Annotated in this window: 71 protein-coding genes (2 of these 71 cut by a window edge); 13 read left to right on the top strand and 58 right to left on the bottom strand. The window is 47.4% G+C overall.

The genetic code is table 11. The annotated features are described in order from the left end of the window. From C792_RS0101525 to C792_RS0101335, 38 genes are all read right to left on the bottom strand, one after another. Positions 1-48, bottom strand: partial view of an SDR family oxidoreductase gene (locus C792_RS0101525; protein WP_017547680.1) — the beginning only. Its footprint begins 822 nt before the window's first position; 48 of the gene's 870 nt are visible here — the first part of the coding sequence; it begins with the start codon at positions 46-48; the stop codon falls past the left edge of the window. A gap of 306 nt (positions 49-354) precedes the next feature. Further along, the gene (gene rpsI / locus C792_RS0101515) at positions 355-747 is read right to left on the bottom strand and encodes a 30S ribosomal protein S9 (RefSeq protein ID WP_017547678.1); all 393 of its coding nucleotides are present in this window, start codon (positions 745-747) and stop codon (positions 355-357) included. 19 nt (positions 748-766) lie between these two features. Then, the gene (rplM, locus tag C792_RS0101510; protein WP_017547677.1) at positions 767-1204 is read right to left on the bottom strand and encodes a 50S ribosomal protein L13; all 438 of its coding nucleotides are present in this window, start codon (positions 1202-1204) and stop codon (positions 767-769) included. A gap of 162 nt (positions 1205-1366) precedes the next feature. Beyond that, positions 1367-2155, bottom strand: coding sequence for a tRNA pseudouridine(38-40) synthase TruA (gene truA, locus C792_RS0101505; protein ID WP_017547676.1), 789 nt, complete (start codon positions 2153-2155; stop codon positions 1367-1369). Positions 2156-2167: 12 nt separating this feature from the next. Next, positions 2168-2965: an energy-coupling factor transporter transmembrane component T family protein gene (locus tag C792_RS0101500; RefSeq protein WP_017547675.1), complete on the bottom strand. Its 798-nt coding sequence runs from the start codon at positions 2963-2965 to the stop codon at positions 2168-2170. Further along, positions 2955-3818, bottom strand: a complete 864-nt coding sequence (locus C792_RS0101495) for an energy-coupling factor transporter ATPase (protein WP_017547674.1) — start codon at positions 3816-3818, stop codon at positions 2955-2957. The genes C792_RS0101500 and C792_RS0101495 overlap by 11 nt, the downstream gene beginning before the upstream one ends. Then, complete coding sequence (locus C792_RS0101490) at positions 3815-4603, bottom strand: energy-coupling factor transporter ATPase (protein ID WP_017547673.1); 789 nt, start codon at positions 4601-4603, stop codon at positions 3815-3817. The genes C792_RS0101495 and C792_RS0101490 overlap by 4 nt, the downstream gene beginning before the upstream one ends. Positions 4604-4753: 150 nt before the next feature. After that, complete coding sequence (gene rplQ, locus C792_RS0101485; protein ID WP_017547672.1) at positions 4754-5152, bottom strand: 50S ribosomal protein L17; 399 nt, start codon at positions 5150-5152, stop codon at positions 4754-4756. Between the two features lie 18 nt (positions 5153-5170). Beyond that, positions 5171-6115 (bottom strand): DNA-directed RNA polymerase subunit alpha, encoded by a 945-nt coding sequence (locus C792_RS0101480; protein ID WP_017547671.1) that lies wholly within the window; start codon positions 6113-6115, stop codon positions 5171-5173. An 86-nt stretch (positions 6116-6201) separates the two neighbouring features. Further along, the gene (gene rpsK, locus C792_RS0101475; protein WP_017547670.1) at positions 6202-6591 is read right to left on the bottom strand and encodes a 30S ribosomal protein S11; all 390 of its coding nucleotides are present in this window, start codon (positions 6589-6591) and stop codon (positions 6202-6204) included. 22 nt (positions 6592-6613) lie between these two features. Next, complete coding sequence (gene rpsM, locus C792_RS0101470) at positions 6614-6979, bottom strand: 30S ribosomal protein S13 (RefSeq protein ID WP_017547669.1); 366 nt, start codon at positions 6977-6979, stop codon at positions 6614-6616. Between the two features lie 24 nt (positions 6980-7003). Continuing rightward, positions 7004-7117, bottom strand: a complete 114-nt coding sequence (rpmJ, locus tag C792_RS0101465) for a 50S ribosomal protein L36 (RefSeq protein ID WP_017473641.1) — start codon at positions 7115-7117, stop codon at positions 7004-7006. 30 nt (positions 7118-7147) lie between these two features. Further along, positions 7148-7366, bottom strand: coding sequence for a translation initiation factor IF-1 (gene infA / locus C792_RS0101460; RefSeq protein WP_017547668.1), 219 nt, complete (start codon positions 7364-7366; stop codon positions 7148-7150). 152 nt (positions 7367-7518) lie between these two features. Beyond that, positions 7519-8166, bottom strand: a complete 648-nt coding sequence (locus C792_RS0101455) for an adenylate kinase (protein WP_017547667.1) — start codon at positions 8164-8166, stop codon at positions 7519-7521. 12 nt (positions 8167-8178) lie between these two features. Then, complete coding sequence (gene secY, locus C792_RS0101450; protein WP_017547666.1) at positions 8179-9477, bottom strand: preprotein translocase subunit SecY; 1299 nt, start codon at positions 9475-9477, stop codon at positions 8179-8181. Beyond that, positions 9477-9917: a 50S ribosomal protein L15 gene (gene rplO / locus C792_RS0101445; RefSeq protein WP_017547665.1), complete on the bottom strand. Its 441-nt coding sequence runs from the start codon at positions 9915-9917 to the stop codon at positions 9477-9479. Before rplO ends, secY begins: the two co-directional genes overlap by 1 nt. A gap of 27 nt (positions 9918-9944) precedes the next feature. Continuing rightward, on the bottom strand, positions 9945-10124 hold the full coding sequence (gene rpmD, locus C792_RS0101440; RefSeq protein WP_017547664.1) for a 50S ribosomal protein L30: 180 nt from the start codon (positions 10122-10124) through the stop codon (positions 9945-9947). Positions 10125-10140: 16 nt separating this feature from the next. Next, the gene (rpsE, locus tag C792_RS0101435; RefSeq protein ID WP_017547663.1) at positions 10141-10641 is read right to left on the bottom strand and encodes a 30S ribosomal protein S5; all 501 of its coding nucleotides are present in this window, start codon (positions 10639-10641) and stop codon (positions 10141-10143) included. Between the two features lie 21 nt (positions 10642-10662). Next, positions 10663-11025 (bottom strand): 50S ribosomal protein L18, encoded by a 363-nt coding sequence (rplR, locus tag C792_RS0101430; protein WP_017547662.1) that lies wholly within the window; start codon positions 11023-11025, stop codon positions 10663-10665. Positions 11026-11050: 25 nt separating this feature from the next. Next, a complete protein-coding gene (gene rplF, locus C792_RS0101425) occupies positions 11051-11587 on the bottom strand; it encodes a 50S ribosomal protein L6 (protein ID WP_017547661.1) in 537 nt (178 codons plus the stop codon). A gap of 24 nt (positions 11588-11611) precedes the next feature. Then, positions 11612-12010, bottom strand: a complete 399-nt coding sequence (rpsH, locus tag C792_RS0101420) for a 30S ribosomal protein S8 (RefSeq protein WP_017547660.1) — start codon at positions 12008-12010, stop codon at positions 11612-11614. Between the two features lie 29 nt (positions 12011-12039). Further along, a complete protein-coding gene (locus tag C792_RS0101415; protein ID WP_017547659.1) occupies positions 12040-12225 on the bottom strand; it encodes a type Z 30S ribosomal protein S14 in 186 nt (61 codons plus the stop codon). A gap of 19 nt (positions 12226-12244) precedes the next feature. After that, complete coding sequence (rplE, locus tag C792_RS0101410) at positions 12245-12784, bottom strand: 50S ribosomal protein L5 (protein WP_017547658.1); 540 nt, start codon at positions 12782-12784, stop codon at positions 12245-12247. A gap of 26 nt (positions 12785-12810) precedes the next feature. Further along, positions 12811-13143 (bottom strand): 50S ribosomal protein L24, encoded by a 333-nt coding sequence (gene rplX, locus C792_RS0101405; protein WP_017547657.1) that lies wholly within the window; start codon positions 13141-13143, stop codon positions 12811-12813. Positions 13144-13173: 30 nt separating this feature from the next. Further along, entirely contained in the window at positions 13174-13542 is a 369-nt protein-coding gene (rplN, locus tag C792_RS0101400; protein WP_017547656.1) for a 50S ribosomal protein L14, read from the bottom strand. A gap of 29 nt (positions 13543-13571) precedes the next feature. Continuing rightward, positions 13572-13835, bottom strand: a complete 264-nt coding sequence (gene rpsQ, locus C792_RS0101395; protein WP_017547655.1) for a 30S ribosomal protein S17 — start codon at positions 13833-13835, stop codon at positions 13572-13574. A 21-nt stretch (positions 13836-13856) separates the two neighbouring features. Beyond that, entirely contained in the window at positions 13857-14066 is a 210-nt protein-coding gene (gene rpmC, locus C792_RS0101390) for a 50S ribosomal protein L29 (protein ID WP_017547654.1), read from the bottom strand. Beyond that, positions 14056-14490 (bottom strand): 50S ribosomal protein L16, encoded by a 435-nt coding sequence (rplP, locus tag C792_RS0101385; RefSeq protein ID WP_017547653.1) that lies wholly within the window; start codon positions 14488-14490, stop codon positions 14056-14058. Before rplP ends, rpmC begins: the two co-directional genes overlap by 11 nt. A gap of 16 nt (positions 14491-14506) precedes the next feature. After that, positions 14507-15151: a 30S ribosomal protein S3 gene (gene rpsC, locus C792_RS0101380; RefSeq protein WP_017547652.1), complete on the bottom strand. Its 645-nt coding sequence runs from the start codon at positions 15149-15151 to the stop codon at positions 14507-14509. A 21-nt stretch (positions 15152-15172) separates the two neighbouring features. Further along, on the bottom strand, positions 15173-15562 hold the full coding sequence (gene rplV, locus C792_RS0101375; protein ID WP_017547651.1) for a 50S ribosomal protein L22: 390 nt from the start codon (positions 15560-15562) through the stop codon (positions 15173-15175). A gap of 31 nt (positions 15563-15593) precedes the next feature. After that, complete coding sequence (gene rpsS, locus C792_RS0101370) at positions 15594-15872, bottom strand: 30S ribosomal protein S19 (RefSeq protein WP_017547650.1); 279 nt, start codon at positions 15870-15872, stop codon at positions 15594-15596. 57 nt (positions 15873-15929) lie between these two features. Next, positions 15930-16766, bottom strand: coding sequence for a 50S ribosomal protein L2 (gene rplB / locus C792_RS0101365; RefSeq protein WP_017547649.1), 837 nt, complete (start codon positions 16764-16766; stop codon positions 15930-15932). 38 nt (positions 16767-16804) lie between these two features. After that, the gene (rplW, locus tag C792_RS0101360) at positions 16805-17077 is read right to left on the bottom strand and encodes a 50S ribosomal protein L23 (RefSeq protein ID WP_017547648.1); all 273 of its coding nucleotides are present in this window, start codon (positions 17075-17077) and stop codon (positions 16805-16807) included. Further along, positions 17077-17700: a 50S ribosomal protein L4 gene (rplD, locus tag C792_RS0101355; RefSeq protein ID WP_017547647.1), complete on the bottom strand. Its 624-nt coding sequence runs from the start codon at positions 17698-17700 to the stop codon at positions 17077-17079. Before rplD ends, rplW begins: the two co-directional genes overlap by 1 nt. 25 nt (positions 17701-17725) lie before the next feature. Next, on the bottom strand, positions 17726-18388 hold the full coding sequence (gene rplC, locus C792_RS0101350) for a 50S ribosomal protein L3 (RefSeq protein WP_017547646.1): 663 nt from the start codon (positions 18386-18388) through the stop codon (positions 17726-17728). Positions 18389-18411: 23 nt separating this feature from the next. Further along, positions 18412-18720, bottom strand: a complete 309-nt coding sequence (gene rpsJ / locus C792_RS0101345) for a 30S ribosomal protein S10 (protein WP_017547645.1) — start codon at positions 18718-18720, stop codon at positions 18412-18414. A 324-nt stretch (positions 18721-19044) separates the two neighbouring features. Then, a complete protein-coding gene (locus C792_RS0101340; protein ID WP_017547644.1) occupies positions 19045-20379 on the bottom strand; it encodes an NCS2 family permease in 1335 nt (444 codons plus the stop codon). Between the two features lie 36 nt (positions 20380-20415). Further along, the gene (locus C792_RS0101335) at positions 20416-21054 is read right to left on the bottom strand and encodes a YczE/YyaS/YitT family protein (RefSeq protein WP_017547643.1); all 639 of its coding nucleotides are present in this window, start codon (positions 21052-21054) and stop codon (positions 20416-20418) included. Between the two features lie 146 nt (positions 21055-21200). On the opposite strand from C792_RS0101335, the gene C792_RS0101330 reads away from it, so the two are divergent. The 5 genes from C792_RS0101330 to C792_RS0101310 all read left to right on the top strand — a co-directional run bounded on the left by C792_RS0101330 (position 21201) and on the right by C792_RS0101310 (position 23989). After that, on the top strand, positions 21201-21884 hold the full coding sequence (locus C792_RS0101330; RefSeq protein WP_017547642.1) for a PepSY domain-containing protein: 684 nt from the start codon (positions 21201-21203) through the stop codon (positions 21882-21884). 138 nt (positions 21885-22022) lie between these two features. Then, positions 22023-22193: an SE1832 family protein gene (locus C792_RS14945; protein WP_017547641.1), complete on the top strand. Its 171-nt coding sequence runs from the start codon at positions 22023-22025 to the stop codon at positions 22191-22193. 19 nt (positions 22194-22212) lie between these two features. Beyond that, positions 22213-23364: a tetracycline resistance MFS efflux pump gene (locus C792_RS0101320; RefSeq protein WP_017547640.1), complete on the top strand. Its 1152-nt coding sequence runs from the start codon at positions 22213-22215 to the stop codon at positions 23362-23364. Continuing rightward, on the top strand, positions 23361-23675 hold the full coding sequence (gene mspA, locus C792_RS0101315) for a membrane stabilizing protein MspA (protein ID WP_017547639.1): 315 nt from the start codon (positions 23361-23363) through the stop codon (positions 23673-23675). The genes C792_RS0101320 and mspA overlap by 4 nt, the downstream gene beginning before the upstream one ends. Before the next feature lie 23 nt (positions 23676-23698). Beyond that, on the top strand, positions 23699-23989 hold the full coding sequence (locus C792_RS0101310) for a hypothetical protein (protein WP_017547638.1): 291 nt from the start codon (positions 23699-23701) through the stop codon (positions 23987-23989). Between the two features lie 150 nt (positions 23990-24139). Here C792_RS0101310 and C792_RS0101305 read toward each other — a convergent pair whose 3' ends face one another. Together C792_RS0101305 and C792_RS0101300 are read right to left on the bottom strand one after the other, a co-directional pair. Beyond that, complete coding sequence (locus C792_RS0101305) at positions 24140-24919, bottom strand: transporter substrate-binding domain-containing protein (protein ID WP_017547637.1); 780 nt, start codon at positions 24917-24919, stop codon at positions 24140-24142. Between the two features lie 154 nt (positions 24920-25073). Next, positions 25074-26342 carry a lipid II:glycine glycyltransferase FemX gene (locus C792_RS0101300; RefSeq protein WP_017547636.1) on the bottom strand — a complete coding sequence of 423 codons (1269 nt, stop codon included), beginning with the start codon at positions 26340-26342 and terminating at the stop codon, positions 25074-25076. A 59-nt stretch (positions 26343-26401) separates the two neighbouring features. On the opposite strand from C792_RS0101300, the gene C792_RS0101295 reads away from it, so the two are divergent. After that, complete coding sequence (locus C792_RS0101295; RefSeq protein WP_017547635.1) at positions 26402-26647, top strand: hypothetical protein; 246 nt, start codon at positions 26402-26404, stop codon at positions 26645-26647. On the opposite strand, the gene C792_RS0101290 is transcribed toward C792_RS0101295, so the two are convergent. The 12 genes from C792_RS0101290 to C792_RS0101235 all read right to left on the bottom strand — a co-directional run bounded on the left by C792_RS0101290 (position 26632) and on the right by C792_RS0101235 (position 38630). After that, the gene (locus tag C792_RS0101290) at positions 26632-27318 is read right to left on the bottom strand and encodes a VOC family protein (RefSeq protein ID WP_017547634.1); all 687 of its coding nucleotides are present in this window, start codon (positions 27316-27318) and stop codon (positions 26632-26634) included. The two genes, C792_RS0101295 and C792_RS0101290, sit on opposite strands and share 16 nt — an antisense overlap. Before the next feature lie 104 nt (positions 27319-27422). Further along, a complete protein-coding gene (locus C792_RS0101285) occupies positions 27423-28586 on the bottom strand; it encodes an ABC transporter ATP-binding protein (RefSeq protein ID WP_017547633.1) in 1164 nt (387 codons plus the stop codon). A gap of 12 nt (positions 28587-28598) precedes the next feature. Further along, positions 28599-29567 carry a sugar phosphate isomerase/epimerase family protein gene (locus tag C792_RS0101280; protein WP_017547632.1) on the bottom strand — a complete coding sequence of 323 codons (969 nt, stop codon included), beginning with the start codon at positions 29565-29567 and terminating at the stop codon, positions 28599-28601. 12 nt (positions 29568-29579) lie between these two features. Then, positions 29580-30611 (bottom strand): Gfo/Idh/MocA family protein, encoded by a 1032-nt coding sequence (locus C792_RS0101275; protein ID WP_017547631.1) that lies wholly within the window; start codon positions 30609-30611, stop codon positions 29580-29582. Then, the gene (locus C792_RS0101270) at positions 30612-31646 is read right to left on the bottom strand and encodes a Gfo/Idh/MocA family protein (RefSeq protein WP_017547630.1); all 1035 of its coding nucleotides are present in this window, start codon (positions 31644-31646) and stop codon (positions 30612-30614) included. Continuing rightward, the gene (locus C792_RS0101265) at positions 31639-32361 is read right to left on the bottom strand and encodes a ThuA domain-containing protein (protein ID WP_017547629.1); all 723 of its coding nucleotides are present in this window, start codon (positions 32359-32361) and stop codon (positions 31639-31641) included. Before C792_RS0101265 ends, C792_RS0101270 begins: the two co-directional genes overlap by 8 nt. After that, positions 32333-33376, bottom strand: a complete 1044-nt coding sequence (locus C792_RS0101260) for a LacI family DNA-binding transcriptional regulator (RefSeq protein ID WP_017547628.1) — start codon at positions 33374-33376, stop codon at positions 32333-32335. The genes C792_RS0101265 and C792_RS0101260 overlap by 29 nt, the downstream gene beginning before the upstream one ends. A 19-nt stretch (positions 33377-33395) precedes the next feature. Further along, on the bottom strand, positions 33396-34217 hold the full coding sequence (locus tag C792_RS0101255; RefSeq protein ID WP_017547627.1) for a carbohydrate ABC transporter permease: 822 nt from the start codon (positions 34215-34217) through the stop codon (positions 33396-33398). Continuing rightward, positions 34217-35083, bottom strand: coding sequence for a carbohydrate ABC transporter permease (locus C792_RS0101250; protein WP_017547626.1), 867 nt, complete (start codon positions 35081-35083; stop codon positions 34217-34219). Before C792_RS0101250 ends, C792_RS0101255 begins: the two co-directional genes overlap by 1 nt. A gap of 62 nt (positions 35084-35145) precedes the next feature. Continuing rightward, positions 35146-36453, bottom strand: coding sequence for an ABC transporter substrate-binding protein (locus C792_RS0101245; RefSeq protein WP_026090173.1), 1308 nt, complete (start codon positions 36451-36453; stop codon positions 35146-35148). Between the two features lie 261 nt (positions 36454-36714). Then, the gene (locus C792_RS0101240) at positions 36715-37770 is read right to left on the bottom strand and encodes a GTPase domain-containing protein (RefSeq protein WP_017547624.1); all 1056 of its coding nucleotides are present in this window, start codon (positions 37768-37770) and stop codon (positions 36715-36717) included. A 17-nt stretch (positions 37771-37787) separates the two neighbouring features. Further along, a complete protein-coding gene (locus tag C792_RS0101235; protein WP_017547623.1) occupies positions 37788-38630 on the bottom strand; it encodes a DUF368 domain-containing protein in 843 nt (280 codons plus the stop codon). Between the two features lie 155 nt (positions 38631-38785). On the opposite strand from C792_RS0101235, the gene C792_RS0101230 reads away from it, so the two are divergent. The 3 genes from C792_RS0101230 to serA all read left to right on the top strand — a co-directional run bounded on the left by C792_RS0101230 (position 38786) and on the right by serA (position 42692). Then, on the top strand, positions 38786-39847 hold the full coding sequence (locus C792_RS0101230) for an AAA family ATPase (RefSeq protein WP_017547622.1): 1062 nt from the start codon (positions 38786-38788) through the stop codon (positions 39845-39847). 117 nt (positions 39848-39964) lie between these two features. Beyond that, positions 39965-41113 carry a pyridoxal-phosphate-dependent aminotransferase family protein gene (locus C792_RS0101225; protein WP_026090172.1) on the top strand — a complete coding sequence of 383 codons (1149 nt, stop codon included), beginning with the start codon at positions 39965-39967 and terminating at the stop codon, positions 41111-41113. Further along, on the top strand, positions 41100-42692 hold the full coding sequence (gene serA, locus C792_RS0101220) for a phosphoglycerate dehydrogenase (protein ID WP_017547620.1): 1593 nt from the start codon (positions 41100-41102) through the stop codon (positions 42690-42692). Before C792_RS0101225 ends, serA begins: the two co-directional genes overlap by 14 nt. Positions 42693-42712: 20 nt before the next feature. Here serA and C792_RS0101215 read toward each other — a convergent pair whose 3' ends face one another. Next, positions 42713-43822: an HAD family hydrolase gene (locus C792_RS0101215; RefSeq protein ID WP_017547619.1), complete on the bottom strand. Its 1110-nt coding sequence runs from the start codon at positions 43820-43822 to the stop codon at positions 42713-42715. Positions 43823-44162: 340 nt separating this feature from the next. Between C792_RS0101215 and C792_RS0101210 the strand changes: the two genes are divergently transcribed. The 4 genes from C792_RS0101210 to C792_RS0101195 all read left to right on the top strand — a co-directional run bounded on the left by C792_RS0101210 (position 44163) and on the right by C792_RS0101195 (position 49437). After that, on the top strand, positions 44163-45830 hold the full coding sequence (locus C792_RS0101210; protein WP_017547618.1) for a Na/Pi cotransporter family protein: 1668 nt from the start codon (positions 44163-44165) through the stop codon (positions 45828-45830). 244 nt (positions 45831-46074) lie between these two features. Continuing rightward, entirely contained in the window at positions 46075-47034 is a 960-nt protein-coding gene (locus C792_RS0101205) for an AAA family ATPase (RefSeq protein ID WP_017547617.1), read from the top strand. Next, positions 47024-48226: a DUF58 domain-containing protein gene (locus tag C792_RS0101200; RefSeq protein WP_017547616.1), complete on the top strand. Its 1203-nt coding sequence runs from the start codon at positions 47024-47026 to the stop codon at positions 48224-48226. The genes C792_RS0101205 and C792_RS0101200 overlap by 11 nt, the downstream gene beginning before the upstream one ends. Beyond that, complete coding sequence (locus tag C792_RS0101195) at positions 48223-49437, top strand: hypothetical protein (RefSeq protein ID WP_017547615.1); 1215 nt, start codon at positions 48223-48225, stop codon at positions 49435-49437. Before C792_RS0101200 ends, C792_RS0101195 begins: the two co-directional genes overlap by 4 nt. Positions 49438-49452: 15 nt before the next feature. On the opposite strand, the gene glnA is transcribed toward C792_RS0101195, so the two are convergent. The 5 genes from glnA to C792_RS0101170 all read right to left on the bottom strand — a co-directional run. Further along, positions 49453-50787, bottom strand: coding sequence for a type I glutamate--ammonia ligase (glnA, locus tag C792_RS0101190; protein ID WP_017547614.1), 1335 nt, complete (start codon positions 50785-50787; stop codon positions 49453-49455). Between the two features lie 14 nt (positions 50788-50801). Beyond that, complete coding sequence (locus C792_RS0101185; RefSeq protein WP_026090171.1) at positions 50802-51137, bottom strand: MerR family transcriptional regulator; 336 nt, start codon at positions 51135-51137, stop codon at positions 50802-50804. A gap of 152 nt (positions 51138-51289) precedes the next feature. Continuing rightward, entirely contained in the window at positions 51290-52630 is a 1341-nt protein-coding gene (locus tag C792_RS0101180; protein ID WP_017547612.1) for a sodium-dependent transporter, read from the bottom strand. 127 nt (positions 52631-52757) lie between these two features. Further along, the gene (locus C792_RS0101175; protein WP_017547611.1) at positions 52758-55115 is read right to left on the bottom strand and encodes an FdhF/YdeP family oxidoreductase; all 2358 of its coding nucleotides are present in this window, start codon (positions 55113-55115) and stop codon (positions 52758-52760) included. A gap of 29 nt (positions 55116-55144) precedes the next feature. Next, a protein-coding gene (locus tag C792_RS0101170; RefSeq protein WP_017547610.1) for an L-lactate MFS transporter crosses the window boundary here: on the bottom strand, positions 55145-55474 show its end. Its footprint extends 942 nt past the window's final position; only the last 330 of its 1272 coding nucleotides appear in the window; its start codon lies beyond the right edge, outside the window; its stop codon occupies positions 55145-55147.

The following is a 55474-nucleotide window of genomic DNA, read 5'->3' as shown; positions in this document are numbered from 1 at the left end:
GTATCTTCCCAAATAACCCGTGGCACCGGCGACCAAAACCCGTTTCATAATGTCCCCTCCGTGCTTAATGTTTTACTCTTTTCTCCCAAATGTGAAAATCCATATAAATTTAGATGTCCCGATCATATTGAAGGTATAGAAACCGAACAGGCTGAAGACACGGTGCAAGCCAAGTTGACGGATAAGCCCTACAGTGTATCAATGGTCCAACATCCCCTCCTCAAGGCATCCCCATTTTCGGTGACTGTAAAAACTATGTTATCAATATGATACCCCCTGTTACTTTTTTCATCAATGAACATGATAAAATCCCCCAGCCATAAATGGTTGGGGGATTTTGTATCATTCGAACTATTAACGTTTTGAGAACTGTGGAGAACGACGGGCTTTCTTGAAGCCGTATTTGTAACGTTCTTTCATACGTGGGTCACGTGTAAGGAGTCCTGCTCTCTTAAGTGGTCCACGGTTTTCAGGATCTGCCTCCAGAAGTGCTCTTGCAATTCCGTGACGGATTGCCTGGGCCTGTCCTGTGAAGCCTCCGCCTTTGACGTTTACCAATACATCGTAGTTACCTTCTGTTTCTGTAACTGCGAAAGGCTGGTTCAAGTCAAGGATCAGACTTTCGAATGGAAGGTATTCTCTCATGTCACGACCGTTGACTGTGACATTACCTTCACCTGGTACTAAGCGTACGCGTGCTACTGAGTGTTTACGACGACCTGTTCCTGCATATTCTACTTTAGCCAATGAATTAACCTCCTATTCCTTAACCGCGAAGTTCGTATTTTTCTGGTTTTTGTGCTTCATGCGGATGCTCGCTTCCAGCATACACGTGAAGTTTCTTGCCTGTTGCGCGACCGAGTGGGTTCTTCGGCAGCATGCCTTTGATGGAGTTCTCCAAGAGGCGTACAGGGTTTGTATCCCTAAGGTCTCCTGCTGAGATGGATTTGATTCCACCTACGTGTCCGGAGTGTCTGTAGTACATTTTATCCTGTGCTTTGTTACCACTCAATTCGATTTTCTCAGCGTTGATGATGATTACGTTGTCACCTGTATCAACGTGCGGTGTGAATGTCGGTTTGTTCTTGCCGCGAAGAATCGCTGCAACTTCTGAGGAAAGACGGCCGAGTGTCTCTCCCTCTGCATCGACAACATACCATTTACGCTCAATGTTAGCTTCGTTGGCCATAAATGTTTGACGCATTTTTTGTCCTCCTAGTTTATCAGTAATATGCTCGTTTTTATGCTCTAAAATAAAAAAAGCTTCTTCATGTCATTATATCTAGTCTACAATAAGTTTCCGGGGCTTATCGCGGGTGATATAAAATTATACCGTTGTCTATGATAACCCTATAAGTGCATTTTGTCAATGTTTTTCAAGGTTATTTTTCATTTCCAGCAATGTTTCCTGGAGGGCTTTTTCATCGAGGAACACGCGTTCCAGATACAGGCCTTCAGCGGGTGCCGTCTTGGGCACGAGCTTCCTGTCACGCGCCCCGAGTATTTCCGTTGTTTTCGTGCCGTCCCATCTGCCCTGGCCGACTTCGAGTACGTATGCAACAAGTATCCTCACCATATTGTAGAGGAAGCCGGAGCCGATGATGACGAAATCGTATCCGTCTTCTGTCCTGATGAGGTCGAAGCGGTGGATATGCCTCACTTTGTTCTCGATTTCGGATTTGGCACTCGAAAAGCTGGTGAAATCATGTGTGCCAACGAAGTGCTGCATGGTTTTACGCATGAGCCTCTCATCGAGCACATAGGGGTAGAAGGATTTGAGGCCGTCCTGGAACGGGTTCCTGTCTTCGCCCTGGTATATCCTGTACCTATAGGCCTTGCCCTTTGAATGGTACCTCACATGGTATTCGTCACTGATCTCTGTGACTTCGCGCACGAGTATATCTTTCGGCAGGCCTGAATTCAGTGCGAATTTCCATTTATCCTCCGGAATGCCGATGTGGGAATCGAAATGGAAGTACTGCTCGATTGCGTGGACTCCCGCGTCGGTCCGGCTCGCAGGATGGATGCGGATGAACTCCTTATGCATGCGGCGGAGGACCTGCTCGATTTCACCCTGTACAGTACGGGTGTCCTTCTGATACTGAAAGCCGTGGAACCTGCCGCCGTTATAACTCACTTTTACTAAATATCGCATTGATGATGCTCCTTACTGCCTGATCATGAACAGGACGATTCCAAACAGGACCATCATTATTATGACGGCTGTATCTTTGAACTGCCAGTCCAGTACACGATAGCTTGTCCGTCCCTTTTCACCATGGTAGCCCCTGACTTCCATCGCCACCGCCATCTCCTCCGCTCTTTTGAAGGCGGATATGAACAGCGGGATGAATATGGGTGTAAGTGCGTTGAGACGTGCTCTGAGACTGCCTGTCATGAACGTGGACCCCCTCGCGCTCTGTGCCTTGATGATCTTCTCCGTTTCGTCCATGAGTGTCGGTATGAAACGCAGGCTGATTGACATCATCATCGCAATTTCATGTACAGGCACCCTCAGCGCTTTAAGCGGTCGGCAGATGCGCTCAATTGCATCTGTCAGGGACAGTGGACTGGTAGTCAGCGTAAGCAGTGTCGTGATGAGGATGAGCATTGCAAGGCGTATGGTAATGTAGACACCGCGTATGATGCCTTCGGTTTCTATGGTGAACCATCCCGCATCGACCAGCACCGTCCCCCCTTTTGTGAAGAAGAGGTGCATCATGAATGTAAATATGATCAACAGCAGGATCAGCTTCAATCCATTGAACAGGAATATGAGAGAGAGCCCCGCAAGTTTCGTCAGACTGAGGACAAAAAGAATCAGCAACAGATATCCTGTCCAGTGGTTCGCAAAAAACACAATGATCATGAAGAGCAGCACCGCGATGATCTTTGCCCTGGGATCGATTCTGTGGACCAGGCTGGTGCCGGGAATATACCGCCCGAGCAGCATCTTACTCAGCATGGCCATCCCTCCATTTCGTATAGAGCCCGATGAATTCCTCTTTGGTCCCGGGCATCTTTTCGAACTTTATGCCCTTTCGTTCAAGGTCAAAGGTGAGTCTTACTATATCCGGCACTTCGAGTTCGTACTCCCTGAGAAGCGCTTCATCTGTCAGAATATCTTTTGTACTGCCTGAACGGATGAGGTTTCCCTGATTCAGAAGCTTCACTTCATCTGTATACTCGTATACATCGTTCATATCATGGGTGATCAGTATGACGGTGATGCCCATCTCCTTCTGTATTTTCCCAAACAGTTCCATCGTCTCTATATGGCTGAGTGGATCGAGTCCCGCTGTCGGTTCATCCAGGATGAGGACATCGGGTTCCATTGCCAGTATTCCCGCAATGGCAACCTTCCTCATCTGTCCTCCGGACAAATCGAAGGGTTGTTTATCAAACAGAGCTTCATCGACATTCAGCAGCTTCAGATAATATTCCGCCTTCTCCCTGGCTTCATCTTCACCCATGCCGATATTTTTCGGCCCGAACATCACATCCCTTATGACCGATTCCTCAAAAAGCTGGTGTTCGGGGAACTGGAAGACCATGCCCACCCGCTTTTTAGCCTGATGGATGATCTTCTGTTTCGTCCTGCGTCTGAGTGTAATATCCCCGACGTGCACTTCCCCGTAGCTCGGAAGCAAAAGCCCGTTCAGATTCTGGATCATCGTCGACTTCCCGCTGCCGGTCTGTCCGATGATTCCATAGTATTTTCCTTCTTCGAACTCTGTGCTGATCCTGTTCAATGCCAGGTGTTCAAACGGCGTGTTTTCCTGATAGATGCTTGTCAGCTTTTCCAGTCTGATATTCATAGGCGTTCCACCAGTTCATCGTATAACATATAGCATCCCTCAAGCAGCCGGTCCGCCATCCAAATCGTAAAGGGGAGGACAAGCCGGCTTGAAATGAGCGCTTCCGTATCATGGTAGATTTCGTCTACAGTACCTTCATTGATCACACTTCCGTCCTTCATGACCACGGCATGGTCACTGACCCCGATTTCTGCAAGATCATGGGTGATATATATGATTGTAGTCATCTTATCCTTATGGATCTGGCCGAGTATCTCTAGCACATCCCGCCTGCCCTGGGGGTCGAGCATTGATGTCGCCTCATCAAGGATGAGAAGGTCCGGTTCCATCGCAAGTGCACCCGCAATCGCCACGCGCTGCTTCTGTCCGCCTGAGAGCCTCGACGGTTCATGGGTGCGGAACTCCAACATATTGACTGCCCGCAGTGCTTCCTCGACTTTCCTCACCATTTCGTCTCTTTCCACACCGTTGTTTTCCAACCCGAACGCCACATCATCTTCTACGGTGGCGCCGACAAACTGGTTATCCGGATTTTGGAACACTATCGCAAAGCGCCGCCTGATATCCTGAAGGTTCTCTTCCGTCAGAACCTCTCCGTCTATCCTGATTTCGCCCGTGTAGCCTTCCAGCACGCCCATCAGAAGCTTCACCAGCGTACTCTTGCCGGAACCGTTATGCCCGATTACAGACGTCCATTCACCCCTCCGGAATTTCAGGGAGATATGATCCAATGCATTGTGATCTTCTTCTCTGTAACTGTATGTGACATCGTTAAATTCAATCATATCTCTCACCACCTGAATTTATGTAATAAAAAAGCGCGTACCCTGCGTTCGGAGTAGCGCGATTATTCATGTATTGCCTGCAGGGTACGATGAGCTAGACAATACGGCACTTTGGCCGGACCATCGTGACACTCAGTCTGCTTTTATAGATTATGCTTCTTCTGAAGCAGTTACAGCGCCTTGCACGAATTCGATGATTACGAGTTCAGCACCGTCACCGCGGCGTTCTCCAAGCTTTTTGATGCTTGTGTATCCGCCCTGACGATCTTCAAATCGCGGAGCGATATCGTTGAAGAGTTTTTGGAGCGCATCTTGAGTCGTTCCATCTTCGTTAGTGATTTCAACGTTACGTACTGTCTGGCCTGCACGGCGTCTTGCAGCAAGATCTCCTTTTTTACCAAGTGTAACGAGTTTATCAGCAACTTTACGGAGCTCCTTCGCTCTTTTTTCAGTTGTTGTAATGCGTTCACTCACGATAAGGGATGTAGCCAGATCACGCAGCATCGCTTTTCTTTGATCAGACGTACGTCCGAGTTTTCTGTAGCCCATTGAAATTTACCTCCTTTATCAATCTTCTTTACGAAGCCCCAACCCGAGGTCTTCAAGTTTGAATTTGACTTCTTCAAGAGACTTGCGTCCCAGATTTCTTACTTTCATCATGTCAGCCTCTGACTTATCAGTGAGTTCCTGTACAGAATTGATTCCTGCACGTTTGAGACAGTTGTAGGATCGTACTGACAGATCAAGTTCCTCGATTGACATCTCCAGAACTTTTTCTTTCTGATCTTCTTCTTTTTCTATCATGATTTCAGCATTTTGCGCCTCATCAGTAAGACCGATAAAGATATTCAGATGCTCATTCATAATCTTGGCAGCCAGTGACACACCTTCCTGCGGGCTGATGGATCCATCTGTCCAGACATCCAAAGTGAGTTTATCGAAATTGGTCATCTGTCCCACACGGGTGTCTTCTACTGTATAGTTCACCTGCTCGATTGGCGTATAAATTGAATCCACTGGAATCACACCTATTGCCAGATCGCTTTTGTTGTTGCCTTCAGCAAGAGTGTAGCCTCTGCCGCGGTTGGCAATCATACGGATTTTAAGCTGTCCGCCTTTGGAAACAGTGGCGATTTTAAGGTCGCGGTTCAAAATCTCGACATCACTGTCGTGGGTAATGTCCGCAGCCGTCACTACACCATCACCGCTGACATCTATCTCAAGTGTCTTCTCATCTTCAGAGTAGATTTTCAGTGCGAGCTTCTTAATGTTCGTAACGATCGTTGTAACATCTTCAACAACGTTTTCGATTGTTGAAAACTCATGCAGTACATTTTCTATTTCTATCGTTTTGACAGCCGCACCAGGTAATGAAGATAACAGAATGCGACGTAAGGAGTTCCCAAGTGTTGTTCCATAGCCTCGTTCAAGAGGTTCAACAACAAACTTACCAAACTTAGAATCTTCCGATACTTCAACTGTTTCAATTCTAGGTTTTTCGATTTCTATCATTTGTTTACTTTTCCTCCCTTTAAACGTCGGAAATAATATGCAACCATGTGTTTACATTACATGAATGGCGTTCCTGTAACCAGCAATTATACGCGGCGACGTTTAGGTGGACGGCAGCCATTGTGCGGTACAGGAGTTACATCTTTGATTGCTGTGATTTCCAACCCTGCAGACTGGAGCGCACGGATAGCTGCTTCACGACCTGCACCAGGTCCTTTTACTGTAACTTCAACAGTTTTCAGGCCATGTTCCATAGCTGCTTTAGAAGCAGTTTCAGAAGCCATTTGTGCAGCGAAAGGTGTTGATTTCTTGGATCCTTTGAAACCGAGTGCACCTGCTGATGACCAAGACAATGCATTACCGAAATCATCTGTAATTGTTACGATTGTGTTATTGAATGTTGAACGGATGTGAGCCACACCGGACTCAATATTCTTTTTCACTTTACGTTTACGAGTTTGTTGTCTACGAGCCATTATTATTCCTCCTTTTCCCTACTTATTTTTTCTTATTCGCAACTGTTTTAACTGGACCTTTACGGGTGCGGGCATTGTTTTTAGTCTTCTGTCCACGAACCGGGAGTCCACGACGGTGGCGAATACCTCTGTAAGATGCGATTTCCATCAGACGTTTAACGTTAAGGTTCTGTTCACGGCGAAGATCACCTTCGATCTTGTAGCTGTCAACAACCTCACGGATTTTTTTCAATTCGTCTTCAGTAAGATCCCTTACGCGTGTGCTTTCTGCAACACCCGCTTTTTCCAGGATTTCTGCAGATCTGGAATGACCAATTCCGTAAATATAAGTCAGTGAGATTACGACACGTTTTTCACGTGGTACGTCTACTCCTGCAATACGAGCCATATTATTACACCTCCGTTTATAATTTTAGCCTTGCTTCTGTTTATGCTTAGGGTTCTCACAGATTACCATGACTTTACCGTTTCTGCGGATGACTTTGCATTTTTCACAGATCGGTTTTACTGATGGTCTTACTTTCATGTGTATTACCTCCTTAGAATATGGAGTCCATTATTTGAAACGATAAGTGATTCTGCCCCGAGTCAGATCATACGGTGACATTTCAACTGTTACTTTATCGCCAGGAAGAATACGTATATAGTTCATACGGATTTTACCTGAAACATGAGCGAGTATCTCATGTCCATTTTCAAGTTCAACTTTGAACATGGCGTTCGGTAAAGTATCGAGTACGGTACCTTCCAGTTCAATAACATCCTGTTTACTCATTATAAATTCCCCCTTTACAGTCTTCTAATTCCTATTAGAAATTCACTTCAGGTGAAGTTTGGACATACTCTTAACGTTAAATATTGAACCCGGATATTTTTCGTAGTGAGACGAGCTGGATTCACCCAAAGTGTCTGAAGAGGTGAATATCCTTATAGATTCTGCAAAATTTCATCAATATCATTGAACACTTCATCAATATCGCGGGCTCCGTCAACATTGACCAATGCACCCTGGTCCTCATAGAAGTCAAGTAATGGTGCTGTTTGCTTAATGTTCACTTCAAGACGATTTGCAACTGTTTCAGGATTATCGTCTTCTCTTTGATACAGTTTTCCGCCATCCAGATCACATACGCCTTCCTGTTTAGGAGGGTTGAAAACAAGATGGTAAGTGGTTCCGCATACTTCACAGATGCGGCGGCCGGTCAGACGGTTCATCAGCTCTTCTTCAGGCACTTCCACGTTGATTGTTCTGTCAATCTTCGTATCAAGTTCATCCATGATCCTGTTGAGCGCTTCAGCCTGTTCCACCGTGCGGGGGAAACCATCCAGCAGGAAGCCTTCCTTGGCATCACTCTGACTCAGGCGTTCTTTGACGATACCGACTGTCACTTCATCCGGGACAAGTTCGCCTCTGTCCATATAGGATTTGGCTTCATTGCCGAGCTCTGTTCCATTCTTGATTGCAAGACGGAACATGTCTCCGGTTGAAATATGAGGGATCGGGTATTTCTTTATAATCTTGGAAGCCTGAGTACCTTTGCCGGCACCAGGGAGTCCCATTAATATAATATTCATACGCTTTTCCTCCTACCTGCGTTTTCTGAAACCGCGGTATTCTCTTTGGTTTGCCTGTGCTTCCAATTGTTTCATTGTTTCAAGTGCAACACCGATAACAATCAGTAAGCTTGTACCTCCAATTTGAATCGCCTGCGGCAGATCCATGAACTTCGTTATAAGAAGCGGCAAGATGGATATTCCGGCTAAGAACAGTGAACCTACAAACACCAGGCGATACAGCACAGAAGTGATGTAATCCTGGGTGTTTCTGCCCGGCCGTATGCCGGGTACGTAACTCCCCTGTTTCTTAAGGTTATCTGCCATCTTTTCAGGATTGACCTGGACGAATGAATAGAAGTACGTGAATGCTATGATCAGGGCAACATAGAATATCATGCCAAACCAATCTGACGGATCAGCAAATCTCGCCACTGTCTGGGCCCAGTTCTGATCGGGGAAGAATAACGTCAGCGTCTGCGGAAGCATGAAGAATGCCATCGCAAAGATTACTGGTATTACCCCGGCCGGGTTGACTTTCAGAGGCAGAAATGTCGATTGCGGTGCCAAAGTGGACGAAGTTCTCTGGCGTTTCGCATACTGGACTGGAATTTTACGCACCGCCTGCAGGATGAACACGGCAAATGCCGTAATCAGGAGCAGGAATATGAAAAGTGCAGCCATCTGCAAAACAGCCATCGTCGTGTCATCAGCGCCGACAAATCTCTGCTGGTAAAGTTGGATGATTGCATTTGGAATCACACCCAGGATACCTGCAAAGATAATTATGGAGATGCCGTTACCAACACCGTGTGTGGTAATCTGCTCTCCCAGCCACATCAGGAATGCAGTACCTGTTGTAAGTACAAGTGCAATCAACAGATATGATCCGATATTGCTTTCTTCAATAAGCATACCCTGGAACATCTGGTTGAATGCATATGACATACCGATGGATTGTATAAAAGCGAGGACTATAGTGAAATAACGGGTGAATTGAGTCAGCTTACGACGACCAACTTCTCCCTGTTTCGCCCATTCAGCAAACTTCGGCACAACATCCATCTGCAGGAGTTGTACCACGATTGATGCTGTAATGTAGGGCATGATGCCCATGGCAAGGATAGAGAAGTTCATCAATGCTCCACCACCGAAGGTGTTCATCAGATCAAGTACGCCCTGCTGACCGCCTCCCATTTCAAACACGCTCGGATCCACACCGGGAACCGGGATATACGTGCCGATTTTGAAGATGATTAGCATTGCCAGAGTAAAAAGAATCTTACTGCGGATCTCTTTGATTCTGAAGAAATTGGAGATCGTGCCAATCATTAGATCACCTCGTAGCTTCCGCCCTGTTCCTCAATTGCTTTAGCAGCTGAAGCAGAAAACTTATGAGCTTTAATTGTTAATTTTTTCTCCAGAGCACCATTGCCTAAGACTTTGATACCAGATTTTTCATTTTTAACAATGCCATTTTCTTTCAGCATAGCCGGTGTAACTTCAGCGCCTTCTTCGAAACGGTTAAGATCGCTCAAATTTACAACAGCGTATTCTTTACGGTTGATGTTCGTGAACCCGCGTTTAGGAATTCTGCGGAACAGTGGAAGCTGTCCACCTTCGAATGTCAGACCAACACCGCCACCAGAACGGGAGTTTTGTCCATCGTGTCCACGTCCGGATGTTTTACCGTTACCGGAAGACATACCGCGCCCTACACGGTTGCGATTTTTACGAGCGCCTTCTACAGGCTTCATCTCATGTAATTTCATCTTCGCACCTCCTATTTTATAATATCATTATTTTTCTTCGACTGTAACCAAGTGGCTGATTTTTGCAACCTGACCTCTGATCTGAGGTGTATCTTCATGTTCTACAGTTGAGTTTGTTTTCTTCAAACCGAGTGAAGCAACTGTTTTCCTCTGAGATTCAGGCTTGCCGATCAAGCTTTTTTTGAGGGTGATTTTAATCTTTGCCATATCTGTGTTTCCCTCCTTAGTTTCGTAGCTCTTCTACTGATTTACCACGCAATTCAGCAACTTCTTCTGCACTCTTCAGTTCAGTGAGTCCTGTGATCGTTGCGCGTACAACGTTGATTGGAGTGTTCGCACCCAGTGATTTACTCAGGATATCTGTAACACCTGCAAGCTCAAGTACCGCACGGACCGGTCCGCCTGCGATAACACCTGTACCAGGAGCGGCTGGTTTCATGAATACTCTGCCGGAGCTGAAGCGTCCGATGATTTCATGTGGAACAGTACCGTCAACAAGTGGTACTTCGATAAGATCTTTTTTAGCAGCTTCGATTGCTTTTTTGATCGCTTCAGGTACCTCTTGGGCTTTGCCTGAACCGAACCCTACGCGGCCTTTTTTGTCCCCGACAACAACAAGTGCTGAGAAACGGAACTTACGTCCACCTTTTACAACTTTAGCGATACGGTTGATCGTAACCACACGCTCTTCGAATTCTTGTACTTTCTCTTCTCTACGAGCCATAAATGAATTTCCCTCCTTCGATTAGAATTGCAGACCGTTTTCACGTGCGGCTTCTGCCAACGCTTTAATGCGTCCGTGATAGAGATAGCCTCCGCGGTCAAATACTACAGTTTCTACATTTTTATCTTTAGCACGTTTTGCTATGAGTGCGCCTACTTCAGCAGCAGCATCTACGTTAGAGCCGTTTTCACCTTTGAAATCGGGGTCAGTTGTAGAAGCACTTGCAAGTGTAGCCTGCTGGCTGTCATCAATCACTTGTGCATAGATGTGCTGGTTGGAACGGTAGACGTTCAAACGTGGTCTTTCGGCTGTGCCGGAAAGCTTGTTACGCACTCGCTGATGTCTTTTTTGACGCACTTTATTCTTGTCAATTTTAGCGATCATTGATGTTCACTCCTCACTTTAATTATTATTTACCAGTTTTTCCTTCTTTACTACGAACGAGTTCATCTTTGTAACGGATACCTTTTCCTTTGTAAGGTTCAGGTGGACGTACAGCACGGATTTTTGAAGCGAGTGCTCCAACATATTCCTTGTTGATGCCTTCGATTTTCACATTCGTGTTACCCTCCACTGAGATGGAAAGGTCCTCGGAAGGTTCAAATTCAACCGGGTGAGAAAGTCCAACACTCAGGACAAGTTTGCTGCCCTGCATTTGCGCACGGTAACCTACACCAACCAGCTCAAGCTCTTTGGTGAAGCCCTGTGACACGCCTACAACCATGTTGTTGATGAGTGCACGGGTTGTACCATGGACAGTACGGTGTTCTTTGGAATCACTTGGTCTGACGACTTCAAGTGTATTATCTTCCATGTTATAAGTCATATCTTCGTTAAATGTATTTACAAGCTCACCTTTGGGACCCTTTACTGTGACAGTAGATCCGTCAATTGCGACTGTTACATCACTTGGAATTTCAATAATACGTTTACCTACACGGCTCATTAGTTTGCACCTCCTGTTAATTCATTACCAAACGTATGCGAGTACTTCCCCGCCAATATTTCTTTTGCGTGCTTCTTTATCAGTAAGCACACCTTCTGATGTTGAGATAAGAGCAATTCCAAGACCGTTAAGGACTTTAGGAAGTTCTTCCCTCTGTGCATATACTCTGAGTCCAGGCTTGGAGATACGCTTCAGGCCAGTGATGACTCTTTCGTTTTTACTGCTGTATTTAAGGAATACACGGATAACGCCTTGCTTGTCATCTTCGATGTATTCTACATTTTTGACATAACCCTCTGCTTTCAGGATTTCAGCGATTTCCTTCTTGATGTTAGAAGCAGGGATTTCTAGTGTTTCATGTCTGACGATGTTCGCATTTCTAATGCGTGTCAGCATGTCTGCAATTGGATCTGAGATTGTCATTTAAAGTGCCTCCTTTCAATTTATGGCGCTTACCAGCTTGCTTTTTTAACGCCAGGGATCTGACCTTTGTAAGCAAGTTCACGGAAACAAATACGGCAAAGCTTGAATTTGCGAATTACTGAATGTGGTCTTCCGCATCTTTCGCAGCGTGTATATTCTCTTACTTTGAACTTTTGTTCTTTTTGCTGTTTAGCAATCATTGATTTTTTAGCCACAATTTCGCCTCCTTATAACTTACTTTTGAAATGGCATTCCGAACTGGGTAAGCAGTTCACGAGCTTCTTCGTCTGTATTCGCAGTTGTAACGATGACGATATCCATGCCTCTGACTTTGGATACTTTATCGTAGTCGATTTCAGGGAAGATCAATTGCTCTTTCACACCGAGTGTGTAGTTACCGCGTCCGTCGAATGCTTTCTTCGAAATACCTCTGAAGTCTCTTACGCGCGGGAGGGATACCGAGATCAGTTTATCCAGGAAATCGTACATTCTTTCACCGCGGAGTGTAACTTTCGCTCCGATAGGCATTCCTTCACGCAACCTGAATGTAGCGATGGATTTTTTAGCTTTTGTGATTACCGGTTTCTGACCAGTGATTGCTTCAAGCTCTTCAACTGCAGTATCCAGTACTTTTGCATTTTGAACTGCATCACCAACACCCATGTTCACAACAATCTTCTCGATTTTCGGTGTCTGCATCACAGATGTATAATTGAATTTATTAACAAGTTCGCTTTTGATTTGTTCATTGTAACGGTCTTTCAAACGTGCCATTGGATGGACCTCCTTCCATTAACTGATTAGTTCTTTTCGTATTTTACAGCCGGTATCTCTTTTCCGGACTTTACAGCTATTCTCACTTTAGTTCCGTCTTCTTTGAAATCATGACGGATACGAGTGCGTTCGCCTGTTTCAGGGTCAACGTGCATTACGTTGGATACATGGATTGCCGCCTCTGTTTCGAGGATGCCGCCTTCAGGGTTCATCTGGGAAGGTTTCATGTGTTTCTTGATCATGTTGACATTTTCAACAACCACACGGTCTTTTGCAGGGATTGCTTTGAGGACTGTGCCCTCTTTACCTTTATCTTTACCGCTGATTACAACGACTTTGTCTCCGGTTCTTACGTGCATGGGAATCGCACCTCCTTATTTAAATGTGGATTATAGTACTTCAGGTGCAAGTGAAACGATCTTCATGAAGTTGCCTTCACGGAGTTCACGCGCCACTGGACCGAAGATACGTGTACCTCTTGGACCTTTGTCATCGCGGATGATTACACATGCGTTTTCGTCAAACTTGATGTATGAACCATCTTCACGACGTACGCCCGATTTAGTTCTTACGATTACAGCTCTGACTACTTCACCTTTTTTAACAACGCCACCTGGCGTTGCATTTTTTACAGTAGCAACGATTACATCACCGATATTCGCTGTTTTACGGCCTGTACCACCCAGTACTTTGATAGTGAGCACTTCACGTGCACCTGAGTTATCTGCCACTTTTAAGCGGGATTCCTGTTGAATCATGCGAATGGACCTCCTTTACCTTCGATTGTTTAGATGATGACTGATTCTTCAACGATTTCCACGAGACGGAAACGTTTAGTCTTGGACAACGGACGTGTCTCTTCGATTCTTACGATGTCGCCCATTTTCGCTGAATTGTTTTCATCATGAGTTTTATATTTTTTAGAATATTTAACACGTTTGCCAATGATAGGGTGTCTTTTTTGAGTCTCTACCACTACCGTAATTGTTTTGTCCATCTTGTCGGATACAACACGGCCGCGGTAAGTCTTGCGTTCGTTTTTACCTTCCACTGTGTAAACCTCCCTTATAAATTACTGGTTTGCTTTCGCTTCGCTGAGCTCTCTCTCGCGGATAGTTGTTTTCATTCTTGCGATAGTTTTTCTAACCTCTTTGATACGAGCAGTGTTCTCTAGCTGGCCTGTTGCTAGCTGAAAGCGTAGGTTGAAGAGTTCTTCCTTGAGTTCTTTAACGTTTGTTTCGATTTCGGAAGTTGTCAGATCACGGATTTCTTTAGCTTTCATTCGTATCACCACCTAATTCTTCACGTCTTACGATTTTTGTTTTTACAGGCAGTTTATGAGCAGCAAGGCGAAGCGCCTCTTTAGCTACATCTTCTTCTACACCTGCAACTTCGAACATGACACGGCCAGGTTTTACTACTGCGATCCAGCCTTCCACTGCACCTTTACCTGAACCCATACGTACTTCCAACGGCTTTTTGGTATATGGAGTGTGAGGGAAGATGTTAATCCACACTTTACCGCCACGTTTCATATAACGGGTCATCGCGATACGCGCTGCTTCAATCTGTCTTGAAGTGATCCATGATGTTGTTGTAGCCTGCAGTCCGTATTCACCGAATGATACTTCAGTTCCGCCTTTAGCGCGTCCTTTTGTGTCCGGACGGTGTTGACGACGGTATTTTACTCTTTTTGGTAATAGCATTTGTCAATTTCCTCCTTTACTTGTTGTCAGTCTTAACAGGAAGAACTTCTCCACGGTAGATCCATACTTTGACACCGAGTTTTCCGTATGTCGTATCTGCTTCTTCATGTGCATAATCAATGTCAGCACGAAGTGTATGCAGTGGAACTGTTCCTTCACTGTAACCTTCAGAACGTGCGATGTCTGCGCCGCCAAGACGACCAGAAACTTGTGTTTTGATACCCTTTGCTCCAGCTTTGATCGCTCTTCCAAGCGCCTGTTTTTGAGCTCTTCGGAAAGATACGCGGTTCTCAAGCTGACGTGCGATACTTTCTGCTACCAATTTAGCATCCATATCCACTTTTTTAACTTCTATTACATTTATGTGTACTTTTTTGCCGGTAAGTTTGTTGAGAGCAGTGCGGAGTTTGTCGATCTCGCTACCACCTTTACCAATTACCATGCCTGGTTTGCCAGTATGAAGCGCAATGTTCACACGGTTAGCAGCGCGTTCAATTTCCACTTTGGAAACTGCTGCGTCTTTAAGGTTGTTTTCGATATATTCACGGATTTTAAGGTCTTCGTGCAAGAGATCTGCAAAGTCTTTGTCTGCATACCATTTTGCTTCCCAGTCACGGATGACACCTGTACGAAGTCCAATAGGATTTATCTTCTGACCCAAATTAATTCCCTCCTTGTGGTTTTATGCGTTTTCTTCCACTTTGTTTTCTTCAGTTTCTTCTGCAGCCGGTTCTTCAGACACAGCCTCAGAAACTACAACTGTAATGTGGCTTGTACGCTTGTTGATTTTTGTTGCGCGTCCTTGTGCACGTGGACGGAAACGTTTCAATGTCGGACCTTCGTCAGCGTATGCTTCAGATACTACAAGGCTGTCGATATCCATGTCATAGTTATGTTCAGCGTTCGCTACGGCTGATTTGAGTACTTTCTCAACTACCGGCGAAGTTCTTTTATTAGTCAGGTTAAGAATTGCGATTGCTTCTCCAACTTCTTTGCCGCGGATAAGGTCAAGTACCATTCTCGCTTTGCGTGGAGCAATTCTAACTGTTTTAGCAACTGCTTTCGCTTGCATCTTTCGTTCCTCCTTTTATACCGTCTTTAACTTATCTTCTTGTTTTCTTGTCGTCGTTCCCATGACCTCTGTAGGTTCTCGTTGGAGCGAATTCTCCGAGTTTGTGTCCGACCATGTCTTCTGTAACATATACCGGCACATGTTTGCGTCCGTCATATACGGCGATTGTCTGACCGATGAAGTTAGGGAAGATTGTGGAACGGCGTGACCATGTTTTGATTACACTTTTTTTGTTGCTTTCGTTATTCGCTTCAACCTTTTTCATGAGGTGTCCGTCAACGAAAGGTCCTTTTTTAAGACTGCGAGCCATTTAGGCGCCTCCTTCCAATAATGCGTGCGGATATGTCATCCGCACACTATGGTTACTTTATTTCTTGTTCTTACGCTTTCTTACAATCAGCTTGTCAGAGCGGTTTTTACCTCTGCGGGTTTTCTTACCGAGCGTCGGTTTGCCCCAAGGTGACATTGGTGATGGACGTCCGATTGGAGCGCGGCCTTCACCACCACCGTGTGGGTGATCGTTAGGGTTCATTACAGAACCGCGGACTGTAGGTCGCTGTCTCTTCCATCTGGAACGGCCGGCTTTACCGACATTGATCAGTTCGTGCTGTTCGTTGCCCACAGAACCGATTGTTGCACGGCAAGTAGCAAGGATCATGCGGACCTCACCTGAACGGAGTCTTACAAGCACATATTTACCTTCTTTACCAAGGACCTGCGCGTTCGCACCGGCAGACCTTACAAGCTGGCCGCCTCTTCCCGGTTTAAGTTCGATATTATGGATAGTAGTACCTACAGGGATGTCCTTGAGTGCCATTGCGTTGCCCGTTTTGATATCCGCATCCGGGCCGCTCATGATTTCATGGCCAACCTTCACGCCTTTAGGTGCAAGGATGTAGCTTTTCGCACCGTCTGCATATACAACAAGTGCAATGTTCGCTGAACGGTTCGGATCGTATTCTATTGTTGCAATACGGCCTGGCACGCCATCTTTGATACGTTTGAAGTCGATTACTCTGTATTGACGCTTGTGCCCGCCACCTTTATGACGAACTGTCATTCTACCCTGGTTGTTGCGTCCCGCTTTTTTCGGAAGCGGCTGTAATAATGTGCGTTCCGGCGTTGTTGATGTAATTTCTGCAAAGTCGGAACCACTCATATTACGACGAGCGTTCGTGGTCGGCTTATATTTTTTAATCGCCATCTCGTTTTACCTCCTTAATGGTATATCGGCTCTTCTATTTAGAAGATTTCAATAGAGCCTTCTTTAAGTGTTACGATTGCTTTTCTTCTTCTCTTAGTGTAGCCGCTGTAACGCCCCATGCGTTTTTTCTTCGGCTTGTAGTTCATGATATTCACTTTTTCGACTTTGACATCGAAAATTTCTTCAATTGCATATTTCACCTGTGTCTTGTTTGCCCTGACATCCACGTCAAAAGTGTACTTGTCAGAAGACATCAGATCAGCAGAACGCTCAGTGATCACCGGGCGTTGAATGATATCGCGTGCATCCATTACAGAAGCACCTCCTCTGCTTTATTGATAGCACCTTCAGTGAAGATAACACGGTCAGCAGAAAGGATGTCGAGTACGTTGAGTTGCTGAGGAGTCAGGATAGTGACACCCTGCAGGTTACGGGATGAAAGTTCGATATTTACATCTTCGCTTCCGAGTACAAGCAGTACCTTTTTGCTCGCTTCAAGATTTTCCAGGATTGTAAGGAAATCTTTTGTTTTTGGCGCATCCATGGTGAAGTCTTCAACCACCGTGAATGCTTCCTCGTTCACTTTAGCGGAAAGGGCTGAACGAAGTGCCAGACGGCGCATTTTCCTAGGCATTTTGTAGGAGTAGCTCCTTGGAGTCGGTCCGAATACTACTCCGCCGCCGCGGTAGTGAGGGGCACGGATTGTACCCTGACGTGCGTTGCCTGTACCTTTTTGTCTAAAAGGTTTTTTGCCGCCGCCACGTACTGCCGAACGGTTCTTAACGGAATGAGTTCCGCGGCGGAGTGACGCGCGTTGTAGGTTTACAGCTTCGAACAGGACATGCTGGTTGGGTTCGATGCCGAAAATCTCCTGGTTGAGATCTATAGAATTAACCTTAGTTCCTTCTTTTGATAAAACATCTAAGCTTGCCATGTGTTAAATCCTCCTTCCTTATCTATTATTTAACACCTTTTTTAAATGCTGCTGCGATTTTGAGATATCCTTTGCGAGGACCTGGCACGTTACCTTTAACGAGTAGGACGTTGCGCTCAGTGTCCACTTTGACGATTTCAAGGTTTTGAAGCGTGACCGTCTCTCCACCCATGCGCCCAGGCATGTCTTTGCCTTTGAAAACGCGGGCCGGGTCACTCATCTGTCCGATTGAGCCGGGAGCTCTGTGGAAACGGGAACCGTGGCTCATTGGCCCGCGGCTTTGGTTGTGCCGTTTGATGTTACCCTGGAAGCCTTTACCTTTTGATGTTGCTGTCACGTCCACAAAGTCGCCTGCTTCAAATGTATCTACAGTGACTTCTTGACCTACTTCGAATTCATCTGCTTCGAGATTTTTGAATTCGCGTACGAAGCGCTTAGGGGCTGCACCTGATGCTTTTGCATGGCCAGTCTCAGCCTTGTTTGCATATTTCTTTGATCTCGCGCCTTCAAAGAATTCACGCTTGTCGTCGAAACCGATCTGCACTGCATTGTAGCCATCAGTTTCTTCCGTTTTCTTCTGCAACACGACGTTGCCTGCTGCTTCTACTACTGTTACCGGTATGAGCTCGCCGTTTTCACCGAAAACCTGAGTCATACCCACTTTTTTACCTAAGATTCCTTTGGTCATCGAAAGTCGCACCTCCTGCTATATTATAGTTTAATTTCGATGTCCACACCTGATGGCAGGTTAAGCCCCATAAGAGCATCAACTGTTTTTGGTGTAGGGTTGAGAATGTCGATGAGACGTTTGTGTGTACGCTGCTCAAACTGCTCGCGTGAGTCTTTGTATTTGTGCACCGCACGGATGATTGTGTAAACAGTCTTCTCAGTCGGCAACGGGATTGGACCTGATACGTCCGCACCTGAACGTTTAGCTGTTTCTACAATTTTCTCCGCTGACTGATCAAGCACTCTGTGATCGTAAGCTTTCAAACGAATACGAATTTTTTGTTTTGCCATTATTTTACCTCCTTCTGGTCGTCATCATTGATTGATAGACTTTCTCCACGAAAATTCTCTTTACACGCAAGCCATGGCAAAGCGGCCGGGCGTGTCAGTAACCTCTCGCTTCTTCGATACTAAAAACCCTGCCACCTATGTAGAATGGCGTGTTTTTAACATGAGGACACACATGTCGCTCATTTAAGTCCAACGTTAGATATAATACATGAAAAAAGTGAAAAAATCAACAGTAAACACAAGATTTTTCCACTCTTTTACACGGACTCCTCTTAACCTGGTCCATTATACAATATTCAGTTACATATTACAATATGAATTTCGCTATTCCGTAATGAAAACGAAGTACAGGACGAATATCACGAACAGTGCGTACATCATCGGATGTACTTCTTTTCTCCTGCCCGCCATGATCATGGTGATCGGGTAGAATACGAAGCCGATGGCGATTCCTGTAGCAATGCTGTATGTCAACGGCATCATGAACATGGTAAGGAAAGCAGGCACTGCCACTTCGAACTGGTCCCATCTGACTTTGGACAGGTTGGACACCATCAGGGCGCCGACAATGATGAGTGCCGGGGCAGTCACTTCTGACGTAAACGTCACAATCAGCGGGGATACGAAGATTGCGAGCAGAAACAGCACCCCGGTGACGACACTCGCGAAACCCGTCCGGGCTCCGGCCGCGACACCTGCTGTGGACTCTACATAAGATGTTGTCGTCGATGTACCGAATATCGATCCTGCAATGGTGGCAATGGAATCGGAAAGGAGAGCCCGGTCTGCGCGCGGAAGTTTATTATCCTTAATCATGTTCGCCTGGCTGGCGACACCGACCAGGGTTCCGGCAGTGTCGAAGAAATCCACAAACAGGAATGTCAGGACGACGATCAGGAACTGCATGTTGAAAAACGCCGCCGGGTCTTTGAATGCATCAAATGCGACGCCGAAGGTCGGCTCGATGCTCGGGACTGAGCCTACAATACCTTCAGGCATGGGAACAAGGCCGAAGAACAGGCCGATTACAGCAGTGATGATCATTCCGATGAATATCGCCGCCGGCACTTTCCTCGCCATCAGTATGACTGTAATCACCAGCCCGGAAAGAGTAAGAAGTACCTTCGGGTCGTGGATGGCTCCCAGTCCGACCAGGGTCGCTTCGTCCATTGTGATGATTCCCGCACTCTGCAGGCCGACGAATGTAATGAAGAAGCCGATTCCGGCACTGACCGCCATTTTCATTTCCATCGGTATGGAATTTATGACATACTCCCGCAGGCCGGTAACAGTAAGAATCGCAAAGATTATCCCCGAAAACAGAACCCCTGTCAGCGCTGTCTGCCACGGGATCCCCATGGTGAGGACGACTGTAAATGCGAAGAATGCATTGAGCCCCATGCCCGGGGCGAGTGCGATCGGGTATCTCGCATACAGCCCCATGATCATGCAGCCGATAAACGCTGCAAGGGCAGTAGCTACGAAAACGGCGCCCATATCCATCTTCATGGAGTCAGGTATGCCTTCCACACCCTGCAGGGAAAGGACAGACGGGTTGACTGCGAGTATGTATGCCATCGACAGGAATGTCGTTAGACCGCCGATGATTTCCCGGCGGTAGCTCGTTCCATTTCCTTCAAAATCAAAATATTTTTTCATGAGTATCTCCATTCTTTCATTAGGATGACTGAGCGGCTATATAACCTTAATGATGTCAGAGTCTTCTCCCCCGAGAAACCGGACCATAAGCTTCCGTGTGAGGGGCAGAAATGCCTCTATCAGCCTGCCGAGACCAAGGATGATGATCAGCGTACCGATGAATACCGGTCCGCCGAGCAGAAAGCCGGCAACTGCGGCTCCAAGTTCCATGACATTGCGCGCCATCGAAAGCTTCATATTGAATTTTTCCACCAGCACAAGCATCAGGGTATCCCGCGGGCCCGCCCCGAGGTTGGGTGTGATGTAGAACGCGACACCGAATGCCATGACAAAGAGACCGAGTGCAAAAATCAGAGAATGTGCAAACCAGCCCTCCACGTCGGGGATCAGCCAGTTGAATATATCTATGAACACACCGATTGCAAGCATATTTATATAGACGCCGACTTTAGGCCGGCGCCGCATTCCGATGGCAGTCAGCAGAACAATTACAGCGCCTGTAATAATCGCCCAGGAACCGATTGTCAGACCGAATGTCTGCCAGAGTCCATAGTGCAGGACATCCCAGGAACCAAGTCCCAGAAGGCGGCCTTTGATTGTAAGGGCGATGCCCAGGGCAAGAATGATCAGACCAACGACATAAAAAAGCCAGCGTTTTGCAAGATTCTGTTTCAATTACACACCTTCCTCACCTATCATATCTCAAACAGTTTACGCTTTTGAGAGAAAAAATGCAATACGTGCCCGCCTTCACATGAAGGGTTTAAATCATGCCATAACGGGAAGCTGGGAACCAACGATATAGTGAAGAGGTGGTAATGATGTCACATAGATTTAAACTGGCAGGCATCCTGCTTTCAGCAGGTCTCATCATGGCTGCTTGCGGCGGTGATGGAGAAGACCCGGGCGGAAACGGTGATGCAGAGGACACTTCCGCAGATGAAGGAATGCAAAACATGGAAGAAGACAATGAAGATGCAGGCGGCGGAAACGATACATCAGACGATCAGCCCGATTCTTCCGGCAGCAGTTCTTCTGAAACGATTTCGCAGGAGGACATCAATCATGAGGCCCGGGAGGCCGTGGATGCCGCCATGGAGAACTATGACGGCAGACTCACCCAAATCGAGCTTGATCATGAAGAAGGCCAGTGGGTATATAAGTTAGATATGGAACAGAACAGCGAAGAATACGAAACCAGTCTCTCAGTCGACGACCTGTCGGTCATCAATGAACAGGCCGAAACGGACGATGATAAAGATTCAGAAGACCAGTTTGAATACGGTGATGCCATGACTGCTGAAGAGGCAGTCCAGACAGCCATTGATGAAGCGGGGGGCAGCGGAGATATTGAAGGATGGTCGCTCGACAGGGACGACGGTGCGCTGGAGTATGAAATAGAGCTGAAGAATACAGATGATGGTGATGCCGACATTACAATCGATGCTGAGTCGGGGGAGGTCACCAGCACAGATTATGATAACGGCGATGATGACAGCGACTGATGATTTCATGATGGAAGCAGACCGGAATCAGAGAGCCTGATTCCGGTTCTTATTTATGTAAATAAAATGTAACGACTCATTTATGCATATCAATGTGATTATGATATGATACAACTATAATTCAAGGTGGTGATATTCATGGATTTAGATTATAAACTTCTCGAACTGAAGAATGAATACGTCCGTATCCAGGGTGATTTGGAAAAGCTGGAATCCACTGGCAACAATACTTCCAAGATGGAAGAACGTCTTGCCGTGATTGAGCAGGAGATCTCTGAAACCAAAGCTGCTCTCAGAAACCAGAAATAAAGTATAGGAAGTGCGCGACATGAAAAATATGATTTCGCTTATCATGATCATTCAGTTTTTAATATATTTCGGATTCAGCATGATCATCCCCGTCATCCCTCAGCTGGTGACGGACCTTGGCGTATCCACGACACATATGGGCTGGCTGCTTGCGGTCTATTCACTGGCAAGCTTTTTGTCCGCCCCCTTTTTCGGCAGGCTGAGTGACCGTTTCGGCCGTCGTCCGCTTCTTTTATACGGACTGCTCGCCTTCAGTTTCAGCTTTCTCATCTTCGGTATGTTCATCGATGTACTTTGGGTACTGTATGTTAGCCGCTTAATAGGAGGCGCCGCCGCGGGTGCGCTTTATACGGCGACCACGAGCATGGTTGCCGACATTACTACACGAGAGGAGCGCACCAGGTACATGGGCCTTGTCGGTATGTGCATAGGGCTCGGCTTCATATTCGGACCGGGCGTCGGCGGGTTTTTGGCCGGCATCAGTCTGAGCTTTGCCTACTACACGACGACCGTTGTCATCATCGGAGCCCTTCTGTTCAGCATCATCAAAGTGCAGGAAACATACCGGCCGGGAGCCTACACCAAAAAACGGATCGCACTTGCCGGCGATTACTTTATCCAGCCGGTCGGCATCCTTCTCATCTGTACGTTCTTTGTAATGCTGACGATGAGTGGTATGGAGAGTACATTCCAGCTCCTCGGCATAGAGCGCATCGACATCACTCCGACTCAGATGGGAATTTTATTCTTCATCGGAGGAATTTTCAATGCAGGTGTACAGGGGGGCATCATCGGGAGGCTGAAGGACGGCCAGGAATACCCGGTCATGATCATCGGGCAGGCGATGGCGCTGCTTGCTTTCGTCATGCTGCCTTTCATGCCGAACCTGCTCTATGCAGGAGTATGTATCGTACTGTTGATGTCGGGTAATGCATTCGTTAAAACACTGCTGACTTCCCAGATCACCAAAGAAGGAGAACAGCACGAGATGGGACGGCTGACCTCAACGACATATTCACTCGACAGCCTGGGCAGGATTTTCGGTCCGCTCGTATTCAACTATCTGTTCGTGATTACAGCCGGCCTTCCGTTCTGGGTGGGAGCCGCCCTCACGATATTCTCAACATACTTCATATTCCAATACTATCGGAAAAGGAGGAGAATGGCATGATTCTGCCGATTCTGATGCTCCTGATGTATCTCATCGTCAGTGCAGCGACCATACTGGTCCTGCGCAGCCGGACACTTGACATTCTGAGGGTGCTCGCCGGCATTGCCTTTTTGCTTCTGGCGACCGTCACTTCCCTCAACATGAGCAACCCTGCCAGTATCCTGACATTCGCACTTGCACTGTGCGTATTCATTTCGGTCGAAATTACCGGCTTCAAGCAATACAGGGGAGATGTGGACCGCCTGTTCATGATCCATGCATTTACAATCATGCTGGCTGCTGCCTATATAATTGTACTGTTCACAGCATAACCCCGGCGGACAGGAGGTGTTCCATGAGACGGGTCATACTGACATTGCTGATATTGATGCAGCTTATGTTTTTCATCAATTACATCATTAACGACGGCATAATATTCTTCAACATATATGTATGGTCCGTCCTGGGAGGCATTTCCCTGGTTACAGGGTGGCGGGCCGTAAAAGTCGGCCCCAACCTCTATGAGAACCGGAGGGTGCACTCCGGCCTCTCCCTTACCCTGTTCATCCTTTCGATTGCTTCGTTCCTCTTCATACTGCTCATCGTTTTCACCAAGCCCTACTTCCTTCATATTATAACGGGGTAGAAAAGCGGGACCGCTCACGCGGTCCCGCTTCTCTGTTCCGGAGACAATCATGATTCCCCGGGCAAATATTTCTCTTCATCACGGCTGTGGCGCCAGTTGACACCAGCATACCTTCATAGATACCGCCTGAAAATAACCTTTCGATTTTTATCAGTCTTCCGTAAAGATGTCCTCGCCGTACCAGTCTTCTGAAATGCGGGTCAGGGTGCCTTCCTGCTTCAGCTGACCGATGACTTCATTTATATCTTCAATCAGTGCCCTGTTCTCTTCTGTATCCTTGAAGGGAAGACCGACCGGCTGACTGCCGAATGGTTCCCCTGCAATTTTCAGTGGAATATCCTTATCATTGATCATCGCCAGCAGCTGTTCGCGGCCGTAGATATATGCATCAAGCTTGCCGCTCCCAACATCCCTGTAGACCACCTCGTTATTTTCATAGTCGACAATATTTCCGCCGTGTTCCGGATACTGGTCCTCCAGCACATTCTGGAAGTTGGTCCCGAGTATCGTTCCAACATCCTTCCCTTCGATGTCTTCGACCGATTGTATCTCTTCATTGCCCGGGGCAGCAGCAATGGCCGCCTTTGAGTTGTAATAAGGATCAGTGAATATGTACTTTTCGCCCCGTTCCGGGGTGAGCGCAAAATTGCTCGCCGTGTCCACGTTGCCGGTATCCAAATTGGCAAGTACACCGGTCCAGTCGGTGAGCACCCATTCTATTTCATACCCGAGCTCATCAAAAATTGCGTTGTAAATGTCCACATTGAACCCTTTCATCTCACCGTCCTGCTGGTAAGAGGTTGGATAACCATCAGGTGACGAACCGATTTTTATCACTTTGTCACCCCCCGATGCAGAAGCACCGTCCCCATTGTTACAGCCTGTAAGAATCAGCATGAAAACCAAAAGTAAAAATGTCCATTTTTTCATTGAAACCCTCCTCCGCTTAAATCATATCAACATAATAGGAATTAGATTTGATTCTATCATGCCGGAAACATACGGACAAGGATGCCAGTTATAGAACTTTGATGGTCTGCTTATAGAAGAATGTTGTGCAGAAATTTAAAAAACCGCTGAATTCTCAGCGGCCTTTCCTTCTGTTCCTTATCAGCTGGTTCAATTTGACTTTTCCTTTCTGGAACATCGGCACACCGACTTCCGCCAGTGTATACAGCGGCTGATTGATCACATAGTCAAATTCACCGATCTTTTCACTGACTTCTGTCCCCCAGACTTTTTTGAACTGCCATAATCCAAAATGCGGGGAATCCTGAGTCGGGGAAACACTGACCCCGCCGAAATCGTAGGTTTTCGCACCGTTGTCACGGGCATATTTCATCATTTCAAACTGCATGTTGTGGTTCGGCAGATACTCTCTGTAGCTGTCGGATGATGCCCCGTAAAGATAGTAGGATTTGTGACCCGACTGAGCGAGCAATGCCCCGGAGAGTATGATGCCATCCGGATGCTCCTGTTTGATAACCTCGATTTCGACGAGCTGTTTCGAGAGTTTCTCCCTGCGGTTCCAAAGATCTGCCAGCTGGTTATCCTTTTTGCCGCTGTCTTTTTTTCTGCCTGTCTTCTCGATATCCTTCTCCACTTTCACAAGGTCCTCCTGAAGAGATGCGGATACATCTTCGGGGATGAGTTTCACCAGGAACAGTTCCAAATGGCCGTTCGGGTTCAGATGATCATACATAGATTCAAAATAGGTGATATCACGTGTCAGGAAACCGTCACGCTCCCCTGTTTCTTTCATCAGTTCCACAAATGTACCGAGCTCTGCACGGCCCGCCTTATACACCACTGTTCCCCGGCGGGATGCGTTCCGGACTTTTGTCCGGTTATTGCGTTCAAAACTCTGCAGAAGTTCCTTGTCATCTTTGTCGATGTCTGCCACCATGGTCTGGCGGGGCTGGATGTTATCTTTGCTCATGCCATCCTGCAGGCCGCGGTGGCGGAAGCCGAGCGACTTCAGGAATTTTATGGTGCTGCGATGCTTGTCAAGCGGCAGGTCCGGATCGATCTTGATGGCATAGGCATTTTCATCCCCTGCAATCTTCAGAGCCTCCTTCAGCATGAATTCAACGAGCGGCCTGTTGTTAAAATCGCAGACGAATCCGCGGGAAATATAACACAGTGTGCTCCCGGTCTTCGGAACTTTCTTGAACAGGAGCATTGCCGTTCCGAGTACCTCCCCCGTTTCATCACCGACGGCAATCCGTCTGGAGTACCATCCGGTCAAGCGTTTGGACTGTGCCCAATCCGTCAGTTGCAGTAAATCACCGAAGGGGTGGGACTCGACGAATCTGTTGTGTTCTTTATTAATAATATTCAATAGTTTAAGCATAATAGTCTCCATTTCAATAATATCTGATATAATTGGCTGGAAAGAAAGGGGGCAGATGAATGAGACTTACCATTCTGGCTGTTCTTGCAGCTTTAAACATTTTCAGCAGTTTCCAGCTGAGTGCATATTCCAGCGGCGATCTGATTGCGCTGATGAGCGTGCGCATCATTCTTGCCGTCATCACATTCATGCTGAGCCTCGCATATGTTCTCGTAAGGGGCACCCGCCCGATGATCATAATGAGCATCATAACTGCACTGATCGCCCTTACCCACATCGGATTGATTGTCTATATGAACTTGTAGATTGCCCCTTTGTATATTGCAGACTCGCCGTCCATCCCCACTTCCAGGGTGATGGATGGTTTTTCGTTCTGCGAAAGTTCAACACGTGTACGGGAGTCGATTTCCCCCTCCCAGATGCCGAGCACATCATAGAACGCCTCCCATACATGGATATCCGCAACTTCCTGCCGTATGGTGATGGCGGGATGGGGGGATTTGCCACGAAACGCTTCAATCCGCTTCATCCGGTCCTGTTCCGGCTCATCCCACTGGATGAAAAAGGGGAATATCTCAGCGCCGCTTCCAACATACAGCAATTTCCAGCTGATGGCCTCCCCTTTTGTCACGCGCTCCATTTCAACCGGGCCATGGACAGTAAAACCACGGGCCAGAAAACGCTCGGCCAGACCTTTGATGTCATCAGTGCTTAAAGCATAGCGGATAAAGCCTTCTTCATAATCCAGCGTGTCAATCGTAGCCGCAAAAGATCCCCCGCCCTCTTCCAGGTGCGTGCAGAATGCTTCCTTGTCTTCAATCGCCAGATATTCCACATACCTGTAATCAAAATATGACAGCAGATTGGCAGTACCGAAACGCTCATGCCTGCCGCCCGAGTGGATGGGCAGAACGGGGTCCTCCTCCACTTCCTTCAGCTGATTGACATAGTGTATGATATGATCGAATTTCACCATTCCAGTCACCTCTTTTTTTAACTATATCATAATATCACGCCTGCTCCACGAAATATACTGCAGCGAAAAACAGCCCCTTCCGCATAGGAAGGGGCTGTCTCGCTCTATGCTTTTATAACGTCCGGGCCGTCAGCTTCCATCTGCCCCCGCTCTTTTTCACGTACTTCTTTTGTAGAGATGCGCTCACCAGAATACATATCGAAAAAATGGCCTTTATTCATATCGAAGGCGAATTTCACAACATCTCCCGGGTTGAGTTCGTTCCTCGCATCGACACGGGAGATGAACTCCTGACCTTCCAGTTCGGAGTAGAGCATGATTTCGGAACCAAGCAGTTCACTCACTTTGACTTCTGCTTTGAATGCAGATGCGAGCGCCGATTCCACGAATACTGCCTCTTCCCTTATATCCTCCGGCCGGATGCCGAATTTCAAGGCTTTGTTGTCGTATCCTTCATCGATGAGCATGCGGCGTTTCGCTTCCGGTATGGTGATTTCCGTATTGCCGATCACGAGCTTTCCGTCTTTGATTTCGGCATCAAATATGTTCATTGCCGGCGAGCCGATGAACTGTGCCACAAAGACATTTTCCGGGAAATCATAAACTTCCTTGGGCGTGCCCACCTGCATGATATCCCCCTCGTTCATGACGACGATCCTGGTCGCCATGGTGAGCGCCTCCGTCTGGTCATGAGTGACATAGATCGTCGTCGTTTTCAGGCGTTTGTGCAGCTTGGTAATTTCCGCACGCATTTGAACTCTGAGTTTGGCATCAAGGTTGGAGAGCGGCTCATCCATCAGGAAGACATTCGCTTCGCGGACGATTGCACGTCCCAGGGCGACGCGCTGCCGCTGTCCGCCGGACAGCGCTTTAGGCTTCCTGTCCAGAAAGTCTGTCAGACCGAGGATTTCAGCCGCTTTTTCCACCCGCTCTTTGATTTCCGGCTTAGGTACCTTTCTGAGTTTGAGTCCGAAAGCCATATTATCGTACACGCTCATATGCGGATAGAGAGCATAATTCTGGAATACCATTGCGATATCCCTGTTTTTCGGCTCCACATCATTCATCCGTTTGCCGGCGATGTAAAAGTCCCCATCAGTAATATCCTCAAGCCCTGCAATCATGCGGAGAGTCGTGGATTTCCCGCACCCCGAGGGCCCGACGAGCACGATGAATTCACCATCATATATTTCCAGGTTGAAGTCGTGTACGACTGCAGGACCGTTATCATACGTCTTCTTTATGCTTTCGAGTTTCATTTCAGCCATTAGACCACTCCTCTAAGCCCACCACATATCGGCCGGCTCTTCTTTTATGATTACACCCTGCAGATTCCGGACCGCTGTCCGGAATCCCTCTTCAATGGACATCAGCCCGTCTTCATGTTCTATGGAGACAACATGGTCATACCCGTACGTCCTGAGCGCACTCATCATATTTGACCATTCATCCATGCTGTGGCCAAGACCGACACTCCTGAACGTCCAGCTCCTGTCACTGATCTTACCGTACGGATTCATATCCAGATATCCGTACATGTTCAGATTTTCCGGGTCGATGTAAGTATCCTTGGCATGGAAATGATGGATTGCACCCTCACGGCCGAGTATTTTGATGGCCACCACAGGATCGATTCCCTGCCACCACATGTGGCTTGGATCGAGATTTGCCCCGATGTACGTATTTGTCCTCCTCCTGAGCTCAAGCATCGTATGCGGCGAATGCACCAGGAACCCACCGTGCAGTTCCAGCCCGATTTTCACATCGTGCACCTCAGCCAGTTCAGCAATTCCCTTCCAGTATGGCACGAGACGGTTCTCCCACTGCCATTCCTTGATTTCGGAATACTCTTGTGGCCATGGGGTCACGGGCCAGTTCACTGAAGTGTCCGTTTCGTTTCCGGCCGGTGTACCGCTGAACGCATTGACCACCGGGACGCCCATCATGGCAGCCAGTTCAATCGTCTTCCTGAGCACTTCATCAGATTCTTTCCTGAATGCATCATCCGGCGAAATCGGGTTGCCGTGGCAGCTGAATCCACTGATTGAAAGCCCCCGCTTTTCAAATTCGGACAAATATTCACTGCGCGCCTCTTCGGAGCCGAGCAGTTTGTCCACATTACAGTGGGCACTGCCCGGGTAGCCGCCTGTCCCCACTTCCACTGCATCAAGCCCCGATGCCTTCACATAATCCAGCATCTCCAGAAATTCCATGTTTTGGAACAATGGATTAAAAACTCCCAGTTTCATATATTAAACCTCCTAAAGTCTTACACTGCGCTGTTCTTGTGAACTTTTGTATATCGCTTCAATGATTTTCGACACTTCCATCGCTTCATGTGACTTCACCCGCAGCGGAGTGCCGTTTTTCACTGCCGAAATGAAATCCTGCGCCTGCAGTCTGCTGTATGGTTCATCGACCTTTATATAGTCAATGCGCATCGTCGTCATCAGGTCTTCATCCGCCTGGTTGACTTTCATATCAAAAACGTCGAGGCCGGCATCGACACCAGAGATGCTGATATGATTCTCATCCTCGGGTATATTCGCAGCCCAGCTCGTTTCAAACAGCATCGATGCACCGTTGTCGAAACGGATGAATGCACTCACATGATCCTCGACTTCAAATGTATCCCTGTTGAAATGTCCCCATTCGTTCACCGTATTCGTCCTGCTGAGATGATTGTATGTGGAACTGGACACTTCCACCGGTTTCACATCCCCCATGAGATACATCGCCAGATCCAGCAGATGGCAGCCGTAATCGATCAGTGCCCCTCCGCCCTGAAGTTCCTGGTTGGTGAATACGCCCCATCCCGGGACTTTACGGCGTCTAAGGCCTTTGACACGCACAACGATCGGAGCGCCGATGATGCCCCTCTCAATAATCTTTTTAGAGGCGATCGCCTCCTTCATGAAACGGTAGTGATAGGCGATATGCAGTTTGACACCATTGCGCTGCTCCGCTTCGATCATCCGGCGGCACTCCTCGGCCGTAAGGGCCATCGGTTTTTCGCAGAGGACGTGCTTTCCGTGGTTCATCGCATCGATGCTGATAGACGCATGAAATTTATTCGGCGTGCAGATCACCACCGCATCGACGTGCGGGTACATATCTTCGATGGCCGTGTAAACTCCGGATATTCCGAGTTCTTCCGCCACCTTCACCGCCCGTTCCCGGTCGATGTCCTGCACCGCTGTTATTTCGACTTCATCCAATGTTCGGAAAGTCGGGATGTGACGGCCGGTCGCAATACCGCCGACACCGATGAAACCCAGTCTTACTCTAGACATCTACAACACCTGTTCCCCAGTAATAATTTTATCTTTCCTGTCCGATTCGAATGCGTCCAGTATGATGCGTACAGAATTTTTAGCATCCTCCGCCGTCACAGGGACACGTTCTCCGCCTTTAAGAGCCGAGATGAAGCGGTCCATGACCTGTGATGACTTGCTCTGTCCGGCATCATCATTCGTCTGGATGCCGCCATAATTTTCTTTCAGCACTTCACCGTCCGTCCCTGTAAAGATGAATGAATGCCTGTCATCATTGAGCAGCCGGAGCACACCCTTCTCGCCGTATATCACAGTCGAGTTATCCTCTGCTCCGTAGAACGACCAGCTCGCCTGCAGTGTCCCGATAATCCCGGATTCCGTGCGCAGCACACATACCGCGTTGTCATCGACATCCGAAAAATCTTTGGCCTTTTTCGAAATCATACCGCCGACCTCTGTCACCTCTTCGCCCAACAGGAACCTGATCAGATCGGCCTTATGGACTCCGAGATCTCCCATCGCGCCCATGGCCGCCTGACTCTCTTTGAAGAACCAGCTATCCCTGCCGTCCACGCTCCATCCTTCAGGCCCGCCATGGCCGAAAGTCGTACGGAAAGAATAAATTTTACCCAGCCTGCCGGAAGTAATCCATTCCCTCGCCACTTCATGCTCTTTGACAAAACGCTGGTTATGTCCGATCATGAGCTGGCCCGCCGAACGCTTCTCAGCTTCAATCATCGCGTCCATTTCCGGAAGCGTCACACCCATCGGCTTCTCGCAAAGCACATGCTTGCCCGCTTCAAGCGCCGCAATCGCAATTTCGGCGTGCATATGGTTCGGGGTGCATACACTGACCGCATCCACATTACGGTCGGCAATGAGTTCCCGGTAATCTTCATAGGCGGCACCGCCATGCAGCACCTTCTGCTCCTCTGCACGCGAATACACCCTGTCACAAAAAGCGACAAGTCTGACATCTACGTTTCCACTGTATTCCGCGATGTGGCGTTTAACACCGATGCTGCCACATCCGATGACTCCGACATTAATCATTATGATTCCCCTTTATATCCTCTAGTGGTTGATAATTTCCATAATAGTGGCGCGTTCCTTTGGACGATCCGACCCATTCCACACCATTTTGTATGACCTTCTGCACATTTTCATCATAGTAGGTCGGGTGCGTTTCATGTCCCGGGCGGAAATAGAAAATCTTGCCGTTGCCGCGCTTGAAGGTACAGGCGCTTCTGAACACCTCTCCGCCCTCAAACCAGCTGAGCATGATCAGTTCATCCGGGGCCGGAATATCAAAGTGCTCCCCGTACATCTCCTCTTCAGACAGCTCAAAATACTCCCCCAGCCCAGAGGCAATCGGATGCGCAGGATCCACTATCCAGATCCGTTCCTTCTCATTCGCCTCACGCCACTTAAGGTCGCATGAAGTACCCATGAGCAGCTTGAATGGTTTGGAAAAATGCGCCGAATGGAGCACCACAAGCCCCATGCCCCGAAGGACATGCTGACGGACCTTTTCCGCAATCTCATCCGACACCTCATCATGTGCCTTATGCCCCCACCATACCAGGACATCCGTCCTATCCAGTACTTCATCAGTAAGACCGTGCTCCTCATCATCCAGCGTAGCCGTTGTCACCTCATGCCCGTTCAGGAAAGAGGCAATCTGCGCATGGATGCCGTCAGGATAGACCCCGCGCACCACGTCAGACTCATTCTCATGCCTATACTCGTTCCATACCGTCACTTTCATCAGGCATCCTCCTTTTAGTAGATTGACGTTCGATAATCGAAGTCGGGATAATGATATTCTTCTTCAGTTTGTCAGGGTTTCTTATTAAATCGATAATTTCGTTTCCGGCTTCCCTGCCAAGTTCACCCGGGAATATATCCACCGTCGTCTGGGGCGGAGAAGCGAACTTCGTTAACAATGAATCATTGAAAGTTGCAGTTGCAACATCTTCCGGAATACGGACTTCCAACTGATATAATGCGGAAATCACTTTTGCATTGAGTACTGCATCCAAAGTCAATATTGCTTCCGGCCGGCCTTCTTCCAGTACATCAGCAATCAGCTTCTTCAATGGCCTGCTGTCATTATCAGAGTTTATAATCTTATCTTCTGCAGAAATACCCGCTTCATCGAGCGCTGTTTTAAAACCTTCAACCCGGTCATGTGAGACAGCGAACACTTCGTTGTCCACTATCATTCTGATGTCTCTGTAGCCGTTTTTAACAAGTAGCTCTGTCATGGTTTTTGCAGCATTCACATTATTATTATCCACGTAAATGCCATTGTTCATATCAAAGATATTCTTACCAATGACAACAAATGGAAAATCTATTTCATGCAGATAAGCAACGACAGGATCTTCCTTTTTTGAATACAGCAGAATGAAACCGTCAACCTGTCTCGAATTGATAAGCTCCTTCACTTCATGCAGCAGAGAGTCATCATCGGTAGTGGAAGTCGTCAATGTCGAGAAGCCATGCTCCCTGCATGCTTCAGATACTCCCAGGTTGACATCTGAAAAGAACGGATTCAGATTAACTTCATGAATGCCGCTTTTCAGCACCAATCCAATCGTATAGGATTGGTTCGTAACCAGATTCCTTGCTGCAATGTTGGGTGAATAACCTATTTCTTCCATGATCTTTCTCACTTTTTTCTTTGTTGCACCGCTTATACCATCATGATCTTTTATCACTCTCGAAACTGTGGAGGGTGAAACACCAGCTAGTTTAGCTACATCTTTAATCGTTACCATTATGTGTTACTCCTCCTGTCTACTTCACTGCGCCATCGGATACTCCTTTGATGATATGCTTCTGGGCGATGAAATATCCGATAACCACCGGAATGATTGATATTGTCAGCCCTGCGAGCGCCAATGTCCACTGTTTGGTGTACTGGCCAAAGAACAGGAATAATTTCAACGGAATCGTTTCATCTCCTCTTCCCAGCACCAGACTTGGAAGGAGGAAGTCATTCCATATCCAGATAACGTTGAGTATGGCTACTGTAACGCCTATCGGCCGAAGCAATGGGAAGATTACATGCCAGAAAGTCTGCCATTTTGTAGCCCCGTCAATCTTCGCTGCCTCATCCAGTGAAACAGGAATATTTTTCAGCGCACCATGGTAAAGGAACAGTGAAAGCCCCGACCCGAAACCGATATACATGAAAATCAGGCCACCTTTATTTAGGCTCTGCAATTCACTGAATATCTTAATGAGCGGAATCATGACAGCCTGGAACGGTATAAGCATTGAAGCAACAAACAAAAAGAACACGAATCCGCTGATCTTACTTTTATTCCTTGACAATGCGTATGCCGCCATTGCAGAGAAAAAGACGATACAGACTATGCTCACAGTAGTAATCAGAAAAGAATTGAAAAATGTTCTTAAAAAGTCCAATCCCTGAAAAGCATTGATGAAATTATCAAAGATGGGTTCTTTTGGAGGCGCAAGTGTATTCTCAAACATTTCCCTTTTTGATTTGAAGGCGTTAACAAGCATTATATAGAAAGGTGAAAGCCATAGTAAACCAAGAGCTATCCCTATAATTTCCAATATGATGCGGCCTCTTGATTTTTTCTTTTTCATTACAGCTCCACCTCCTTCTTCTTATTGTAGTAAACCTGGGTGAGACTCAGGATTGCCACGATGATGAAAAATACTACTGCTTTTGCCTGGGCCATGCCCATCGTATTCATGGCAAAGGCCGTATCAACAATATCCATCGCGATCATTTTTGTAGAGCCGCCCGGTCCACCGCCTGTAAGAGAAAGGTTCTGATCATAGATTTTAAATGACCCCGAAAGAGTGAGGAACATGCTGACTGTAAATGCCGGTGCAACAAGAGGCGCAATGACGTTTTTCAGCTTCTGCATGTAGTTCGCACCGTCCATATCCGCAGCCTCCAGCAGTTCGTCCGGTATGCTCTGAAGGTATGCGATATAAATGATCATGATATAGCCGGCCATCTGCCATACATGAAGGATAACCATTCCCCAAAAACCGGTCGCTGGTGTTGCCAGCCATCCCTGGAGCATTTCTACACCCATTGCACTCCCGATTGCATTAAAAATGTTTGTAAAGATGAACTGCCATATAAACCCGAGTATTAGACCGCCGATAAGGTTGGGCATGAAGAATATTGTCCTCAGAATATTTTTCGATTTTATGTAGCTCGTAACAATCAAAGCTAAAGAAAAGCCGACGATATTGATGATCACGACTGTTACAATCGCATATTTGAAAGTGAACCATAACGAGCTGAGGAAGGTTGGATCACTCAGAAGATTTGCGTAATTATCAAAACCCTTGAATACAGGAGTCTGTGCCATATCACCTGACCATTCAGTCAGTGAGTAATAGATTCCCCATACGAAAGGAACAACGACCACTATTAGCAAAGCAGCCAATACCGGCGCAAGAAATATCCAATACATCAGACTTTTGGTTTTCATATATTAACACCTCTTTTATGAAAGGGAGGAGCAAAAATTCTGCTCCTGCCCCCATCTTTCTATTATCGATTCTCTTCCCAATATTCTTTCGAATTCTCCATGGCTTCATCCCAGGTAATTTCATCGGAAAGGTATTGCTGGACATTGTTTCCAAATACATCTTCAGAGAATCCGGTCGGGTATCCAAGGAAGACCCATCCGCTTGTATTACCTTCTTCGGTATATTCATAAATCTCTTTTGATAGTGGATCTGATATTTGAGAAGTATCGTAATTTTCAAATGCAGGAATGAAGTTGAATTCATTCAGGACAATCTCCTTGCCCGCGTCCGATGTGTACATCCAGTCCAGGAATTCTACAGCCGCTGTCTGTACTTCTTCGTCCGCACCTGAGTTTACCACCCAGTACTGGGGAACCCCGACCGGCATTTTGGATTCACCATCAACCGGAATCGGCAAGATTCCGGAATTTTCCGCCACTTCCGGTGCAATCTGCTCTACAGAAGGATATGCCCAGTTGCCCTGTTGGATCATGGCTACTTTCCCCATGGAATAAAGCGCCTCAACCTGCTGGGAATAATCCAGGCTCAGAACAGGTGTCACAGAATATTCCGCCTGCATATCAATGTATGTCTTAAGTTCTTCAGAAAGTTCAAATTCAACAGTGTCAGCTGCAAATGCATCCATTACGTTATTATTGAATTCAGGAGCAAGGAAGGAACTGCTGGTGTGGTTGCCGTAAACCCACCTTTCTTTGCCCGGGAATGCATAGACTGCATCAAGACCAAGCTCCTCCTTCATACTATCCAGTTTTTCTGTAGCCGCCTGAAGGTCTTCCATTGTAGTCAGCTCTTCAGGGTTTATACCCGCTTCATCGAGTATCTGTTTGTTATAGATCAGCCCGTAACCTTCAAGGTTGTATGGGATACCGTATACCTGATCATCAATGGTAACCGCATCTAAAGTTCCATCCAAAGCAGTATCTACGGCTTCTGAATCTTCAATTGGTGCGATACGGTCCTTGTGGTCCTCATAATCCTGTGGTCCGCCAATGTTAAAGATATCCGGCTCTTCTCCTGATGCGATTTTGGATTTGAGTGTAGCACCGTAATCATTTCCTCCGCCTACAGTCTCAACGTTGATAGTTACATCAGGATTCTCTTCTTCGTACTGTGCAATGAGTTCTTCGAACTGCTCACGAAATTCAACTTTGAACTGGTAAACGTCGATTGTCACTTCTCCGTCACCGCTGCCCCCTTCTCCGTCACTGCCTTCTGAAACAGAGCCACCACCATCGCCACTGTTTCCACATGCACCCAGCAGAAGCGTCAATGACAGCAATAACGAACAACCCCACTTTGTTTTAGACATTTGAGTACCTCCTCGGTTATGTAAGCGTTATCAAACGCTTGTACAGATGATTTTATATTTAGAAAACATATAAGTCAAGATATTTTTGCAAACGATTGCATAGTATTATATGCATATTTGACAATGTTTAAGGTGATTATAAATTGTATTATAAAGTTTTTATTGCAAACGATTGCGTCAGAGTGTTCACTCCTCCATTTTATCATTCAATTAAAAAACCCGAATTCCACCGGCCATGGATTTCGGGTTATTTTTCAGGTTTCATTCAGATGTCTCTTTTTGTTCCCTGCTGTAATGCTTCAGTATTTCCCGTGCAAAGTCGTTCATATCCCCGACGTACTCGAATATACCTTTCAGTACCGGATATATGTTTTTGATACCGGCTTCACCAAGGGTGGATACTATGAATGATATGATGTTCAGCTTCCTCAGTTTGAATACTGTACCGAACAGCGTTGCCAGCTGGCTGAGGTACTCCTTCGATTTCATCCCTGTGTTATCCGTCTTTTTGGCCTTGTTGATGTAGTCTGCGGCCCTGGGTATCGCCCTGACGATTGTTTCGCCATCTTCGGGGGTGACTTCGAAATGTGCTTCTGTCATCTCCTCTATGGAGCGATATGCTCTCTGGAGAATGATATCCTTCAACCCCGGCGATAATAGTTTAGACGCAAGGGTATTGAGTCTTTTATTCAAAAATTTCTCCATGTACTCCGCACTGTGCACCCGCCTGGCGAACTCTTTGTCCTTCGCTTCGAATATCGGCTGCAGGGCGGCTTGGAGCCCTTCGATTCCGATATTGTCCCTGACGCTGACGAAATGATAATTGAGCGGCTGGGAGAGGTGCTTTTTGAATGTGACATGCAGTTCCGTGTCTTTGTCATGCATGAGCATCTTCTGCTCCCTCGCTCCTGATACGTCGACCAGTGTGTCGGATTTGCTGTAGATGAAGGTGATACCCGTCTTCCTTTTTGCAAGGAAGCGGATGATTTCCTCATCCGCTTCCCTGATTTTTGATGAGAAGACATACAGGACATGGCCGAGATCTGCTTTGCGGATCAGTTTCTTATATTGTTTCGGGGAGTATTCAGTCGTGCCTACACCGGGAAAATCGAGGATTTGCCCCCGTTTTCCGTATTTATGGGAAGAGATCGTACGCGTGGCATCGGTCCGGGTGGAAATGTGTGTATCGGCCCCGGCCAGTGCACTGACCAGCGCGCTTTTTCCGGCGTCTACCTGGCCCATCACTCCGATGCGGTAGTCGATTGTGCCCTCGATATATTTATGGAAAGCCTTGACCAGTGGATGTCCTCCGGACATAATACTCACCTCTCTAGTTAAATAGTGTCTTCGTTCTCCTTACCCATGTAATAGCTTATCATGAGACCTGCGATGAATACGGCGATCGTAGTCAGCCAGGTCAGCGGTGTCGCGGGCAGTCCCGGATAGATTGCAAAGACGGATCCAAGGACCAGACCGAGTATCGCCGCATATGTCAGATATGTGTAATGGCGCAGCATATACTGGATGATCCGGCTCGCCACGAGCAGTCCCGAAAGAATTCCAAGCCCTGCAGCAATCAGCATGGGAAGCACAGCGAGATTCAGAGATGTCAGCTCACTCAGTGAGTAGATGATGATGGAATACGAACCGAGAAGCAGGAGGACAAGCGAGCCTGAAATCCCCGGCAGCAGCATCGTTGCTGAAGCCAGCATTCCGCTGAAGAACAGTTTGATGAGGAGCGGCGCTGTAACCGGTACCCCCTCTGCCGGCATCTCTTCCGCCCGCAGCATCCCCATTATGAAGAGTCCGGCCACAACAATGGCGACAAGCATATAATGCGGCCATCTGAATTCCACTTTATAATTGGCTATTCTGAGCATCATCGGCACCACACCCAGGATCAGTCCGATGAAGAACCAATGCACTGCCATCGTGTGGTTTCTGAGCAGATAATCGATAAGCGATGACATTGTCACTATCGCCAGGCCCATGCCGATGACGAGAGGAAGCAGAAATAGGACAGCCTTTTTCCAGTGTCTGGAGACAATTCTGCTGATTGCCCCAAGGAACTGGTCATAGATGCCGAGCAGAAGCGCCATCGTACCGCTGCTCACACCCGGGATGAGCTCGCATATCCCCATCAGAAAACCTTTAAATATATTTACCCATTTCAACATGTTTTAATTTACCTTCCATTTTTACGTAGTTTATTACCATACGATTGTAGCATAATTTTCATTTTTCATCGTACTCCAGAAAGTGCACCGGTTTGATAATACGTTTTCATATTGTTATAACTAGTCTAACAGATCAATCGATGGGAGATGCTGATATGAGAGACCTTGGTATATATTTTGGAACATTCGCCCCGTGCCATGTCGGACATTTTGAACAGATCGTGCGTGCCAAACGTGAAAACAGGCATGCACTCGTCATCGTCAGCGGATATGAAGGAGACCGCGGCAATACATACGGAATGTCACTGGATAACAGGGTGAAGGCGATGCGTCAGCTGCTGCGAAATGATGAAAACGTGTCGGTCATCAAACTGGATGAAACGGATATCCCGAGATATCCCCACGGCTGGAAGCCATGGCTGGAAATGCTTGCAGAGAAGATTGGGCAGGGGTTCGATGGACTGGATTTCAAGGTCGGGAAAATGACCTATTATGTAGGCGAGGAAGAATATGTCGATCCTCTCAGTAATTTCTTTGATGAGAAATGGAGCGGAATAGATACGCGTATCACAATGGTGGACCGTAAGATCCTGGGCATCAGCGGGACAAGCATACGGGAAGAGCCCATACTGAACTGGGATTATGTTACCCGGCCGTTCAGACGATTTTTCGTTCAGAATGTCCTTGTACTGGGCGCCCCGGCTACAGGAAAATCATCACTGGTCCAGGACCTTGCCCGCAGATATTCCACCAGCTATTCCACAGAATATGCAAAGGAATACCGCGCTGCGCAGCATGTCGCCGCCGACGAACTGGATGTGAAGGATCTTCACGCAGTGGGCATCGGACAGTTCGAGAATAATAAAAGGAACATTCACTCTCCGGGGACACGGAAAGTGTTCTTTGCGGATACTGATGTGATGATGACGAAAATCTATATGAAGATGCACGCTGTGGGGCATGAATTCCATCAGTTGAAGGCGGTATTCGACTACTTCATAGACCTGCAGAACTGGTCCCTCATCCTTGTGATGCCGCCCCGGGAGAATGACATGAGCGAATATTCCGCAGCCATGCACCAGATGATTCTGGAAGAACTGGAACTTCAGGGACTGAATGATGTTACCCATACATTAGGCGGGGACTCCTACAGGGATCAGTATCAGGAGGCGCACAGCCTCGTGGATGAGATTCTGAAAGACGGCAAGGACAATTGAATGAAAACGCATTTATTTGTAAATTTACACATTTGAAGCCGTCTCATCCATATATTGATGGAAAATACAGAAAACTTTGTTATCATTGTTATCATCTATTTAATGGAGGAAGATTTCATGGAACAAAAATTGTTGCTTACACCTGGTCCTACACCCATCCCCCCCGAGGTTTCAAGCCGTATGGCCGAAGGCATGATCGGCCACCGTTCAAACGACTTCAATAAGCTGATGGAAAATATCCAGCCCGGATTGAAAGCGATACTCGGCACAAAAAACCCTGTTGCCATCCTTTCTTCAAGCGGTACAAGTGCACTTGAAACTGCGATGGTGAACCTCGTCAGGCCGGACGAATCCATTGTCATCATAGTGAGTGGTTCATTCGGCGACCGCTTCAGGAATATTGCAAAAACATATCCTTTCGAGGTCCATGTGTACGATGTCGAATGGGGCCAAGCGGCAGATCCAGGAAGATTCAAAGAATTTCTGGACACAAAAGAAAATGTCAAAGCAGTATTTTCACAGTCATGTGAAACCTCGACAGCGGTAATCCATCCGCTCAATGAACTCGGTGAAGCCGTTAAATCCTACAGCAGCGAAACGCTGTTCATCGTCGACGGGGTAAGCATCGTCGGAGGTATGACATTCGACATGGAGCAGGATAATATCGATTGTCTTGTAACAGGCAGCCAGAAAGCACTGATGCTTCCGCCGGGACTCGCATTTGTTGCGATGAATGATACAGCGAGGCAGAAGGCGTCGGACAACGACCTGCCACGTTTCTATCTCGATATCAACCGGTATTTCAAAGCCCTGGAGGAGCACTCCACACCATTCACACCTGCAGTCTCCCTGATCCAGGGGCTTGAGAAGGTGCTGGAAACTTATCGAGAGGAAGGCATCGAAAATGTATTTGAACGCCACAGAAATATGCGGGATATGCTCCGGGCCGGGCTCAGGGCACTGGACCTCACTATGCTGGTGGCCGATGAACATGCCTCGCCGACCGTCACTGCTTTCCAATCGAGTGAAGATGAGCTGAAAGTGATCAAGAATAAGCTTAAAAGTGAGCATCAGATCACGATCGCAGGTGGGCAGAAGGATCTCAAAGGCAAAATACTCCGCATCGGGCACATGGGTTATATGTTCCCCCACGATATGATCAGGGTGCTCACCGCAATCGAAGCGATACTCACTGATTACAGAAATGAAAATTACTATGGCAGAGCAGTCGCTGCCGCACAGGAGGCGTATTATGGAGAACTATAGAATACTCGTGCTCGACCCTGTAAGCGAAGACGGCATCAAGGAACTCCTCGACCATCCCAATTATGATGTGGATGTAAACACCGGGCTCAGTGAAGAGGAGATTCTGGAAACGGTCCACGAATACCATGCACTGATCGTCAGGAGCCAGACGACCGTAACTGAAGAAATCATCCGATATGCGAGACAGCTCAAAGTCATCGCACGTGCCGGTGTCGGTGTGGACAACATCGATATCGATGCTGCAACGAAGCATGGTGTCATAGTCATAAATGCACCTGACGGCAATACGATCAGTGCGACTGAACATACGATGGCCATGATGCTGTCACTCACACGGGACATCCCCGCTGCACACAAAGAACTTTCAGAAGGTACATGGAACAGAAAAGGGCACAAGGGAACGGAAATGTACGGCAAGACGCTCGGCATCATCGGCGTCGGGAAAATCGGATTGGGTGTGGCCAAACGTGCGCAGAGTTTCGGTATGAGAATCATCGCCTTCGACCCTTATCTGTCGGACGATAAAGCACAGGAAGCAGAAATCGAAAAGATGGAAGTCGATGAAATTGCCGCCCGGGCGGATTTCCTCACCGTCCACACTCCTCTCACCCCCCAGACAAAAGGGATTGTGGGTGAAGACTTCTTCGGCAAGACGAAACCGGGCTTGAAAATCGTCAATGTTGCCCGCGGGGGGATTATCGACGAAGATGCACTGCTCAAAGCACTGGACGGGGGCAGGGCGGACGGAGCTGCCCTTGATGTCTTCGAGGAGGAGCCTCCCACAGACATGAAACTGCTGAATCATCCAAACGTGGTGGTCACGCCACACCTCGGCGCCTCCACAGTGGAAGCACAGGAGAAAGTCGCCATCAGTGTTTCCCGGGAAATAATCGATATCCTTGAAAACAACACAATTGTCCATGCCGTCAACGCTCCGCGCATCAGCGAGAATATCAATAAAGAACTCAAGCCGTATATCAACATTTCAAGCCACATGGGGGAAGTCGGCATCCAGCTGATGAACCGTCCCCCTTCCGAAATCAAGCTTAAATACCACGGGGAGCTTGCAATCGATGATACGAGCATGCTGACACGCTCATTCGTCTCCAGCATGCTCAAACCCCACCTCGGGGAGAACGTCAATATCATCAACGCACTCTACCTGCTCCAGGAACAGGATGTCGTCTATAAAGTTGAAAAGAAGGGAAAGGCCCACGGATACAGCAACTATCTGGAGGCTGAACTGATCAATGATGAAGAGACACTTGTCCTCGGCGCAAGTGTGCTTAACGGCTACGGCGAACGCATAGTCAAGATCAATGAGTTCCAGGTGGATATCAAACCGACGAAACACCTCCTGTTCATAGACCATCAGGACCGACCGGGTATCATCGGGGAGATGGGCATCACACTCGGCACCCACAGAGTCAACATTGCGAGCATGCAGCTCGGCAGGCACGACGAAGGGGGAAATGCACTCCTTTCCCTCTCACTTGACCAGGCCGTGAACGATGAAGCAATGGAGGAACTGAGCAAAATCAAAGGTTTTAACGGCCTGAAGCAGGTCGACCTTTCGTAAACAGCAAAAAACCATCACAATCATTTGTGATGGTTTTTTAATATGATTTCTTCGGTTTCCAAAACGGACTCTACCATGTCTGTCACCCCAAGGGCTTCGAAGTCCGGTATGATTTCCCGGCCGGTCAGTCCCGTCAGAGTAGCGATGAAATCCGCACCGACTGCATCAGCGCAGTAGAAGTCAGCAATGGAATCGCCGATGATGAAAATTTTTTCTCCTGATACGTTACGTTTATTGACCGCGTCTTCAAAATGCGTTTCATCATGGCCGTAAAGACTCCACAGATAACTGTAGGGATGCGGTTTTGCAAGGGAGACATCAACACCTTCCACTCCTTCGGCTGCAAGGACCTCCGATGCCGTGGAGACTCTGTTGTTCCTGAAAACATCCATGAAACTCTGCTGATGGAAAGGAATCAGTGTTTCCTGTCTCGGCCTGCCGGTGGCCACTCCGATCTCCACACCTGATTCAATGAGCCGTTTCAGCATGGCTTTGATTTCCCCGGGGGGGCGGATCCATTCCTCATCATTGATGAAACCTTTCTTTCCTTCCTCTTCAGCCTCCATACCGGTCGACGTTTTGACATCAGTGCTCCCAAGGTACCATTCCTGGTACTTGTATTGCCCGGTCGTCCATACCGGGCCGTGCATATCGAATATTCCAGGATCTGAAAGTCCGATTCTGCGACGGGCATATTCAATCAGTTCCGTATAGATCGTATCTTTCGTATAGTCCCCTTCTTTCAGGAAATCCACAACATGGCTGTAATCCACATCCACATCAGCCAGCATCTCGCCGACTGTGTAGATATCGGAAATGTCCACATTATCCACGTTGATACCGGAATGCCTGATCAGATTTATATAGAGGACGGAAAAGGTAACAAACAGCATATCCCAATTGGAATTGAGCCCCATTTTCTTGAACCTTTCAAGCACTTCGTCATTGCTGAAAACAGATGCCCGTATGTCGTCTATCTCCTCATCTGTATAATCAATCTTGAACTTTTCCTTCTTCAAATTTAAGTATCTGGGGCTGTACAGCATTTCGTGCACTGCGAGGGCAGACACATCAAAGCATCTTTCCTCACTGAGAAACACCCCGTCAACATCGAATAGTACCACAGTCACAGCCGATTTCCTCCTGTTCGCAGTTGTTTTGGGTTAAATACCAGTGTCTCACACCAGCCCCCGTATGTCGACTGAACTTTTACATAATTCAATATATTCACCTGCATACCAGAATGGCAGCCCATGTCATATTGTTAAGGGTCTGTTAAAAAATTTTTAAAATTTCATCAAAAGCCATATTATTGCAAATGTAAGAATTTAACCCGGGTTAAATTATTTATTTTAATGCATTTTATTATATTCCGTCCTATAATGAAAACCGTAACATCGCATGTAAATTTCAAGTAAAATCAATTAAATTAACGTAAAGGCGCCAAGGTGCCTAATTGGGGGAATATTTATGGAACTCAGTCCGATGGAGGTCATCTTCCTATTTTTAGGCGGGCTAGGTATTTTTCTTTATGGACTTAAAATGATGGGTGACGGACTCCAGGCAGCTGCCGGCGACCGCCTCAGAGAAATCCTGAACCGGATGACTTCCAATCCATTGCTGGGGGTTCTTGCAGGAATCATTGTTACTATACTGATACAGAGCAGTTCAGGTACGACTGCCATTACCATCGGGCTTGTCTCCGCCGGTTTTATGACCCTCAGACAATCCATTGGAGTCATAATGGGAGCCAACATCGGCACTACTGTCACGGCTTTCATCATCGGTCTTGATATCGGTGCCTATTCACTCCCTATTCTTGCCCTTGGGGCATTCATGATTTTCTTCCTGGGCAGCAGACCGCAGGCAAATAATCTCGGAAGGGTCCTGTTCGGTTTTGGTGCTCTCTTCTATGGACTTGAGTTGATGGGCGACGGGGTAAAACCTCTCGCAGACCTGGAATCATTCTCAAATCTGATGCTGGATGTTTCCCATAACCCTCTGCTCGGCATTGCTGTAGGAACTGTACTTACAGTCATCGTTCAGAGTTCAAGTGCAACCATTGCAATACTGCAGGGCTTCTATGCAAATAACCTTGTAGAGCTCGATGCTGCGTTGCCAATCCTCCTGGGGGATAACATCGGCACTACTGTCACAGCTATACTTGCAGCACTTGTCGGATCCATCGCAGCCAAGCGGGCTGCTGCTGTACATGTGGTCTTCAACGTGATTGGCGCCACAATATTCTTGATCGGCCTTCCCCTGTTCACAAGACTTATCACTTACCTGCAGGGAGCATTCGAACTGAATCCTGAGATGACGATTGCCTTCGGCCACGGATTCTTCAACATCACGAATACTCTGATACACCTTCCTTTCGTCTTCGCGCTCGCCTGGATTGTAACCAAGCTTATTCCAGGCAAGGATTTTTCAGAGGAATTCCAGCCGAACCAGCTTGATCCACTGCTGTTGAAACGCTCTCCGGGCATTGCATTGCAGGGTGCCCAGGCCGAAGTTAAAAACCTTGGAAACCTGACGCTCAGTATTCTCGATGATTCCCAGAGCTTCAGCAAATCAGGAGACAGCAAGAAATATAAAGAGATCAAAGAAAAAATCAATGTCGTGGATACACTGCAGGACAGCATCAAGAAATATCTCATCGATGCCTCGAAATATGACATCAGTGATGAAGATATTGAAAGACAGGCGACATTGCTTGAAATCACACGCATACTGTACAAGGTAAGCATACAGATCAATGAGTACACCGAATCCTACAACAAGAAATTCAGAGAAAAGATCGAGATTTCCGACGAAGCAAAAGAAGGCCTCCAGAACCTTTACGAACATGTATACAAATCATTCAAGAAGGCCATCGATACACTCGACATCTACAGTCCGCAGGAACTGGAGGAAGTCATCAGACTCAGCCAGAAATCCTATAAGATTGAGAACAAGCTCAGAAAACAGCACGTCAAACGCCTGAACAAGGGAACATGCTCCACGGACGGCGGTCTGCTGTATGTAGACCTCATCAGCAACCTCGAGCGGATCGGTTATAATGCCCGTAACATTTCCGAAACCAACCTTGATGAAGACTACGACGAACTTTCCGAAGACACTGTAATCTATGAATAAAGATGAAATCCCGATGCGTCTGCATCGGGATTTTCCTATTGCCTCACTGAACACGACTGCATATTCGAAATTCTGGCAGCTGTCGGGATGCTCCAGGCACCGTCGCCCGGAATGACAGGCCTGTAATTTTCCATAACACACCTCTCTTTTATACCCCATTGCCCACGGATGGTTATTTCATTCATCAACACAGCATTGTACATTTTCCCCTGTAATATTAGAATAAAGGAAAAGGGGGAGTTTTATGGATATCCAGGAAAAACTGGGTCATTTTAAAGATGAGATGGGCAAAGTGATTATCGGCAAGGAGAAAGTGATTGAACTCATCTTCGTGAGCCTGCTTCAGAAAGGTCATATCCTTTTTGAAAGCGTTCCCGGAACAGGAAAGACCATGCTGTCAAAATCTGTCGCACGGGCGATAGGAGGAACCTTTACAAGGATCCAGTTTACGCCGGACATACTGCCTTCTGATATAACCGGCCTCAATATATACAACCCCAAAACTCAGGAGTTTGAACTTCGCAAAGGGCCGGTTGATACCGATATACTTCTTGCAGATGAAATCAACAGGGCGACGCCGAGAACCCAGTCAGCCCTGCTTGAGGTGATGGAGGAGAAACAGGTGACGATAGACGGAGTGCGCATCCCGGTGGATGAACCATTCATCGTCCTTGCCACACAGAATCCGATAGAGTCCAGGCAGGGCACATTCGATCTGCCCGAAGCCCAGATGGACCGTTTTCTGATGAAAATAGACCTCGGATATCCTTCGAGGGAGGAAGAGAAATTGATGCTCGATACCCATGGTGCCCAAAATGCACTGGATGGTGTCCGGCCTGTATTTTCCAAAGATGAAATCATTGAACTTCAGAGCCGGTTGTCATCAGTTGAAGTCAATGATGCGGTACAGGAGTATGCACTCGATATCATACATAGTTCCAGGAACCATGAACATGTCGACACCGGTGTATCGCCACGCGGTACCATCGCCCTGTTGCAGGCCGCCAAAGGGATTGCACTTATCAGAGGCAGGCATTATGTAACGCCCGACGATATCAAATATATTGCTCCTTTTGTCATCAGCCACCGCCTTGTGCTGAATATCGAGGGCATGGCACTGACAGAGGCAGATGCTGTAGCCTTTGACATCATCAATTCTGCAGAAGTTCCTGTCGAATACGGGGTTTTGCGCGATGAAGTTTAAATCTGTCTTCAGCGACTCAAAGACGATGAACTTTTTCACAGGGGCTGTAATCATTTTGTTCACCCTGAACATTTTCTATGGAATCCAGTTAAACAGGCTGATTGCCGTTTCCCTTGGCCTGTTCATATCGTCCGCTGTGCTGAACTATCTGTATGAAAGGAATGTGGCCAAAAAGCTCAGATTCGAAATCATCGATAAAGAGACCCGGATGTTTAAAAACCAGAATGATCTCCTTCGCATAAGAATCTCGCAGGACGGGATGATGCCGATTCTGGCCGGCAGGCTCACGATCTCCGCCGGGGACGACATCCGTTTTCAGGATGATATCTCAACCGGTGTAAGACAGCATACCATCACAGCCGTCACCTTCACTGTAATGCCGAAAAGCCGGACACTTATCACAATCCCTTTCAGCGGATATTCAAGAGGGGTGAGCAAAATCGTCAGATCGGAGTTGAAAATCCCCAGAATTTTCGGGTTCGGCTCAATAGACCTTGAACAGTACGGTAAAACCGACCATGAAATCATCATCTATCCAGACCGTCATGCCCTCCACAACAGGGAAATGGAGAACCGTATGATGCCCGGGGGATTCACAGAAAGGAATGCGCTGTTCTCCGATCCTCTGATGACAAATGGTACACGTGGCTATATCCCGGAAGACAGTATGCGCGACATCCACTGGAAGGCATCTGCAAAGACCGGTGAACTGCAGACCAGACTGTATGACAAGATGACACGGGTGTCCTGGCTCATACTTATCAACCTCCGTTCTGAAAATTCATATGCGCCACCCGGAAACATCGAGACCATATTTGAAAAGGTTGCCTTTGTCACCGGCAAAGCGGCTGAAGCGGGCATACCATACAAGATCATTACGAACATGGTGATGCTGAACAGCCGTTCCTTTTTCAGTCTTGAGAAAAGTACTGGCAGTCTGCACTACAGACGCACACTGGAGACACTCGCACGCACGGATACCGTCACATATACACTCCATTTCGAACGGCTGCTCAGGCATGTACAGATGCATGAAGAAATACCGACCCATGTCATTTTTACCGGCGTGGCTGATGACCCGATCTCACAAAGTCTCTCTGTCCTTGAAGCAAAAGGTGCCCATGTATTCCAGCTGGATGATTACGGCATAATCCCCTTTGAATCCACAAAAACCGGGGAGGCGAGAAGATGAGCAGGTTCAAATATACACTACTGTTCGCCCATACATACCTCACTGACATGTTCCTGCTGCTGTTCATTGTGTTGATAATCAATGTCCATAACGGCAAAGAGACGTTGATCATGCCGTTCATCTTCATTGTCCTCGCCGTGATGACAGCGAGCTTCCTGATCGTGAGGCACTGCAGGCTGAACAGGATCTATTACATGCTGCCATTTGTCATCATCATCGCTCTCCTGTCCGGCTTCCACTGGCTGGCAGCACTGCTGCTTGCCTATCTGCCGCTACTGAGGCTTGAATATCTGCATGATGATGTCGAGACCACATTCTCCAACATAACGCTCATCGTTACTTTTCTGCTGCTTATCGGTACAAATATTTTGACGACAGAGGAGACAGTCGCCCATGCCCTGCATTTTCACATGATATTTCTCAGCCTTGTCCTATTCTTTTTCATTGGCAGGATATTCATCCTCCTGGTTGGCAATGCCTGGCCGATGGGGAAGAATTCTTATATATTCATCACACTTTCAGGGCTCTTCATTCTCCTTGGCATTTCTTTGGGACTGGTCTATCACTATATTGTATTTATCGCAAAATATATTGTCTTACTGCTGCTGAATGGCTTCATATTCCTGCTCCGGCCTTTTTTTCATATATTGGAAAATGTCGAATTTGAACGTCCCGCACTGGAGAAAGGAACGATTCCCGATTCAGACGGCGAGGATGAGACCAGACCGGAATTCGACCAGGATCCCGCTGTGGCACAGCTTCCTGTCGACACGATAATGGCTGTACTGTTCATCATTGCAGTCATTACAGGACTGTACATCTATTATAAAAGGAGAAATCCGCCTCAGACTGACAAGAGAGAAATAGAACAGACAATTTCCACTTCACCCCCCACTGCCCCACAGAAAAAAAGGCTGGTAAGAGCCGACGTTCCGGAGGACCGGGTCAGAAAAGTCTATTTTGAGTTTGAAAAATGGCTGGCGGGAAAAAATATGGGTCGTTACCAAAACGAGACAATCCCGGAATGGATCACCCGACTGGGATTGACTGACATCATTGATAAGCAGAGGCTCACAACTTATATCGAGACGCGCTACAGTGATACGAAAACAGCCGACAGAGACTACCATATATATAAGGAGAATATAAAGATGATGAAAAAAGAGATTAATGAATATCTTAAAGAAAAGCAAAAAAACTTGCGGGAATGATTCCCGCAAGTTTTTCTAATATTGGTTCAGATACTGGTTAAGCTCCCACTCGGAAACCTGGGAGCGGTACATGTCCCACTCCACACTCTTATTGCTGTTGAACTGCCTGTATATATGGGCGCCGAGAGCATCCTGTATGACTTCATCTTCCCTTAGCGCCTTGAGCGCAGTATAAAGGGTGGACGGCAGGTCCTCCACACCTACCGCTTCACGTTCTTCGCGTGTCATTTCGTAGATGTTTTCATTGACCGGTGAAGGGAGACCAATTTTATGTTTGATTCCTTCCAGGCCTGCTTTCAAGATGACTGCAAGTGCCATATAAGGGTTTGCAGAAGGATCCACAGATCTGACTTCGGCACGTGTGGAAAGTCCCCTTGATGTTGGAATCCTGAGCAGCGGTGAACGGTTTTTGCCGCTCCAGGCGATATAACTCGGTGCTTCATAGCCTGGCACCAGACGCTTGTAGGAGTTCACAAGCGGATTGCAGACGGCGGTGAAACCTCGTGCATGCTTCAGGATACCCGCCATGAAATATCTCATATCCTGGCTCAGGCCGATGGCATCATCCTCATCATAGAAGGCATTTTCTTTGCCTTTGAACAGGGAGACGTTGAAATGCATCCCATTGCCGTTGATGCCGTACAATGGTTTTGGCATGAATGTCGCATGCAAATTATGCTTCCTTGCCACAGTTTTGACGACAAGCTTGAATGTCTGGATATTATCACACGCCGAAATCGCATCTTCATACTTGAAGTCAATTTCGTGCTGTCCCTGGGCGACTTCGTGGTGGGATGCTTCGATTTCAAATCCCATATCCTCAAGTTCCAGCACTATGTCCCTGCGGCAGTTTTCCCCAAGGTCTGTAGGCGCAAGATCGAAATAGCCGCCCTGGTCGTTCAGTTCTGTTGTCGGGTTGCCGTTTTCATCAAGCTTGAAAAGGAAAAATTCCGGTTCAGGCCCGAGATTAAAAGCGGAATATCCCATGTCCTCCATCTCTTTGAGGACCCGTTTCAGATTGGATCTTGGATCGCCGTCAAATGGTTTTCCATCAACGTCATAGATATCGCAGATCAGCCTGGCTACTTTGGCGTTGCCGGCACTCCAGGGAAAAATTGTCCACGTGCTCAAATCAGGTACCAGATACATGTCGGACTCTTCAATACGCACGAAGCCTTCGATTGAAGAACCATCGAACATCATTTCCCCGTCCAATGCTTTATCGATCTGACTGATCGGTACCTCAACATTCTTGATCGTTCCCAGAATATCCGAGAACTGGAGTCTCAAATATCTGACGTTTTCCTCTTCGGCAATACGCTTGATGTCTTCTCTCGTAAATTTTTTCATAGCTCACGCTCCCGTTAATTATTGAAAAATCTCGATAGATCACCGCGGTTTAAAAGCGGCCTTTGATGCTCTCTGTGCTTCAGGACTTCCGGTGTGTCATATGTTTGAGAGTCATTGAGAATCTCCCCGATCCTTTTCATGGTGAACCCCTTCTCCATGTAATTTCTGATGTTCAGCAGCACATCCAGATCATTCATTGAAAAGAGACGGTGGTTACCCTCACTGCGTTCGGGCACGATGAGGGACAGTGATTCATAATACCTGATCTGTCTCGCTGATAAACCGGTCAATTTCATGGCAGAGGACATGGGGAAAACAGGAGTACTCCTTCTCAATTGATCATTATCCAAAACGATCACCTCAAATCATGTAAAAATATTAGCACAGCTTTTCCTGATTTCCTAATCGATGTCAGAAAATCTGACATGTTTTAATTCTATACTTTTTTACACTTCATTCAAATGAAAAAAGAGAAGGATAAGCTACCCTTCTCTTCCTGCGGTCATCCAAAGATGCTTACCGCAAACACTATTAAAATGATGACCGGCAGCACAAACCTGAGCATGAAGAGCCAGAATCTGAAGAATCCGAACATGCTGCTGTTCTCATCCACATTCAGCTGCCCCATCGTCACACGGCGGTCGATGATATAACCGACGAATATTGTCGAGATGAAAGCCCCTGTCGGGAGCATAACGTTCGATACCAGGAAGTCAACATTGTCGAATATGGATCGGCCGAAAATGATGACATCACTCAGCACACCGTAGGACAATGCTGAAGGAATCCCGGCCAGGAAGACAAGCAGTCCGAATATATACGCCATTTTTCTGCGTCTGTTCTCATTGCCCTTTATCGTGTTTGCAACGTTTATTTCAATCATCGAAATGGATGAAGTAAATGTAGCAAACAGGAATGCACCAAGGAACAATATATAGAAGAGCATCCCGAACGGAATTGCACCAAATACCTGCGGGAGAACGATGAATACAAGACCCGGCCCTTCTGCGGCTTCCATATCCAGCGAAGCGATGGCCGGGAATATTGCCAGACCCGCCATGATTGAAATCGCAACGTTCATGATGACGATTGAAAATGCAGATTGTGTGAGATTCTGCTCTTTCCCGAGATATGATGCATATGTAATCATCGTTGTGGCACCGATACTGAGTGCAAAGAACGACTGCCCCAATGCATACAGAAGGCCTTCTGAACTTATCATTGAGAAATCGGGTGTGAGGAAGAATTGTATCCCTTCCACCGCTCCCGGCAGTGTGACAGAACGGATGATGACAATCAGGAACAGAGCGAACAGGAGCGGCATCATCACTTTAGATGCACGTTCCAGGCCTTTCTGCACTCCCTGCGCCACAATGAAGGCGGTCAGGAATATGAATGCACCCTGCGCCAGCAGTGCGTACAGAGGATTGGCTATGATCATTTCAAATGCAGAGCCGTAGTTGTCTATCTGCAGGAGATTCATCATTTCCCCGATTGCGACAATAATATAGATGAGAATCCATCCGCCGATGACGCTGTAAAATGACAAAAGCAGAAAAACTGCAATATTCCCCAGCCAGCCGAACACTCTGTATGCTTTCTTATTTCCGAGATATTCAAATCCTTCTATCGGGTTCCTCTGGCCCGCGCGTCCGATGACGAATTCAGAGAGCAGCAGCGGCATGCCGACAAACAAAGTAAGAATCAGGAATACAAGAAGAAAAGCCCCGCCGCCATGTTCCGCTGTCATGTAAGGAAAGCGCCACAACGCTCCAAGGCCGATCGCAGAACCTGCCGCAGCAAGTACAAATCCCAGTTTACTCCCCCATTGTGATCTTTCCATAATATTTCCCCTTTTATATTGAGACTTTTTAGTATTTTAGCACAATAACCGCCTGTTTGAATACTTCAAACAGGCCATTCAGGCGTTATGACAGGAAAAGCAGTGCTTCCCTCCACCTCTTCAACCATCAGTTCGGATTATCCTCAAGGTCCGCCACCGGCTTTTCATAATACTGTCTGTCTTTGTTCGCATTGAAATGATCCGCCTTTTCAAGTTTCACATCCACAGTATAGTCCGGCATTTCTGCGAAGTTTTCATATATCCCTTTAGGTACCAGATAATTCCCCTCGGGGAACTGTATCCCGATGTTCCCAGGTTTGATGTCCGCCAGCCTTGCAAACCCCTGGAATACTCCGTTTACGTTATAGATGACAACCGGTTCGCCTTCCTGGATCCCCTGTGATCTGGCATCCTCTTCGCTGATCAGGGCATCGTACCGGCCCATCTCGTTGAATGCATCATGGTCGCCGTACACCATGGAATTAAATTGTTTACCGCGTCTCATAAGCAGCTTGAACTCGCCGGCTTTCCTATTGTTGTCCGGGATATCGATGCTGATCAGATTCGCCCGTCCATCAGGTGTCGGACAGACCCCGCCCTCACAAAGCCATGCCCCGCCGTATTGGTACACATCACCGGAATTTTTCAGATACTGAACACCGTCATACTGCGGATTGGCTTTCGCAATCTCCTCGCGGATCTCCTGCCCGGAGTTGAAGCCGACCAGATGCGCCTCATCGGGTTTCACCCGCCTGGCAAGGTCGACGTAGATCTGCCATTCACTCCGCGCCTCTTTGATGCGGTTGCGGTTCCCTTCAATCTCAGGCGAGAAATAGATCATCCGTTCAGTTGAAGTCGACAATCCCCCCCCATCCTGCTCGTAACGCGTCTTGGCAGGGAGCACGATGACCGTCTCTTTGGCATCCAGCAGCGTGGAAGTATTCAGGATGATATCCTGATGGACACGGATTTCCAGATTGGCCAGTGCTTCTGCCACAAAATCCGGGTCCGGCATCGTCTCCAGGAAATTTCCCCCGGACATATAATAAAGTTTCAGCTTCCGCTCGTTATCATCCGGAAGCATGGCATTTTCGATGGTGATGCCGACGGAGTCGCCAGGCCATTGAGGCAGTTTGAAATTCCAGACATCTTCAATCCTTTCACGGTTGGCCTCATCATAATCACCACCCGGGAGCACAAACGGATCGGCACCCATTTCACCTGACCCCTGGACACTTGAATGTCCTCTGAGCGGCATCAGACCGTTGTACTTCCGGCCGAGCCATCCACGGAGGAGAGAGAGGTTACAGACCTGTGAAATATTATCGGTGGCATGCTTATGCATAGTCAGGCCGAGCGCCCACACCATCACCCCATTTTCAGAGCGGGCCATAAGCCCGGCAAGCTCACCTATGCGTTCGCGGCTGATGCCTGAAGACTGCTCAATTTCCTCCCAGGACTGGCGGCTGACAGTCTCCTTCAGTTCTTCATAGTTATTCACGTGATTATGTACGAATTCATGGTTGATGGCGGAACCTTCCGCTTCCGCTTCCATTCCAAACCAGTGTTTCATGATTCCGTGCATCATTGCGATGTCTCCGCCGATGTTCACTTCATAGAAGTCATCTGCAATCCTGGTGCCGAACAATGCGGACTCTGTTACCGACGGGACCCAGTATTTCTCCATGGAAGGCTCTTTGTACGGATTAATCACGATGATTTTGGTTCCGCGTTTCTTGGCTTCCATCATATATTTGGTGGAAACCGGACTCGAGTTTGCAGCGACACTGCCCCAGAACACAAGGACATCCGTGCCCATCCAGTCCTGATAGTTGCAGGTGGAGGCGCCTACCCCCACGGAACGTTTCATCGCTGTTTTACTCGGAGAATGACAGATTCTTGAAGCATTGTCGATATTATTTGTGCCCAGGAATCTCGATACTTTTGCTGCCGTATAATAGGATTCATTCGTGATTCCACGGCTCGTAAGGTAAAATGCATACTGTTTCGGATCAAGTTTCCTCATCTTTTCTGCAATTTTATCCATCGCTTCATCCCATGAAATGCGGATGAATTTACGGTCTCCTTTGCGCCGCATCATCGGATAAGGAACACGCCCCAATTCCCTGAGTTCCCTGCTCGAGAGTTTGCGCAGCTCATCGATATCCTGGTGCAGGATTTCCGGTCTGATTGGCGGGGCCGTGTTCAACCTGAGCACATTGAAGCGGGTCGTGCACATATGCGGACCTTTGAGGGTCTGGTCCTGGAGCCCCCCCACACCGAGTGCACAACCATCGCATACACCCTTGGTAATGATATTCTTCGCATAGTTCAGGTTGTCTTTGTTATCCCATGCGATTTTGGCTGTATCCCTTATATGGCGGGGTTTCACTTTGGTCAGACCGAAAGGTACAGGACTTGCCCAGAGGGCAGGGTCCCATTTTTTCGTCTTGCTCATCGGTCCCGGGTGCAGCGTTTTTCCCATATTTACACTTCCTTATTGATATTATATAACTATTGTACCTCAAAGCCCGGCTTTATCAACTCACTCTGATCTGAATTCTCCGCTTCTAACCTCCTTGTATCTTTTCTGATCATTATGGAGATTGCCAGTGCGGCGACGAACAATGCTCCAAATATATACAGCGTCAGCGTGTAGTTCCGGGTAGCTTCATATACTGTTGAGGATATAAATGGTCCGGCAAGTCCGGCTGCAGCCCACGCCGTCAATATATACCCGTGGATTGCACCCAGTTGTTTCGTCCCGAAAATGTCTCCGATATACGCAGGAATTGCTGAGAATCCACCGCCATAACATGAGATGATGATAAAGAGCATCGCCTG

Origin of the sequence: Salinicoccus carnicancri Crm, from assembly GCF_000330705.1 — a bacterium.
Classification (GTDB): domain Bacteria; phylum Bacillota; class Bacilli; order Staphylococcales; family Salinicoccaceae; genus Salinicoccus; species Salinicoccus carnicancri.
The sequence above is the reverse complement of the archived record's forward strand: the minus strand, read 5'-3'. Positions and strand labels throughout refer to the sequence as shown.

Excerpts from the sequence above, each read along its gene's own strand:
- C792_RS0101295 (WP_017547635.1), top strand. The coding sequence starts at position 26,402 with ATGAGACTTACCATTCTGGCTGTTCTTGCAGCTTTAAACATTTTCAGC.
- C792_RS0101205 (WP_017547617.1), top strand. The coding sequence starts at position 46,075 with ATGGATATCCAGGAAAAACTGGGTCATTTTAAAGATGAGATGGGCAAA.
- C792_RS0101270 (WP_017547630.1), bottom strand. The coding sequence starts at position 31,646 with ATGATTAATGTCGGAGTCATCGGATGTGGCAGCATCGGTGTTAAACGC.
- C792_RS0101300 (WP_017547636.1), bottom strand. The coding sequence starts at position 26,342 with ATGCTTAAACTATTGAATATTATTAATAAAGAACACAACAGATTCGTC.
- mspA (WP_017547639.1), top strand. The coding sequence starts at position 23,361 with ATGATTCTGCCGATTCTGATGCTCCTGATGTATCTCATCGTCAGTGCA.
- C792_RS0101255 (WP_017547627.1), bottom strand. The coding sequence starts at position 34,217 with ATGAAAAAGAAAAAATCAAGAGGCCGCATCATATTGGAAATTATAGGG.
- rplE (WP_017547658.1), bottom strand. The coding sequence starts at position 12,784 with ATGGCACGTTTGAAAGACCGTTACAATGAACAAATCAAAAGCGAACTT.
- C792_RS0101260 (WP_017547628.1), bottom strand. The coding sequence starts at position 33,376 with ATGGTAACGATTAAAGATGTAGCTAAACTAGCTGGTGTTTCACCCTCC.
- rplQ (WP_017547672.1), bottom strand. The coding sequence starts at position 5,152 with ATGGGCTACAGAAAACTCGGACGTACGTCTGATCAAAGAAAAGCGATG.
- C792_RS14945 (WP_017547641.1), top strand. The coding sequence starts at position 22,023 with ATGGATTTAGATTATAAACTTCTCGAACTGAAGAATGAATACGTCCGT.
- rpmC (WP_017547654.1), bottom strand. The coding sequence starts at position 14,066 with ATGAAAGCTAAAGAAATCCGTGATCTGACAACTTCCGAAATCGAAACA.
- C792_RS0101195 (WP_017547615.1), top strand. The coding sequence starts at position 48,223 with ATGAGCAGGTTCAAATATACACTACTGTTCGCCCATACATACCTCACT.
- C792_RS0101175 (WP_017547611.1), bottom strand. The coding sequence starts at position 55,115 with ATGGGAAAAACGCTGCACCCGGGACCGATGAGCAAGACGAAAAAATGG.
- rplP (WP_017547653.1), bottom strand. The coding sequence starts at position 14,490 with ATGCTATTACCAAAAAGAGTAAAATACCGTCGTCAACACCGTCCGGAC.
- C792_RS0101265 (WP_017547629.1), bottom strand. The coding sequence starts at position 32,361 with ATGAAAGTGACGGTATGGAACGAGTATAGGCATGAGAATGAGTCTGAC.
- C792_RS0101235 (WP_017547623.1), bottom strand. The coding sequence starts at position 38,630 with ATGTTGAAATGGGTAAATATATTTAAAGGTTTTCTGATGGGGATATGC.
- rpmD (WP_017547664.1), bottom strand. The coding sequence starts at position 10,124 with ATGGCAAAGATTAAAATCACCCTCAAAAAAAGCTTGATCGGCAAGCCT.
- rpsM (WP_017547669.1), bottom strand. The coding sequence starts at position 6,979 with ATGGCTCGTATTGCAGGAGTAGACGTACCACGTGAAAAACGTGTCGTA.
- rpsJ (WP_017547645.1), bottom strand. The coding sequence starts at position 18,720 with ATGGCAAAACAAAAAATTCGTATTCGTTTGAAAGCTTACGATCACAGA.
- C792_RS0101495 (WP_017547674.1), bottom strand. The coding sequence starts at position 3,818 with ATGAATATCAGACTGGAAAAGCTGACAAGCATCTATCAGGAAAACACG.
- rpmJ (WP_017473641.1), bottom strand. The coding sequence starts at position 7,117 with ATGAAAGTAAGACCATCAGTAAAACCGATCTGTGAAAAATGCAAAGTC.
- secY (WP_017547666.1), bottom strand. The coding sequence starts at position 9,477 with ATGATTGGCACGATCTCCAATTTCTTCAGAATCAAAGAGATCCGCAGT.
- rplW (WP_017547648.1), bottom strand. The coding sequence starts at position 17,077 with ATGGATGCACGCGATATCATTCAACGCCCGGTGATCACTGAGCGTTCT.
- rplV (WP_017547651.1), bottom strand. The coding sequence starts at position 15,562 with ATGCAAGCGAAAGCAGTTGCTAAAACAGTTAGAATTGCTCCACGCAAA.
- infA (WP_017547668.1), bottom strand. The coding sequence starts at position 7,366 with ATGAGTAAACAGGATGTTATTGAACTGGAAGGTACCGTACTCGATACT.
- glnA (WP_017547614.1), bottom strand. The coding sequence starts at position 50,787 with ATGAAAAAATTTACGAGAGAAGACATCAAGCGTATTGCCGAAGAGGAA.
- C792_RS0101500 (WP_017547675.1), bottom strand. The coding sequence starts at position 2,965 with ATGCTGAGTAAGATGCTGCTCGGGCGGTATATTCCCGGCACCAGCCTG.
- C792_RS0101225 (WP_026090172.1), top strand. The coding sequence starts at position 39,965 with ATGGAACAAAAATTGTTGCTTACACCTGGTCCTACACCCATCCCCCCC.
- truA (WP_017547676.1), bottom strand. The coding sequence starts at position 2,155 with ATGCGATATTTAGTAAAAGTGAGTTATAACGGCGGCAGGTTCCACGGC.
- C792_RS0101310 (WP_017547638.1), top strand. The coding sequence starts at position 23,699 with ATGAGACGGGTCATACTGACATTGCTGATATTGATGCAGCTTATGTTT.
- C792_RS0101330 (WP_017547642.1), top strand. The coding sequence starts at position 21,201 with ATGTCACATAGATTTAAACTGGCAGGCATCCTGCTTTCAGCAGGTCTC.
- rplN (WP_017547656.1), bottom strand. The coding sequence starts at position 13,542 with ATGATTCAACAGGAATCCCGCTTAAAAGTGGCAGATAACTCAGGTGCA.
- C792_RS0101290 (WP_017547634.1), bottom strand. The coding sequence starts at position 27,318 with ATGGTGAAATTCGATCATATCATACACTATGTCAATCAGCTGAAGGAA.
- rplO (WP_017547665.1), bottom strand. The coding sequence starts at position 9,917 with ATGAAATTACATGAGATGAAGCCTGTAGAAGGCGCTCGTAAAAATCGC.
- C792_RS0101180 (WP_017547612.1), bottom strand. The coding sequence starts at position 52,630 with ATGGAAAGATCACAATGGGGGAGTAAACTGGGATTTGTACTTGCTGCG.
- rplF (WP_017547661.1), bottom strand. The coding sequence starts at position 11,587 with ATGAGCCGTGTAGGTAAACGTATTATTGAAATTCCAAGTGATGTAACA.
- rpsS (WP_017547650.1), bottom strand. The coding sequence starts at position 15,872 with ATGGCTCGCAGTCTTAAAAAAGGACCTTTCGTTGACGGACACCTCATG.
- C792_RS0101280 (WP_017547632.1), bottom strand. The coding sequence starts at position 29,567 with ATGAAACTGGGAGTTTTTAATCCATTGTTCCAAAACATGGAATTTCTG.
- rplM (WP_017547677.1), bottom strand. The coding sequence starts at position 1,204 with ATGCGTCAAACATTTATGGCCAACGAAGCTAACATTGAGCGTAAATGG.
- C792_RS0101490 (WP_017547673.1), bottom strand. The coding sequence starts at position 4,603 with ATGATTGAATTTAACGATGTCACATACAGTTACAGAGAAGAAGATCAC.
- C792_RS0101230 (WP_017547622.1), top strand. The coding sequence starts at position 38,786 with ATGAGAGACCTTGGTATATATTTTGGAACATTCGCCCCGTGCCATGTC.
- C792_RS0101210 (WP_017547618.1), top strand. The coding sequence starts at position 44,163 with ATGGAACTCAGTCCGATGGAGGTCATCTTCCTATTTTTAGGCGGGCTA.
- rplX (WP_017547657.1), bottom strand. The coding sequence starts at position 13,143 with ATGCACGTAAGAACCGGAGACAAAGTCGTTGTAATCAGCGGTAAAGAT.
- rplB (WP_017547649.1), bottom strand. The coding sequence starts at position 16,766 with ATGGCGATTAAAAAATATAAGCCGACCACGAACGCTCGTCGTAATATG.
- rplC (WP_017547646.1), bottom strand. The coding sequence starts at position 18,388 with ATGACCAAAGGAATCTTAGGTAAAAAAGTGGGTATGACTCAGGTTTTC.
- C792_RS0101480 (WP_017547671.1), bottom strand. The coding sequence starts at position 6,115 with ATGATAGAAATCGAAAAACCTAGAATTGAAACAGTTGAAGTATCGGAA.
- rpsK (WP_017547670.1), bottom strand. The coding sequence starts at position 6,591 with ATGGCTCGTAGACAACAAACTCGTAAACGTAAAGTGAAAAAGAATATT.
- serA (WP_017547620.1), top strand. The coding sequence starts at position 41,100 with ATGGAGAACTATAGAATACTCGTGCTCGACCCTGTAAGCGAAGACGGC.
- rplR (WP_017547662.1), bottom strand. The coding sequence starts at position 11,025 with ATGATCGCTAAAATTGACAAGAATAAAGTGCGTCAAAAAAGACATCAG.
- C792_RS0101200 (WP_017547616.1), top strand. The coding sequence starts at position 47,024 with ATGAAGTTTAAATCTGTCTTCAGCGACTCAAAGACGATGAACTTTTTC.
- C792_RS0101245 (WP_026090173.1), bottom strand. The coding sequence starts at position 36,453 with ATGTCTAAAACAAAGTGGGGTTGTTCGTTATTGCTGTCATTGACGCTT.
- C792_RS0101285 (WP_017547633.1), bottom strand. The coding sequence starts at position 28,586 with ATGGCTGAAATGAAACTCGAAAGCATAAAGAAGACGTATGATAACGGT.
- C792_RS0101240 (WP_017547624.1), bottom strand. The coding sequence starts at position 37,770 with ATGTCCGGAGGACATCCACTGGTCAAGGCTTTCCATAAATATATCGAG.
- C792_RS0101250 (WP_017547626.1), bottom strand. The coding sequence starts at position 35,083 with ATGAAAACCAAAAGTCTGATGTATTGGATATTTCTTGCGCCGGTATTG.
- rplD (WP_017547647.1), bottom strand. The coding sequence starts at position 17,700 with ATGGCAAGCTTAGATGTTTTATCAAAAGAAGGAACTAAGGTTAATTCT.
- C792_RS0101305 (WP_017547637.1), bottom strand. The coding sequence starts at position 24,919 with ATGAAAAAATGGACATTTTTACTTTTGGTTTTCATGCTGATTCTTACA.
- C792_RS0101275 (WP_017547631.1), bottom strand. The coding sequence starts at position 30,611 with ATGTCTAGAGTAAGACTGGGTTTCATCGGTGTCGGCGGTATTGCGACC.
- C792_RS0101340 (WP_017547644.1), bottom strand. The coding sequence starts at position 20,379 with ATGAAAAAATATTTTGATTTTGAAGGAAATGGAACGAGCTACCGCCGG.
- rpsE (WP_017547663.1), bottom strand. The coding sequence starts at position 10,641 with ATGGCTCGTAGAGAAGAGAAAGTACAAGAATTCGAAGAGCGTGTGGTT.
- C792_RS0101455 (WP_017547667.1), bottom strand. The coding sequence starts at position 8,166 with ATGAATATTATATTAATGGGACTCCCTGGTGCCGGCAAAGGTACTCAG.
- C792_RS0101320 (WP_017547640.1), top strand. The coding sequence starts at position 22,213 with ATGAAAAATATGATTTCGCTTATCATGATCATTCAGTTTTTAATATAT.
- rpsH (WP_017547660.1), bottom strand. The coding sequence starts at position 12,010 with ATGACAATCTCAGATCCAATTGCAGACATGCTGACACGCATTAGAAAT.